Origin of the sequence: Clostridium sp. AM46-21 (assembly GCF_003480025.1) — a bacterium.
GTDB lineage: Bacteria > Bacillota > Clostridia > Lachnospirales > Lachnospiraceae > Coprococcus > Coprococcus ammoniilyticus.
In genome coordinates this window covers 57,672-100,642 of the sequence record NZ_QUIB01000014.1, presented here as the reverse complement: position 1 = coordinate 100,642, position 42,971 = coordinate 57,672, and the positions used below count along the sequence as shown (strand labels likewise).

Annotated in this window: 48 protein-coding genes and 2 pseudogenes (1 of these 50 only partly in view); 5 read left to right on the top strand and 45 right to left on the bottom strand. The window is 40.1% G+C overall.

All coding sequences use genetic code 11. From position 1 onward, the window contains the following. Positions 1 to 118: 118 nt before the first annotated feature. The 21 genes from DW959_RS10670 to DW959_RS10570 all read right to left on the bottom strand — a co-directional run bounded on the left by DW959_RS10670 (position 119) and on the right by DW959_RS10570 (position 20,540). On the bottom strand, positions 119 to 514 hold the full coding sequence (locus DW959_RS10670) for a hypothetical protein (RefSeq protein WP_118616097.1): 396 nt from the start codon (positions 512 to 514) through the stop codon (positions 119 to 121). Positions 515 to 1,011: 497 nt separating this feature from the next. Next, a complete protein-coding gene (locus DW959_RS10665; RefSeq protein ID WP_117822596.1) occupies positions 1,012 to 3,291 on the bottom strand; it encodes a DNA topoisomerase (ATP-hydrolyzing) subunit A in 2,280 nt (759 codons plus the stop codon). Between the two features lie 15 nt (positions 3,292 to 3,306). Next, positions 3,307 to 5,211 carry a DNA gyrase subunit B gene (locus DW959_RS10660; RefSeq protein WP_008401000.1) on the bottom strand — a complete coding sequence of 635 codons (1,905 nt, stop codon included), beginning with the start codon at positions 5,209 to 5,211 and terminating at the stop codon, positions 3,307 to 3,309. A gap of 67 nt (positions 5,212 to 5,278) precedes the next feature. After that, positions 5,279 to 6,889 (bottom strand): HAMP domain-containing sensor histidine kinase, encoded by a 1,611-nt coding sequence (locus DW959_RS10655; RefSeq protein WP_226801014.1) that lies wholly within the window; start codon positions 6,887 to 6,889, stop codon positions 5,279 to 5,281. Beyond that, positions 6,861 to 7,562, bottom strand: a complete 702-nt coding sequence (locus tag DW959_RS10650) for a response regulator transcription factor (protein ID WP_117822594.1) — start codon at positions 7,560 to 7,562, stop codon at positions 6,861 to 6,863. The genes DW959_RS10655 and DW959_RS10650 overlap by 29 nt, the downstream gene beginning before the upstream one ends. A gap of 80 nt (positions 7,563 to 7,642) precedes the next feature. Beyond that, positions 7,643 to 8,380 carry a tRNA (guanosine(37)-N1)-methyltransferase TrmD gene (trmD, locus tag DW959_RS10645; protein WP_330584330.1) on the bottom strand — a complete coding sequence of 246 codons (738 nt, stop codon included), beginning with the start codon at positions 8,378 to 8,380 and terminating at the stop codon, positions 7,643 to 7,645. Between the two features lie 5 nt (positions 8,381 to 8,385). Then, the gene (gene rimM, locus DW959_RS10640) at positions 8,386 to 8,895 is read right to left on the bottom strand and encodes a ribosome maturation factor RimM (RefSeq protein ID WP_044945007.1); all 510 of its coding nucleotides are present in this window, start codon (positions 8,893 to 8,895) and stop codon (positions 8,386 to 8,388) included. A 69-nt stretch (positions 8,896 to 8,964) separates the two neighbouring features. Then, a complete protein-coding gene (locus DW959_RS10635; protein ID WP_008401006.1) occupies positions 8,965 to 9,192 on the bottom strand; it encodes a KH domain-containing protein in 228 nt (75 codons plus the stop codon). Positions 9,193 to 9,213: 21 nt separating this feature from the next. Then, positions 9,214 to 9,459: a 30S ribosomal protein S16 gene (gene rpsP, locus DW959_RS10630; protein WP_021943973.1), complete on the bottom strand. Its 246-nt coding sequence runs from the start codon at positions 9,457 to 9,459 to the stop codon at positions 9,214 to 9,216. A gap of 41 nt (positions 9,460 to 9,500) precedes the next feature. Then, positions 9,501 to 10,847, bottom strand: coding sequence for a signal recognition particle protein (gene ffh, locus DW959_RS10625; RefSeq protein WP_118616095.1), 1,347 nt, complete (start codon positions 10,845 to 10,847; stop codon positions 9,501 to 9,503). Between the two features lie 32 nt (positions 10,848 to 10,879). After that, entirely contained in the window at positions 10,880 to 11,236 is a 357-nt protein-coding gene (gene ylxM, locus DW959_RS10620; protein ID WP_021943974.1) for a YlxM family DNA-binding protein, read from the bottom strand. Between the two features lie 95 nt (positions 11,237 to 11,331). Then, positions 11,332 to 12,261 (bottom strand): bifunctional riboflavin kinase/FAD synthetase, encoded by a 930-nt coding sequence (locus DW959_RS10615; protein WP_118616093.1) that lies wholly within the window; start codon positions 12,259 to 12,261, stop codon positions 11,332 to 11,334. 14 nt (positions 12,262 to 12,275) lie between these two features. After that, positions 12,276 to 13,208, bottom strand: coding sequence for a tRNA pseudouridine(55) synthase TruB (gene truB / locus DW959_RS10610; RefSeq protein ID WP_117807496.1), 933 nt, complete (start codon positions 13,206 to 13,208; stop codon positions 12,276 to 12,278). Beyond that, positions 13,202 to 14,149, bottom strand: a complete 948-nt coding sequence (locus DW959_RS10605; protein ID WP_165853024.1) for a bifunctional oligoribonuclease/PAP phosphatase NrnA — start codon at positions 14,147 to 14,149, stop codon at positions 13,202 to 13,204. The genes truB and DW959_RS10605 overlap by 7 nt, the downstream gene beginning before the upstream one ends. Continuing rightward, positions 14,139 to 14,528 carry a 30S ribosome-binding factor RbfA gene (rbfA, locus tag DW959_RS10600; protein WP_008401014.1) on the bottom strand — a complete coding sequence of 130 codons (390 nt, stop codon included), beginning with the start codon at positions 14,526 to 14,528 and terminating at the stop codon, positions 14,139 to 14,141. The genes DW959_RS10605 and rbfA overlap by 11 nt, the downstream gene beginning before the upstream one ends. Beyond that, a complete protein-coding gene (gene infB / locus DW959_RS10595) occupies positions 14,528 to 17,455 on the bottom strand; it encodes a translation initiation factor IF-2 (RefSeq protein WP_117807494.1) in 2,928 nt (975 codons plus the stop codon). Before infB ends, rbfA begins: the two co-directional genes overlap by 1 nt. 3 nt (positions 17,456 to 17,458) lie before the next feature. Continuing rightward, positions 17,459 to 17,782, bottom strand: a complete 324-nt coding sequence (locus DW959_RS10590; protein ID WP_021943979.1) for a ribosomal L7Ae/L30e/S12e/Gadd45 family protein — start codon at positions 17,780 to 17,782, stop codon at positions 17,459 to 17,461. Then, a complete protein-coding gene (locus tag DW959_RS10585; protein ID WP_008401017.1) occupies positions 17,772 to 18,041 on the bottom strand; it encodes a YlxR family protein in 270 nt (89 codons plus the stop codon). Before DW959_RS10585 ends, DW959_RS10590 begins: the two co-directional genes overlap by 11 nt. Before the next feature lie 69 nt (positions 18,042 to 18,110). Further along, positions 18,111 to 19,292 (bottom strand): transcription termination factor NusA, encoded by a 1,182-nt coding sequence (nusA, locus tag DW959_RS10580; protein WP_021943980.1) that lies wholly within the window; start codon positions 19,290 to 19,292, stop codon positions 18,111 to 18,113. 24 nt (positions 19,293 to 19,316) lie between these two features. Beyond that, positions 19,317 to 19,787 (bottom strand): ribosome maturation factor RimP, encoded by a 471-nt coding sequence (gene rimP / locus DW959_RS10575; protein ID WP_226801019.1) that lies wholly within the window; start codon positions 19,785 to 19,787, stop codon positions 19,317 to 19,319. 108 nt (positions 19,788 to 19,895) lie between these two features. Next, positions 19,896 to 20,540: a bifunctional precorrin-2 dehydrogenase/sirohydrochlorin ferrochelatase gene (locus DW959_RS10570; protein ID WP_118616092.1), complete on the bottom strand. Its 645-nt coding sequence runs from the start codon at positions 20,538 to 20,540 to the stop codon at positions 19,896 to 19,898. 237 nt (positions 20,541 to 20,777) lie between these two features. On the opposite strand from DW959_RS10570, the pseudogene DW959_RS10565 reads away from it, so the two are divergent. Further along, positions 20,778 to 22,018: pseudogene (locus DW959_RS10565) on the top strand (peptidoglycan-binding protein). A gap of 553 nt (positions 22,019 to 22,571) precedes the next feature. On the opposite strand, the gene DW959_RS10560 reads toward DW959_RS10565, so the two are convergent. Next, entirely contained in the window at positions 22,572 to 22,964 is a 393-nt protein-coding gene (locus DW959_RS10560) for a PH domain-containing protein (protein ID WP_226801015.1), read from the bottom strand. 188 nt (positions 22,965 to 23,152) lie between these two features. Here DW959_RS10560 and DW959_RS10555 point away from each other — a divergent pair, with 188 nt between their 5' ends. Further along, on the top strand, positions 23,153 to 23,638 hold the full coding sequence (locus DW959_RS10555) for a DUF5721 family protein (protein ID WP_118616090.1): 486 nt from the start codon (positions 23,153 to 23,155) through the stop codon (positions 23,636 to 23,638). Between the two features lie 243 nt (positions 23,639 to 23,881). Further along, positions 23,882 to 25,818, top strand: a pseudogene (htpG, locus tag DW959_RS10550) (molecular chaperone HtpG). A 273-nt stretch (positions 25,819 to 26,091) separates the two neighbouring features. Here htpG and DW959_RS10545 read toward each other — a convergent pair. The 4 genes from DW959_RS10545 to DW959_RS10530 form a co-directional block, all read right to left on the bottom strand. Then, positions 26,092 to 26,961, bottom strand: coding sequence for a methionyl aminopeptidase (locus DW959_RS10545; protein WP_008400640.1), 870 nt, complete (start codon positions 26,959 to 26,961; stop codon positions 26,092 to 26,094). 17 nt (positions 26,962 to 26,978) lie between these two features. Further along, the gene (pyrE, locus tag DW959_RS10540) at positions 26,979 to 27,653 is read right to left on the bottom strand and encodes an orotate phosphoribosyltransferase (protein WP_118616088.1); all 675 of its coding nucleotides are present in this window, start codon (positions 27,651 to 27,653) and stop codon (positions 26,979 to 26,981) included. 90 nt (positions 27,654 to 27,743) lie between these two features. Then, entirely contained in the window at positions 27,744 to 28,886 is a 1,143-nt protein-coding gene (locus DW959_RS10535) for a tyrosine-type recombinase/integrase (RefSeq protein WP_118616086.1), read from the bottom strand. Between the two features lie 134 nt (positions 28,887 to 29,020). Then, positions 29,021 to 29,200: a helix-turn-helix domain-containing protein gene (locus DW959_RS10530; protein WP_015534801.1), complete on the bottom strand. Its 180-nt coding sequence runs from the start codon at positions 29,198 to 29,200 to the stop codon at positions 29,021 to 29,023. Between the two features lie 258 nt (positions 29,201 to 29,458). Here DW959_RS10530 and DW959_RS15135 point away from each other — a divergent pair, with 258 nt between their 5' ends. Then, positions 29,459 to 31,372: a hypothetical protein gene (locus DW959_RS15135; protein ID WP_347475354.1), complete on the top strand. Its 1,914-nt coding sequence runs from the start codon at positions 29,459 to 29,461 to the stop codon at positions 31,370 to 31,372. 13 nt (positions 31,373 to 31,385) lie between these two features. After that, positions 31,386 to 32,384: a virulence RhuM family protein gene (locus DW959_RS10520; RefSeq protein ID WP_055144727.1), complete on the top strand. Its 999-nt coding sequence runs from the start codon at positions 31,386 to 31,388 to the stop codon at positions 32,382 to 32,384. 265 nt (positions 32,385 to 32,649) lie between these two features. Here the strand turns inward: DW959_RS10520 and DW959_RS10515 are convergent, their stop codons facing one another. The 19 genes from DW959_RS10515 to mobC all read right to left on the bottom strand — a co-directional run. Continuing rightward, positions 32,650 to 33,003 (bottom strand): DUF2262 domain-containing protein, encoded by a 354-nt coding sequence (locus DW959_RS10515; protein ID WP_243023380.1) that lies wholly within the window; start codon positions 33,001 to 33,003, stop codon positions 32,650 to 32,652. Next, positions 32,994 to 33,503 carry a hypothetical protein gene (locus DW959_RS10510; protein ID WP_118616082.1) on the bottom strand — a complete coding sequence of 170 codons (510 nt, stop codon included), beginning with the start codon at positions 33,501 to 33,503 and terminating at the stop codon, positions 32,994 to 32,996. Before DW959_RS10510 ends, DW959_RS10515 begins: the two co-directional genes overlap by 10 nt. 29 nt (positions 33,504 to 33,532) lie before the next feature. Next, entirely contained in the window at positions 33,533 to 33,901 is a 369-nt protein-coding gene (locus DW959_RS10505; protein ID WP_055144730.1) for a hypothetical protein, read from the bottom strand. 55 nt (positions 33,902 to 33,956) lie between these two features. Next, positions 33,957 to 34,676 (bottom strand): PoNe immunity protein domain-containing protein, encoded by a 720-nt coding sequence (locus tag DW959_RS10500; RefSeq protein WP_055144732.1) that lies wholly within the window; start codon positions 34,674 to 34,676, stop codon positions 33,957 to 33,959. A gap of 35 nt (positions 34,677 to 34,711) precedes the next feature. Next, positions 34,712 to 34,945 (bottom strand): hypothetical protein, encoded by a 234-nt coding sequence (locus DW959_RS10495; RefSeq protein ID WP_055144735.1) that lies wholly within the window; start codon positions 34,943 to 34,945, stop codon positions 34,712 to 34,714. Then, positions 34,942 to 35,124: a hypothetical protein gene (locus DW959_RS10490; RefSeq protein WP_055144738.1), complete on the bottom strand. Its 183-nt coding sequence runs from the start codon at positions 35,122 to 35,124 to the stop codon at positions 34,942 to 34,944. The genes DW959_RS10495 and DW959_RS10490 overlap by 4 nt, the downstream gene beginning before the upstream one ends. Positions 35,125 to 35,159: 35 nt before the next feature. Then, positions 35,160 to 35,948, bottom strand: coding sequence for a hypothetical protein (locus tag DW959_RS10485; RefSeq protein ID WP_055144741.1), 789 nt, complete (start codon positions 35,946 to 35,948; stop codon positions 35,160 to 35,162). Between the two features lie 25 nt (positions 35,949 to 35,973). Next, positions 35,974 to 36,411 (bottom strand): hypothetical protein, encoded by a 438-nt coding sequence (locus DW959_RS10480; RefSeq protein WP_055144743.1) that lies wholly within the window; start codon positions 36,409 to 36,411, stop codon positions 35,974 to 35,976. 150 nt (positions 36,412 to 36,561) lie between these two features. Next, on the bottom strand, positions 36,562 to 36,777 hold the full coding sequence (locus tag DW959_RS10475; RefSeq protein WP_117549085.1) for a hypothetical protein: 216 nt from the start codon (positions 36,775 to 36,777) through the stop codon (positions 36,562 to 36,564). A 17-nt stretch (positions 36,778 to 36,794) separates the two neighbouring features. Further along, positions 36,795 to 37,214 carry a hypothetical protein gene (locus DW959_RS10470; RefSeq protein ID WP_118616080.1) on the bottom strand — a complete coding sequence of 140 codons (420 nt, stop codon included), beginning with the start codon at positions 37,212 to 37,214 and terminating at the stop codon, positions 36,795 to 36,797. Positions 37,215 to 37,255: 41 nt separating this feature from the next. Next, positions 37,256 to 37,792, bottom strand: a complete 537-nt coding sequence (locus DW959_RS10465; RefSeq protein WP_118616078.1) for a hypothetical protein — start codon at positions 37,790 to 37,792, stop codon at positions 37,256 to 37,258. A gap of 51 nt (positions 37,793 to 37,843) precedes the next feature. Continuing rightward, a complete protein-coding gene (locus tag DW959_RS10460) occupies positions 37,844 to 38,173 on the bottom strand; it encodes a hypothetical protein (RefSeq protein WP_243003549.1) in 330 nt (109 codons plus the stop codon). Beyond that, positions 38,154 to 38,600 (bottom strand): hypothetical protein, encoded by a 447-nt coding sequence (locus DW959_RS10455; protein WP_158564587.1) that lies wholly within the window; start codon positions 38,598 to 38,600, stop codon positions 38,154 to 38,156. The genes DW959_RS10460 and DW959_RS10455 overlap by 20 nt, the downstream gene beginning before the upstream one ends. Beyond that, entirely contained in the window at positions 38,597 to 38,941 is a 345-nt protein-coding gene (locus DW959_RS10450; protein WP_118616076.1) for a hypothetical protein, read from the bottom strand. The genes DW959_RS10455 and DW959_RS10450 overlap by 4 nt, the downstream gene beginning before the upstream one ends. A gap of 583 nt (positions 38,942 to 39,524) precedes the next feature. Beyond that, positions 39,525 to 39,803, bottom strand: coding sequence for a hypothetical protein (locus tag DW959_RS10440; protein ID WP_055144769.1), 279 nt, complete (start codon positions 39,801 to 39,803; stop codon positions 39,525 to 39,527). A gap of 10 nt (positions 39,804 to 39,813) precedes the next feature. Further along, positions 39,814 to 40,167 carry a DUF6572 domain-containing protein gene (locus DW959_RS10435; RefSeq protein ID WP_117874275.1) on the bottom strand — a complete coding sequence of 118 codons (354 nt, stop codon included), beginning with the start codon at positions 40,165 to 40,167 and terminating at the stop codon, positions 39,814 to 39,816. An 8-nt stretch (positions 40,168 to 40,175) separates the two neighbouring features. Continuing rightward, the gene (locus DW959_RS10430; protein ID WP_055144775.1) at positions 40,176 to 40,847 is read right to left on the bottom strand and encodes a hypothetical protein; all 672 of its coding nucleotides are present in this window, start codon (positions 40,845 to 40,847) and stop codon (positions 40,176 to 40,178) included. 186 nt (positions 40,848 to 41,033) lie between these two features. Then, a complete protein-coding gene (locus DW959_RS10425; protein ID WP_015534769.1) occupies positions 41,034 to 42,881 on the bottom strand; it encodes a relaxase/mobilization nuclease domain-containing protein in 1,848 nt (615 codons plus the stop codon). After that, positions 42,881 to 42,971, bottom strand: partial view of a plasmid mobilization relaxosome protein MobC gene (gene mobC / locus DW959_RS10420; protein WP_015534770.1) — the 3' portion only. Its footprint extends 302 nt past the window's final position; 91 of the gene's 393 nt are visible here — the last part of the coding sequence; its start codon lies off the right edge, out of view — the gene reads right to left on this strand; its stop codon occupies positions 42,881 to 42,883. The genes DW959_RS10425 and mobC overlap by 1 nt, the downstream gene beginning before the upstream one ends.

Here is a 42,971-nt window from a genome sequence, read left to right as displayed (position 1 = left end):
AAACCAAAGAATTCAACCAATAATAATTAGATTTTCGTTCTTTTATTACTTATTATTATAATTGCTTCTTTTTTTATCATATTCATTTTCTTTTTTATCATGGTTATTTACATTTACTTTATTTACTATCATGGTTATTTACATTTACTTTATTTACTATTCCATGATTCTTTGGACGCACTAAATGAAAACAGACTTTCTTCCCTATAACCGGATTCTGTCCATTAACTGTATGATTTTCTTTTGTATAAACATTCAATTTATTTTCTTTATTTATTTGACATTTAGGACTATGCATATTTGTCCTACTAGCCATTATAAAATGTGGATTCATTTTTCTTTTATCTGCATAAGTATCCATATTTTTACATGTTATCTTTGCATCACATGCAGGATCAGGACATACAAACGCTTTTTTATCAAATAATCTACCTTCAATCCACATCTCATTTGCTTCCATTGCATCAATTACTTCATCTATTTCTAAGCTATATGCTAAATCTATTTTTGCCACATTCATCTCTCCTTATTTATTTTACAACGTGTAGTATTTGAATCTATTTCAATTAGTTTTAAAACTTTTTCTTATTTTCGACTCCTTTTTAGCACTTTGGTATTACCGTTTGTTTTATTGCTGACTCAAGTAATAAACAAGTTTTATTTAAATTATAACCTTTTTTAATTATTAGGTACAGTACAAACTTATATTTTTATTCTGCTTCTTTTAAGCTATTGTATATTTCATCTAAGAAAATACCAAGTACTTTTTTTCATCATTGCTTAATAATAAACTGAGACAGCTTGATTCTACTTCACTTTTTCCCTTATATTTCTGTGCTACACATCTTGATGAAAATACAACAATCTCTGTTTCAAACAAAATTTCACCAGACACAACAAGGCACACCAGATACCTCCGTATCTGATATGCCTTATCCGTACATTCATATTTAATTTGCCCTAATTCTATTTCAGCGCAAATATGGTAATATGCTACTTTTACTTTCTTCCCTACAACCGCAGCTTTGTTCCTTTACTGCCACGTTTACATGCTTTGATTCGTGTAAACAGGATCTCTGTATTGTCTACAAAGAAGCTGTCCTTTGTGCTGCCGACTGCTACTTTTTCGATCTCATCATCGTCGGTGATGTTCACCAAGCGGATGCAGCCTGCACCTTTTCCTTTGACCGGGATCTCGCTGATCTGGATTCTTGCATAGTAGCCAAGTATACTCTTTACAACGATGAAATCTTCCATCTCGGCATCATGGATAAAGATGATATCTTCTTCCTGCTTGGATGCTGCGATCATCTTACGAAGTACATCGTAGTTATTTCCCGGAACCAGCTTTGCCTGACCATGCTTGGTCACAAATAACAGGTTCTTATCTATGATCTGCTCGATGCAGCACATATATAATATGTTTTCATTTCCATTCATATTGCAGAATTCAAAGATCTGAATACCCTTATCCGACAATCTGCCGATCAGACCGGAACCATTTCCCTTTTTACCGGTATTCTTCTTTGCCTGAAGCTTGATGATATCAGCAACCTTGATCATATACATCTGGTTATTATCTGCAAATACACCGACACGTTCTGTGTTCTTACATTTGAATGAGAAACGGTAGTCTTTGTCGATCTGCGCTTTGTTTTTATCATAAAGATTGGCATCAACGACCTTGATATAATAGAAACGATCGAGAAGTACAGCAACCTCTGTCTCGACTGCCTGTGCTTTCTTAACGACAACTTCGCCACAGTCTGCGATCACAGTCTTTCTTGGAAGTGCATATTTCTCCTTGATCTCTAACATATCAGCGATCATCTGCTTCTTCATATTGCTCTTGCTTTCAAGCAGCTTTGAATACTTCTTGATCAGCGTCTCTGCATCTTCCAGTTCTTTCTTAAGGGCATTTACTTCCAGGCCGATGAGCTTCTGTAAACGCATGGCAAGGATCGCATCTGCCTGCTTCTCGGTAAAGCATAAGAACTTTGCATCTGCCTCTGAACCTTTGAATCGGAATGTAATATTGGAGGTATCTCCATGCATCAGACATGCCTTTGCGTCCGCTACCTTCTTACTTCCACGCAGGATCTCTATGATCAGGTCGATACAGTCAACCGCTGTAAGAAGACCGGTCTTGATTTCCCGTACTTCCATCTGATTTTCTAACAACTTCGTGTATTTGGTATTGTATAGTCCGTATTTGAAATCCGTATAGATCGACAGGATCCGCTTCAGTCCCATGACCTCCGGCTTACCGTCATAAATACAGTTGATATTTACACCAAAGGTATCCTCAAGTCCTGCCTTTTTATATAAAATATTGATGATATTCCGGATTTCTTCATCTGTTGTACCCTTCTTTACATCGATACACAGACATTCTCCGTTCTTATCTCCGCGGTCAGCGATATCTACAACGGCCGGTAATTCACGGTTTCTGGTCAGCTCTGCAACCGTATCCAAGAACTTCGCTGTTCCACCGATCATCGTAAATGGGATCTCGGTTACACAGATACTTTTTCTTCCATGACCGATATCACGGATCTCCACCTTACCTCTGACCTTGATCCTGCCAAGTCCTGTTTCATAGACCTGCATCAGATCTTCATTGGATGCATTGATGATACCGCCGGTTGCGAAATCCGGTCCTTTCATGACCTCCAACAGATCCTCAAGCGGTACTTCCGGATCATTCAGATACATCACGGTTGCATCGATCACTTCTCCAAGATTGTGTGTCGGAATATTGGTTGCCATACCAACTGCGATTCCTGTCGAACCACTGACTAGGATATTCGGAACCTGAAACGGAAGAAATGTAGGCTCTGTCTCTGTTCCGTCGAAGTTTGGAATAAACTGATCCTTAAAGAAAGACAGATCCTTCATGCAGACATCCTCTGTATATTTGGATATTCTTGCCTCGGTATATCGCATTGCCGCTGCACCGGATCCATCTACCGAACCAAAGTTACCATGCGGATCTACAAGCGGGATCGGAAGCTTCCAGTTCTGCGCCATATTTACAAGACCTTCATAGATTGAACTGTCTCCATGTGGGTGATATTTACCCATCGTATCACCGACGATTCTCGCACATTTACGATGTGGCTTATCTGAACCTGCCAGACCATTTAATGAATACAGGATACGACGCTGTACCGGCTTTAAACCGTCCCTAACATCAGGGAGCGCACGTTCTGTTATAACGCTCATGGAATAATCTACATAGGATTGTCCCATTTCACTTTCATAATCAACATTTAAGATTTTTTCAGACATAGATTTCCTCTTTCCTTAGATATCAAGCACTGCATCTGTACTGTGTGTCTCAATATATTCTCGTCTCGGTGCTACTTCTGTTCCCATCAACGTCTGTGTCAGCTTATTTGCTTCCACGATACTGTTGATCGATACCTGCTTTAACACACGACTCTCCGGGTTCATCGTTGTCTCATAGAGCTGGTCTGCATCCATTTCTCCAAGACCTTTGTAACGCTGGATCGTGAATTTACCGGTATGCTTCTTTCGATAACGGTTCAGTTCTTCATCTGAATACAGATACTGCATATGCTTGCCCTCGCCCACTCTGTAAAGCGGCGGGATCGCGATATAGATGTGCCCCTCATTGATCAGATCCGGATAAAACCGATAGAAAAATGTCAGAAGCAATGTAGCAATATGCGCACCATCGACATCGGCATCGGTCATAATGATGATCTTGTCATAGTTTAATTTATTAATATCAAAATCGTTGCCATAGCCCTGCATAAAGCCGCATCCAAATGCATTAATAAGTGCTTTGATCTCGGCATTCTCAAGAACCTTGGCTACTGTTTTCTTCTCTACGTTTAAGATCTTACCACGAAGTGGCAGGATCGCCTGATATTTACGGTTTCTGGCTGTTTTAGCAGAGCCGCCGGCAGAATCACCCTCGACTATGAAAATCTCGCATTTGGACGAATCATTGGATTCCTGCTTGGCAAGCTTTCCATTTCCTTCAAAGGAGAATTTATTCAGATTGATCTTGGATTTTTCCAGAGCCTTCTTCTTAGACAGGCTGACTGCACGATCACAGATATCCTTTAAGACATCGTAGTTACGGTCAAAATAAACAGTAAGCTGTTCTTTTACAATATCATCGACTGCCTTTGTAACGTCTGTATTCGACAGCTTCGTCTTCGTCTGCCCTTCAAACTGCGGATCCGGATGCTTTACAGATATGATCGCCTGCATACCGGAACGAATATCCGCACCACTTAAGTTCGCATCCTTTTCCTTTAATAACCCAAGCTCATTTCTTGCATACGAGTTGATCAGCTTTGCAAATCCTGACTTGAAACCTGTTACATGTGTTCCGCCTTCCGGATTTGTGATATTATTTGTAAAACCGATGATGTTTTCTTCCCCATCCTCTGTCATAACGAATACGATATCAGCAGTTATATTCTCTTTCTCTCCACTGATCGCAATGATCGGTGAAGTATGTGTAAGTCCTTCCGATATATCCTCTACAAATGCGGACAGACCGCCCGGCTGATGGAATACGACCGGTTCCTTGCCGTCTCTCTTATTATGAAATGTGATCGTAAGCTCCGGATTCAGATATGCCGTTTCCTTGATTCTCTGCATGATCGCATCGGCTTTGAATTTTACTGTTTCAAAGATCGTATCATCCGGATATAGGGTTACCTTTGTTCCGGTTCGTTTCTCTTTTAACCGGGTACGCGGCAGATTTCCTTCCGGAGTCAGCTCCGTTACCGGAACGCCATACTCATAGCTGTCCGTGTAGAGATATCCGTCTCTTGCGACCTCAACCAATAGTTTCTTTGATAACGCATTTACAACAGCAGAACCTACACCATGAAGGCCACCACTGATCTTATATGTGGAGCTGTTGAACTTACCACCGGCATGCAGTACGGTATATACGACACGTTCCGCAGGTATTCCCTCTGTCTCATGTATATCAACAGGAACACCCCGTCCATCATCTGACACGGTCGCTGAACCGTCTTCATTGATACTGACATATATATTTTTACAATAACCTGCAAGGTGCTCGTCCACGGAGTTATCGATCAGCTCCTGAATCAGATGGTTCAGACCGCTTCTTCCGGTATTACCGATGTACATACCCGGTCTGAGTCTTACAGGCTCCAGTCCCTTCAGCACCTCTATATTTTTTGCACTATACGACATAACATTTCCTCTCTATCCACATAATCATTGATTAGTATATTCTGTATTCCATTTTTTTGCAAAGAAATTATTCTGTTTCTTTCTTTTCAATACCGATTTTTTCTTCGATATCGTCTGTCTCCCCGATGATATCCAGATCAAAATAGAACACAACTCCATCTTTTACATTATACACACCATAACACTTCTTATGTGCCTGCATGGTAGCCGCAACAATGGACAGACCGATGCCGCTTCCGCCATATTCTCTGGTTCTTGCCTTATCTACCTTGTAGAACTTGATGAACAGCTTCTCCAGTTCGCCCTCCGGTACATTTGGTCCCTGATCATATACATAGACACGGAGATTTCCAAGGATCGATCCTTCTTCATATGTGGCTCCCGGTTTTTCATACATATATTTTTCTGTCCAGACACGGACTTCTTTCTCTTTATAGCAGTAATGGATCGCATTTGTCAGATAATTACGGAAGACTTCTTCAATCATGAATTCGTCCGCATAGACATTGATCGGATCTACATCATCATAAACGATCGTAACCTGACTCTGCTCTGCAAGGATTGCAGACGAATCGATGGAATTATGGATCAGATCAACGATATTGAACATTTCCTTATTCACTCGGTTCTGCCCGAATTCTATCTCATTCAGATCAAGTAACTGCTTTACCAGCTTATTCATCTTGTTTGCTTCATCAACAATGACATCACAGTAAAAATTCTTGCTTTCTTCATCATCATTGATATTATCCCGCAAGCCTTCTGCATAACCCTGTACCAGTGCGATCGGTGTCTTTAATTCATGTGATACATGTGACAGGAATTCCTTACGCATCTCGTCAATCTTGATCTTCTCATCAATCTCCACCTGAAGCTTCTGGTTTGTCTCCTTAAGCTCCGTCAGCGTCTCATTCAGCTTATACGACAGATCATTCATATAACAGGACAGCTCACCGATCTCATCATTGGACGGATGCTCGATCCTTGCATCAAAATCAAGAGTTGCCATTTGTTTTGCAACCCTGGTAAGCCGTTTGATCGGTCCGGCAAATATCTCACTGACAAAATACATCAGAATACAACTGATGATTGCTGTTGTAATCAGTACAGCCATAAAATATTTGATCGTTGTCTGGATCGTGGAATCCACTCTGGCAATTGTGGTACGCACGATAATAACAAATCCATTATCCAGAAATCCGAGCAGATCAAAATAACTCTGAGCTGTATCCTTATCCTTTGTGATCTGTATCTTATAATCCTTATGCTTCTCGACCTCTTCCCGTTCGATCTGGGAATTATTCGCATCTATACTGTCTGAGAACATCAAGAACTCACCGATACTTTTCAGATTGTTAAATACAGCCGTATCCTCATTTACCGTTGTATAGATCTTCATATGAACATCATCCACAATATAGATCATCGCATCGGATTTATTCTCGAGCAGGCTCTCCATGCTGTCAAGGTCATAGCTGCCATCTCTGTTCTTATTTGATGAATCTTTGAAAAAAGCATCGCATTCCTGATAGGTCTGGATCAGATTATTTTTCAGTTCATTGTAGTAATATTTTTTTATGAAGATAACGGACAAAATGCCTGACAGCAGGATCATTACAGTAATGATCGCCATCAGACAAAGTGTTATCTTACTCCTTATCGACCTTTTTCTCATCATCCACCTCGAACTTATATCCCATGCCCCAGATCGTCTTGATATAGTCACCTTTATCCTGCAGCTTGCTTCTGAGCTTCTTTACATGGGTATCGATCGTTCTGGCATCTCCAAAATAATCATAATTCCATACATTATTCAGTATCTTCTCTCTGGATAATGCAACTCCTTTATTCACCATAAAATAATTCAACAGCTCAAATTCTTTATAACTGAGTTCGATTGGTTCTCCATCGATCGTTACGATATGGGCTGCAAGATCCATCGTGATACCGCCTGCCGAGATCACACTGTCAGCCGGTACATCACTGGTTCTTCTTAAGATTGCTTCTACTCTGGCAACCAGGATCTTCGGACTGAACGGCTTCGTGATATATTCATCAATACCAAGTTCAAATCCCAGAAGCTCATCTCTTTCATCTGACTTTGCAGTCAGCATGATGATCGGAACCTGTGAGAACTTCCGTATCTCCTTACAGGTCTCCCAGCCATCCATCTTCGGCATCATAACATCTAAAATGATCAGTCCGATGTCTTTATTATTCATAAAGATATCAACCGCTTCTTCCCCGTCTCCTGCTTCCAGAACAATATATCCTTTCTTACTCAGGAAATCCTTGACCAGCTTACGCATTCTGCTCTCATCGTCAACTACCAATACCTTTATACTATCCATATGCGACCTCCTGTTATTTCCATTTCTTGCTGTATTCTAACAAACATCTATGTCATAAATGTGAATTTCAATCGGGAAATTTACCTTTTTCTCTTTTTCTTCTCCACAACCGGGTGATTTGCTTCATATTTCGCATACAGATCCGGCCGCCGTTCTTTTGTCCGGCTGATCGACTGTTCCAGTCTCCATGCCTCTATATTCTTATGATGACCGGAAAGCAGCACATCCGGAACCTTCTTCCCCATGAATTCTACCGGTCTAGTATATTGTGGATATTCTAACAGATCGTCATGAAAGGATTCGATCTCCGCACTGTCATCATTGTTCAATACCCCAGGAACCAGTCTGGATACAGTATCAATAATCGCCATTGCCGGAAGCTCACCGCCGGTTAAGACAAAATCACCGATCGATACATAATCCGTTACGATCAGCTCCAGCACACGTTCATCGATACCCTCATAATGTCCGCATAAAAGCACCAGATCATCTTCAACGGCAAATTCTTCTGCCACCTTCTGTGTAAATGTCCGTCCCTGCGGTGTCATATATACAACCTTTAATTTCTTTCCTGTCTTTTCACACAAATACTGATAGGCATTATAAACCGGCTCTGCCTGCATCACCATTCCGGCTCCACCGCCATACGGATAATCGTCTACATGCTTATGCTTATCCTTTGTAAAATCCCTGATATTCACTGCTTCAATATGGATCAGCCCTGCTTCCATCGCCCGGCCGGTAATACTGGTTCTAAGCCCGTCCATGATCATATCGGGGAATAATGTAAGAACATAAAAATTCATCATTCTCTCCATTCGTTCTAATCTTCTGCGATTTTCAGAAGATGTACCTTTACCGTTTTATTTACCGTATCAATATCTGTTACCCATTCCTTTACAACCGGAACATAGATATCGTCCTGCCCTTTTTTCTTTATAACAAAGATATGATTCGCCGGTGTCTCCAGTACATCATCGATCACACCGATCTCTGTGTCATTCTGATCGTATACCTTTGATCCGATCACATCACAGATAAAGAACTCACCATCCTCTAAGGCTACGGCATCCTCTCTGTTTACAAGAATATCATACTGTCTTAAAGCTTCTACATCATTTATACTATCATACCCTGCAAACTTCAAAACTACCATGTTTTTTAAAAATTTACAGGATGTACATTCAGTTTCAATCTCTTTGCTGCCTGATACCAGAAAACATTTTTTCAGGCTTTTAAATCGATTCAGGTCATCCGTTGTCGGATATACTTTTACCTCTCCCTTGATACCATGCGGTGCTGTGATCACACCCACTCTCAGTCTGTCTTCCAAAATTATATCTTTCCTCCACTATAACGAAAAATGGGGGAGTTATGATAACTCCCCCAAAAGATCTTTGTACTACTTAATATCTACAATTACCTTTTTGTCACCCTTTGAAGCAGCTGCTTTTACAACTGTACGGATGGATTTGGCAATTCTGCCTTGTTTTCCGATAACCTTGCCCATATCCTCTGGTGCAACAGTCAGTTCAACTTTAATTATATCGTCTTTCTCTGTCTCAGTAACAGATATTTGCTCTGGATGATCTACTAGGGATTTTGCAATGATTTCAACTAAATCTTTCATTTAAACACCTCCCTGGTGATATTATTTTTCAATACCTGCCTGCTTGAATAACTTAGCAACAGTCTCAGTTGGCTGAGCACCTGTCTGAAGCCACTTCTTAGCTGCTTCTTCATCGATCTTTACTACGCTTGGCTCCTGGTTAGGATCATATGTTCCGATCTCCTCGATGAATCTACCATCTCTTGGGGATCTTGAATCTGCAACGATTACTCTGTAAAAAGGATGCTTCTTATAACCCATTCTTCTTAATCTGATTTTTACTGCCATTTTGTTTGTTCCTCCTGAAATAAAATATAAAATATAAAAATTTATTTAAATCCAAACGGAAGCTTGAATCCACCGTGGCGTTTCTTGCCACCCATCATACCGGACATCTGCTTCATCATTTTCTTGGATTGTTCAAACTGCTTTAAGAAACGGTTGACTTCCGCGATCTGAACGCCCGCGCCGTCTGCAATACGTTTCTTTCTGGATGGTGAGATCGGATCCTTCAGACATCTCTCATTCGGTGTCATGGACTGAATGATCGCCTTCGGCTTCTTGCCTGCATCTTCATCGATCTGTACATTCTTCATCTGACTGGACATTCCAGGCATCATGGAGAGCAGGTCTCCGATTCCACCCATCTTCTCAAGCTGATCCATCTGTTCCATAAAATCATTGAAATCAAAGGATGCTTTCCGGAACTTCTGTTCCATCTCTTTCGCTTTCTCATCATCGATCGCATTCTGTGCTTTCTCGATCAGCGATTCCACATCACCCATTCCAAGGATCCGGCTCGCCATACGGCTCGGATAAAATGGTTCCAGATCTGTCAGCTTCTCGCCCATTCCTGCATACAGGATTGGCTTTCCGGTAACAGCCTTAATGGAAAGTGCCGCACCGCCTCTGGTGTCACCATCTAATTTCGTTAAGATCACACCATCTATACCAATCTTATCGTTAAATGTTGTTGCAACATTGACAGCATCCTGTCCTGTCATCGCATCAACGGTAAGAACTGTATATGTAACATTGATATTTTCCTTGAGCTCCGCAAGCTCATCCATCATATCTTCATCTACATGAAGTCGTCCGGCCGTATCGATAAATACCAGATTCATATGATTCTTTTCTGCATGCAGGATCGCAGCCTTGGCAATATCAAGCGGCTTATGATTCTCTCCCATCGTAAAGACAGGCACGCCAACCTTTTCACCATTGATCTGCAGCTGCTTGATCGCAGCCGGTCTGTATACATCACAGGCAACTAACAATGGTTTCTTGCCTTTATTCTTAAACTGATATGCAAGCTTTGCAGCCGTTGTTGTCTTACCGGCACCCTGAAGACCGCACATCATAATGACTGTAATCTCATTTGACGGAAGTAATTTCAGTTCTGTTACATCAGAACCCATCAGCTTATCCATCTCTTCTTTTACAATCTTAATGACCATGTGTCCGGGATTCAAACCCTTAAGGACTTCTTCACCAACAGCTCTGTCACTTACAGCTTTGATAAATGATTTAACAACCTTGAAGTTTACATCGGCTTCCAGTAAAGCACGCTTTACTTCTTTCATTGCCTCTTTTACATCATCTTCTGTAAGAACCCCCTTGCTTCTCAGTTTCTTGAAAACATTTTGAAGCTTGTCAGATAAACTGTCAAAAGCCATGAATATCTCCCTTCGTTCCTAACACTCATCTACTAAAACTCGTCCAGTATCCGATCCGATAACCGGTCGATTGCTTCTATCTTCGAATTCAGCCTGTCATCCCGATTCTCCTCCATCAGTTCCGAAATGCAGTCTTTCATCTTCTCGACCTGCTTTCTCGCTTTCATGAATTTGTCAACAAGCTGTAACTTATCTTCATATTCTTCCAAAATCTTATCGCAGCGCTTGATCATGTCATAGACACCCTGTCTGCTGATCTGATTCATTCTGGCAATCTCGGAATAGGACATATCATTATTGACCACATCTTCATAAATTGCTTTCTGATGCTCCGTCAAAAGCTCTCCATAAAAATCATATAATAAAGACTGTCTGACTATTTTCTCCATACGATCACCGCCTGTAAAGTATTTTCCCTTTACCATGGGTTATTCTATACCATGCCTGCATCGTTGTCAAGTAAAATATCTTGACAAATTAATTTTTATCTGAATATCCTCTGTTTTGCCACTTCCATGTCTGCAAGCATCTGTGCTTTTAATTCTGAAACACCTGAAAATTTCTGCTCTCCGCGAATAAAGGATAACAATTCCACGACCAGCTTCTGTTCATAGATATCCTCATCAAAATCAAAGATATGCGTCTCGATCGTTACCCTGCGATCTGTATTCACCGTCGGATTGTCTCCGATATTCGTGATCCCATAACAGACCCTGCCGTCCTCCAGATGTATCCTTGATGCATAAACACCCGTCACCGGATAGATTTTCCCATGCTTTGGAAGCAGATTTGCCGTCGGAACCTGGATCGTCCTGCCAAGCTCTCTGCCATGCACTACATGACCGGACAGAAAATAAGGTCTGCCAAGGAAGGTTTCTGCTTCTTCCATTTTTCCCTCACTGATCAACATTCTGATATAAGTGGAACTTACAATGACATCATGGATCTTTTTCTTTTCTATCACGATCACCTGATAGCCGTATTCGCCGGCCATCTTCCGCAGAAGCTCTACATTCCCGCGTTTCTTTTTTCCGAATCCGTAATCGGTTCCTACGACTACATATCCGGCATGTAACCTTTTTACAAGGATATCCGTTACGAAAGCTTCCGGTTCCATCGATGCAAATGCATCATCAAACGGATACTCCACCAGTACATCGATTCCCATCTGTTCTGCAAGCATACATTTTTCTTCCGAGGTTATGATGCTTTGAAGCTTATCTACATCAAAGATCGAATTTTTACGAATATCAAAGGTAAATACGACTCCGGTATATCCATCCTTCTGTAAACGAAGCACCTCGTCAAGCAGCAGCTTGTGTCCCTGATGAAAACCGTCAAACTTGCCAAGTGCAACGACGGAACCTTTTTCTGTATTGATCTGTATATCTTTCTGATTAAAATAATGCTGCATTGTCTTCTATCCTATCATCTATCTGTCTCTGCATTCTTCGGGAACATCTTGACCGGCTGGCAGATGCTCTTTTCCTTTTCATATCGGTATATCGCTGCAAAGCTGTCCGTTTCATCATAGACACGGATGCCAGGAACATCTGTAACCGTTTCAGGACTCACAGCTTCCGCAAACTGGGAAAGCTGAAGTTTATTTCCATTTCTTAACAGCTTTCTTGCATATTCATCTGTACCGATATGAAGCTCCGGATACTCCGGCAGCAATAGTTCTTTCTTCATTACATATGAAGCGATCGTTCCCTGATCTCTCGCCTGCTCGATCTCCGCAAGTGTCAGGCTGTCTTCAACCCTGAAGTTTTTCACTTCAGTACGGACCAACTTCTCCATGACTGCTCCGCAGCCAAGCTTTTCTCCGATATCCCGGCATAAGCTTCTGATATACGTTCCCTTGGAACAATGTACGGTAAATGTAACCCTTGGAAGCGACATATCTTCTATCTTTAATTCAAAGATCGTTACCTCTCTCGGGCTCCGCTCAATCTCAATTCCCTGTCTGGCATATTCATAGAGCTTTTTGCCGTTTACCTTGATAGCCGAATACATCGGCGGTATCTGGTCATAAGTACCGATAAAGCTGTTTACAGTTTCTATTACCGATGCTTCGTCCGGGATATCTGCTGTCTCTGTAAGGACTTTTCCTGTTACATCCTCTGTATCTGTTGTCTTTCCGAGCAACATGACACAACGGTATGTCTTCTCCTTATCGATCAGCATTTCGCTTAATTTTGTTGCCTGTCCAAGACACACCAAAAGCACACCTTCCGCCATCGGATCAAGTGTGCCTGTGTGACCGATCTTCTTCTGTTTTAAAATACCACGAAGCTTGGCTACTACATCAAATGATGTATAGCCCTGCTCCTTGTATACATTTAAAAAGCCGTCTAGCATAACTGTTCCTTAATCTCCTCTATCACACCGGCAAGGATCTCTTTGATATCTCCCTTCATGCTGAAACCTGCAGCACGAACATGACCACCGCCGCCATGATTGCAGGATATCCTGCTTACATCAACGATATTATTCGACCGAAGTGAAATCTTGTATTCATCTTCTCCCGTCTGATAGATAAATACCGCCGTTTCCGTTCCCTCTGTGATCCGAAGCTGATCGACAATACCATCCGTATCGATCTTGCCTGCACCACTTTTTCGGAAATCCTCTGTCTCAAGCACTGTGCTGATGATCCTGCCATCTGCATGCTGCTCTGCTTTTGTCAGAGCGATTCCAAGCAGCTTATTTGCGACAAATGTCTTCTTATAGAAGGTTTCATCTATAATAAATGACGGATTTGCACCCTTTTCGATCAGATCACCCGCTATACTCATCGCACTCTTTGTTGTATTGCTGTGTTTGAATACGCCTGTATCATGTACAATTCCCATATAGAGTGCTTCGGCAGCATTCTTATTAATCTTATCCTGTTCCATCAACTTATAAAGTGCTTCTGCCGCGGAACACGCTTCTGCATCCACATAGCATACCTCACCAAATCCCGGATTGGAGATATGATGATCCACACACATTGTGCTCTTCGCACGTTCAAAGATTGGTAGAAAATCTCCCTGTCTTTCCTTATCACCACAATCCACCGCAATACACAGATCATAGACCTGATCTGTAGGTGTATGACTGATCTTATCTGCATCATGTAAAAACAGAAAATCCTTGGAGAATTCCTCCAGATAGATCTGTACCTGCTTATCATAATTGCTGATGATATAATTATATAATCCAACCGTTGAGCCTACACAGTCGCCATCCGGACGTACATGTCCGGTTATAGCGATCGTGTCTGCCTGCTCGATCATGGTAAGAAAATCATTCTTCATTTTCTGTATCATCCTCATCATCTTCGATGTCTTTTACAACATCATCTATCTTTTTGGACATTGTTACACCGTATTCGATCGACTGATCCATGATAAATGTGATCTCAGGTGTATTTCTGAGATTAATGGAATGTGCAAGTTCTCTTCTGATAAATCCCATTGCACTGTTCAGTCCCTCCAGTGTGGAGTTTACGGAATCCTGATCTCCAAGGACACTGATGTATGCCTTGCAATATTTCAGATCCGGTGTTACAACCGCCTCTACTACGGATGTCATCGGATTAATACGGGGATCCTTGATCTCTCTGCTGATGATCCGTGAGAGTTCTCTCTGAACCTCTGCATTAATTCTTGTATTTTTTACACTGTTTTTTCTCATTATTTTCTTGGAACCTCTACCATCTGATATGCTTCAATCTGATCCTCTACCTGAATGTCATTAAAGTTCTCAAGAACAATACCACATTCAAATCCCGACTTAACTTCCTTCACATCATCCTTGAATCTCTTTAAGGAAGCCATCTTGCCTTCGTAGATCAGATTTCCTTCACGGGTTATTCTTACGCTGCAATTCCGGTTGATGATACCATCTAATACATAAGAACCTGCGATCATACCGACACCGGAAGCCTTGTAGGTCTGTCTGATCTCTGCATGACCAATTACCTGTTCTTCAAAGATAGGATCTAACATACCCTTCATTGCAGACTCAATATCTTCAATTGCATTGTAGATGACTCTGTATAAACGAACATCTACACCTTCTGTCTCTGCTGTCTCTTTTGCTCTTGCATCCGGCCGGATATTGAAACCGATTACGATCGCATTGGATGCGGATGCCAGAATGATATCTGACTCGTTGATCGCACCAACACCGGAATGGATACATTTTACTGCAACTTCATCATTTGAAAGCTTTAACAGACTCTGCTTAACAGCCTCTACAGAACCCTGTACATCAGCTTTGATAATGATGTTCAGTTCCTTGACATTACCTGCCTGGATCTGGCTGTACAGATCATCCAGTGACATTCTGGATTTCGTCTCAGCAAGCATCTTCACTCTGCTCTGCGAAATGTATGTCTCGGAAATCTGTCTTGCCTCCTTCTCATTATCAACCGCCATAAAGATCTCACCGGCTGATGGAACTGTATCCAGACCAAGGATCTGCACCGGAGTGGATGGAGTTGCTTCTGTTACACGGACACCCTTTGAATTGTGCATTGCACGAACCTTACCATGGGAAGATCCGACTGCAAGATAATCTCCTACATGAAGTGTACCCTTCTGCACTAACATAGTTGCAACAGGACCACGTCCCTTATCAAGCTCTGCTTCGATTACGATACCACGGGCATTTCTGTTTGGATTTGCCTTTAACTCAAGAACCTCTGCAGTTAACAGGATCATCTCAAGCAGATTATCCAGTCCTTCACCTGTATGTGCGGAAACCGGACAGAAGATCGTTGATCCGCCCCAGTCCTCAGGGATCAGTTCATATTCTGTAAGCTCCTGCTTTACACGCTCGATATTTGCACTTGGTTTATCGATCTTATTGATCGCAACGATGATCTCGATACCGGCTGCCTTTGCATGGTTAATAGCCTCTATCGTCTGTGGCATAACACCATCATCTGCTGCTACAACAAGGATAGCAATATCGGTAGACTGTGCGCCACGCATACGCATAGCTGTGAACGCCTCATGTCCAGGTGTATCTAAGAATGTGATCGTCTGTCCGTTGATCTCTACCACAGATGCACCAATCGCCTGTGTGATACCACCGGCCTCGGCTGATGTTACATTTGTCTTACGGATCGCATCAAGAAGGGATGTTTTACCATGGTCAACGTGACCCATAACGCAGACAACAGGTGGTCTGGAAACCATATCCTTCTCGTCTTCTTCATCCTCTTTTAAGAGCTCCTCGATCACATCAACTTTTTCTTCCTCTTCAGCAATACAATTATATTCCAACGCGATCTCTGCTGCTGCTTCAAAGTCTAACTCAGAGTTCACGTTATACATCTTACCTGCAAGGAAGAGCTTCTTGATCAACGCATTTACAGGCTCTTTGATAATGTCTGCAAGTTCTTTGATCGTTACAACCTCCGGAAGTGTGATCGTACGGATCGTTTCCTTATCCTCTGCCTGCTGCTGTGGCTGCTGTGGCTGATGATGCTTGTTTCTGACATTTTTTGCCAGTCTGCTGATATCTGCCTCAACCTCTTCCGGAGATCTTCTGTTGCCCTTACGAGGCTTATTCTTATCTCTGTTATAATTGTCTCTGTTCTGGCTCTTTAAATCTTTGCCCGGCATCTCTTTTGCTTCAAAATCCTTACGGGTATTTGCTTTTGGACTTCTTCTCTGATTGTTATTATTATCATCCTCGTCATCCTTGCCAAATCCCATCGGAGTATTGTTTCTGTTATTGTTGAACCGGTTGTTTCTGTTATCCGGTCTGTCACCGAACTTCGGCTTGTCAAAGCTGCCCTGACGATCTCCATTGCCGGAAAATCTGCCACGATCCTGACCACCACGGCCATTGTTTGAGAATCTTCCTCTGTCCTGACCATTTCTGTCATTGTTAAATCTCGGTCTGTCAGAATTATTTCTGTCACCGGAATTATTGTATCTTGGTCTGTCATTGTTATTTCTGTCAGTGTTATTTCTGTCAGTGTTGTATCTTGGTCTGTCGGAATTGTTTCTGTCATTACCGTTTCTGTCATTATTATATCTCGGTCTGTCAGAATTATTTCTATCACCATTTGTAAATCTTACACGGTCACCGTTATTTCTGTCGTTGTTATATCTTGGTCTGTCATTTCCCTGCTTGTCGCCAAATCTTGTCTTATCAGAATTCATACGCTCACTATTGTTAAATCTTACTCTCTCATTATTTTGTCTGTCGGAATTATTTCTGTTTCTGTCATCTCTGACAAATCTCGTATGTCCCTCATCTTTACCCTGTTTCGGCTTATTCGCTTCCCCTGTAGCCGGTCGATCATTTCTTACAGCCGTTTTCTTAGGCTCTTCTTTTACAGAAATCTCTTTCTGAACCTTTTCCGGTGCTGTCTTTGCCGCCTTTACGTCCTCCGACTTCTTTTCCGGTACAGGCTTTGCTGCCGGCGCATCTGCTTTCTTTGTACCGGTTCCGCATGCCTTCTTAACGATATTGATCATATTCTCATCAACAGCCGACATATGGCTCTTGATCTCGATACCATTTTTGCCAAGGATTGCTTTGATTTCATTGTTGCTTATATTCAGCTCTTTTGCCAATTCGTGTACTCTCAGTTTCGTCAAAAGTTACACCTCCATATTTTCACTCAAACTCATGTATTTTATGATCTGTTTCGCAAATCCTTCATCTAAGATCGCGATCGACGTCCGGAATTCTTTTCCAACGAATTTTCCCAGACTGTCTTTGTCTCCAAATTCAAAATATGGAATCTCATAAAAATTACATTTTTGATCAAATAGTTTCTTTGTATTATGGGCTGCATCACATGCCACGATCACAGCACATGCGCTTCCGTTTTTTACGGCCTTTTCTACTGAAAAGTTTCCGCTTACCAGCCTTCCGGCCTTTGCACATAAGGAAATCATGGAATAAATCTTCTTACTGTTCAATTGCCTCTAACTCCTTATCCAGTTTCTCATAAACCTCTTTTGGAATCTGCATCTTGAATGAGCGTTCCAGAGATTTACTCTTCATAGCTTTTTTCAGGCACTCTGCCTTACGGCATATATATGCCCCCCGTCCATTCATCTTGCCGGTCAGGTCGATCGCAAAATTATTCTCATTATCCTTCACGATACGGATGAGTTCTTTTTTCGGTATCATCTCATTACAACCAAGGCACTGTCTGAGCGGTATCTTCTTTGCCATAACATCACTTCCTATGCTTATATATTTATCTCCGTTCCAATCGGCATGGTACCCGGTCAGAACTTCATTTTATTCTTCGTCTTCTTTTACTTCTTCTGCATCCTGCTGCTCCAGAGATTCTTCATAAGAACCATCAACGATATCGTCAATATTGTCAAATGCTTCTTCCTGCTCCGGCTCTTCGTAGTCATCATTTTCTTCTGAGAAATATCCCATCTCTTCTGCCTGTGACTCACTCTTAATGTCGATCTTATATCCTGTCAGCTTTGCAGCAAGTCTTGCATTCTGACCTTTCTTACCGATTGCAAGTGATAACTGATAATCCGGTACAACGACAAATGCGCTCTTTTCATTCAGATCTACATCAACTGCAATAACCTCTGATGGACTTAATGCATTCTTGATGAAGATTGCCGGATTCTCATCCCAACAAATAATATCGATCTTCTCACCGTTCAGATCTTCTACTACGTTGTTAACACGGCTTCCATTTACACCTACACATGCACCTACCGGATCTACATTCTCATCATGAGAATAAACAGCGATCTTGGAACGGGAACCGGCCTCACGGCAGGAGCTCTTGATCTCTACTGTACCGTCTGCGATCTCGGTTACTTCCTTTTCAAATAAACGCTTTACCAGATCAGGATGTGTTCTGGATACTGTGATCTTAGGTCCTCTGGAGCCTTTCTTTACTTCTGTTACATATAATTTGATACGGTCACCTCTGTTATATACTTCGCCGGGAACCATCTCAGACTCTTTTAATATTGCTTCTGTCTTATCATCCAGACTGACATTGATGTTGTTTCCAACATATCTCTGAACGATACCTGTGATGATATCCTTCTCTTTTGTATAGAAGTGATCGTAGATCGCATCTCTTTCGCTCTCATTAATTGCCTGAACGATTACATTTCTTGCTCTCTGTGCTGCGATTCTTCCGAAATCCTTTGTTGTGATCTCGATGTTGATGATATCTCCGAGATCATATTTGGAATTCATCATCTTAGCTTTTTCCAGAGAAATCTGTGTCGCAGGTCTTTCAACCTCTTCTACAACCTCTTTCTTCGCATATACATGAAACTCACCGGTCTCACGATCCATAACAACATCGATATTCTCATCGGTATCAAAGTCCTTCTTGCAGGCCGCCTTTAAGGATCTTTCGATCGCATCCAGCAGAATATCCTTGCTGATGTTTTTCTCCTTTTCTAATTGATTTAATGCTTCGATAATTTCTGACACTTTTTTATCCTCCCGCTTCTTTTATTAATATACAAATGCAAGTCTTATCATCGATATATCTTTTCTTGCAATCTTCAGTTCTTTCTCATCTTCTGTCAAAATGGTAACTGTTTCTTCATCGTACGCTGTAAGTTCACCTTCAAAATCTTTACAGTTATCGATCTTGGTATATGTCTTGATCTCTACGATCTTGCCAATACTCCGTTTAAAGTCATTTTCCTTCTTTAATGGTCTTGTAAGCCCCGGAGAGCTGACCTCAAGAATATAGGCATCCTTAATGAAGTCATCTGCATCCAGCAGATCACTCATGGCTCTGTTCACGATCTCACAATCTCCGATCGTTATTCCACCTTCTTTATCTGCATAGATCCGCAGATAATAATCACTGCCTTCTTTTACATATTCCACATCAACCAATTCAAGGTTATTTGCTTCAATGATCGGCAGAACCATCTCTGTTGCTTTTGCTTCAATATCTGTTTTCTTCGTAGCAATACCACCTTTCTACAAAAACTAAGAGTGGGCCAAAACCCACTCTTAATAGTTACCATAATCTTACTAAAACAAGATTATAACACGTTATAAGGAAAATGCAAGTATTTTTTATCGCATACCCTTCGCTCTCAGCTCATCTTCCTTCGCATAACGATCCAGAATCTTATTTGCCTTTCGGTCATCGATCATATACTTATTGCTGATTGCCTGTTTGATGATCTCATCCAGTGCCATTTCCCTTAAATAAGCATCCTTGATATTAATGGACGCAATCTCTCGGTATGCTCCCATCTTTCTGGTCAAGGTTCCATACTCATAAGGAATCAGCTTCTCGATCATATTACGGATCTCCTTTGCTACATTTGAACTGTAGCCTCCTGTTGTGACCCCTATCACCAGGTCTTCACGCATAACAATTCCGGGGAACAGGAAGCTGCTGACATCCTTGTTATCTGCTACATTGACCGGAATATTATGTTCGTTACAATACTTTCCGATCTTAGCATTTACATCATCCCTCTTAGTCGCTGCAATTACCATATCTGCCGTATCAAGCGCATCTAATGTCATATTCGACTCATGTACACTGATTCCCGGTACTGTCTTGATCTCATCGCAGATCCTCGGTGCGATAACTGCGATCTTACAGTCAAACTTTATCAGAGAGTTAATCTTTCGAAGTGCGGTCTTTCCTCCGCCAAGTACGATTACTTTTTTGTTTTCCAGATTGATAAACATTGGAAAATATGCCATAGTGAAACCTCCTGTCGCTTCTTTTCTTTTATATTACTTTTCAATAAATTCTTTTTTCATATACCTCATCATTATATACCATGCATAACACTTGTTTCTGTCGTTTAAATCTTCTAAACGATCATTACACCACGCATAACATACATTCTTTCCTGCTTCTGCATTGATAAAGTATTATTGGCATGAAATATGATTTTGTCTCATATAATAAACAGATTATAATTCAGGATTACTAAAATGGCAAATGGAAACAATAACGGAACATTAAAAATCAGGATCATCTCGGAACAGACTGCATATCCGGTAACCGGTGCGGTCGTTTCTGTCGCATCAACCGGAACTCCGGATGAAGTTATAGAGGAACGGCAAACAGACAGCGACGGTATCATCGATGGCATCACCCTTGAAACTCCTCCACTGGAATACAGCATGGAACCATCTGACAACCAGCCATATTCCGAATACAATCTGAAAATCAATGCACCCGGATTTGAACCACGTATCATCTCCGGTGTACAGATGTTTACCGACGAAAAGGGCATTCAGTCAGTTAAGCTGCGTGTTTCTGATACTGACCAATCGAGCTATAACCCAACGGTGATCGGTGCTCATACCCTCTGGGAAGAATATCCGCCAAAGATTGCTGAGGATGAGATAAAACAGTTGCAGAGACAGGCGAGATCGTCTTAAGCCGTGTCGTGATTCCGGAAACCATCGTGGTACATGATGGAGCTCCTTCCGACCCAACTGCAATCGACTACTATGTACCTTACAAAGACTACATAAAGAATGTTGCATCAAATGAAATCTACTCCACATGGCCGGATGCTTCCCTTCGAGCCAACATCCTTGCAATTATGTCCTTCACCTTAAACCGTGTCTATACAGAATGGTATCGCGGAAAGGGATACGATTTTACGATCACATCTTCAACCGCTTACGATCAGAAATGGATCTATAACAAGACTATATATAAAAATATCTCCCGTATCGTTGATGAACAATTTGCCAATTATCTGTCAAGGCCGGGTGTCACCCAACCGATCTTTACACAATACTGTGACGGGAAACGGGTCACCTGTCCAAACTGGATGACCCAATGGGGTTCCAAGTATCTTGCCGATCAGGGACTGTCTGCGATAGAGATCTTACGCTACTACTATGGCGATTCCATTTATATCAACTCTGCCGAAACCATTGCCGGTATTCCATCCTCTTATCCTGGATATGATCTGTCAATTGGCGCAACCGGTGACAAGGTTCGTCAGCTTCAGGAGCAGTTAAATCGTATCGCACAGAATTATCCATCCATACCAACTGTTGCCGCCGATGGCATCTATGGACCTGCCACTGCCGATGCCGTCAGACGCTTTCAACAGATCTTCGACCTGCCCGTTACCGGCATCACCGACTACTCCACCTGGTACAAAGTCTCCCAAATCTACGTTGGCGTCACCAAGATAGCCGAGAATATCTGATTTCCTGACGACAGAGACCCCTGCCATACCCTTTATTACGCAGAACACTTGCGTTCTATTTTTCACGTAACGGTACTAACCTCCTCACCTTCGGTGACTCGTTAAGGACCGACGTGAAAAAAGGTCTGCTCCATAAAGGTATGCAGTGGACTCTGTCTGTCTATAATAAGATATATTCTTCTTCGATACTTGATTCCACAGACAGATCAAAAATGCGTTGTTGCTTTTATATCATGGTATCTTGCTTTCATATCGTAAAAGATCGTATCTGGTTGTTCAGCAATCACTTTACCTTATAATTTAAAATGAGAACTGATATTACTATTATGAAGCAAGCCTGCCTGAGCGTTGGTACTTAGGCTGCGTCTTTTGCAGCCTTATGTACCACTACGTCGAAGGTAGAGCGAAAGCGTCTTGCGGAATAATATGTAATATCAGCTCTCATTTAATCGTCAAAGCATACCTCTTGCTGAACAACCAAATACGATCTTACATTACCGATCAAAGCAAACTACTATCGTATAAAGCAGCAACGTACTTTTGATCGTCCTCGTTAATATGTATCGTGGTCGTCGTAATCGTCGAATTCATCGCGTTCATGATCCATGAACTCACGGCTGGAAACCTTCTTTTTGGTACGTTCATCTTCTACCATATTTGATAACATTTCCTTGACCTCTCTGGACTTCTTGATGTTCTTGATCTCGAAATCTCCCATTGTCTTATCTGCGGAACAGCATTTGATCGTTCCAAGTCCGCACATTCTCTGCCATAATTTACGTTCCAATGAAACATCCATGATGCGATAAAGTCGTACTTCATCTTCTTTCACACTGAAGAACCCCGTACTGATAAATAACCGATCCTCTGATAAGCTGTACTTTGTAAATGTCCATGGTAACCCGAAAAATATACGTTTGCGATCCTTCCATATAATCTCTGCCATTTCAAAACCTCCCATATTTTTATAAATCTGTAAAAATACTAACACACCTCCCGCTAAAGTTCAACAAATGGATTTTCTCATCCGGCTGTTTTCAGATTTCCGATTGCAACCTTTCCTCTTTTCCTGTAAACTAGAGGCAAGAATTTTATCGCAATCCGTTGTTTATTGCAGGGAGGTAAAAGCTTTATATGCTTAATATAGAAATTACTGAAACAAAAAACTTCGTTAAAAAGCTTCTGATGGAACCGGTCTTTGACACATTTTTGCTGGTGGAAGCCTATGTCCGTTCCGACGTTTCTTATACGATCGACGGCAGACTGAATCCATCTTTTTTTGATACGGAAGAACTGGAAGAAATGACCTCAAAGACTTACACGACATGGGGAAATGTCAGGCAGCACATCTTCAATGTCATCAAGGGCAATAAACTCCCATTAAACTTCAAGATCGTGCTGATCTTATCGGACGCGAACATTAACCGGATCATTGAACAGAACCATCTGAATCTCACGGCATCCGACATTGCAAATCTGTCTTTAAACATCTACTTTGACGGAGAAAAGATCTCACTTACAACGATGGCATCCATGAACATTTTCTCCATGGATAAAACACTTGCAAACATCTGGGATGCAAATGTATCTGCTTTTTTTAAACAGAATCAGATCTTTTAACCACCTGTTACAGCATTCATTTCTAAATAAACCATAAAATATTTGTGAATTATTAGCACTCAACGTATTTGAGTGCTAATTTTGTCTTGACTTCTATTTTTTTCTGATTTATGATATCTGTTAGTGATAACACAGAACAGATAGGGCAGATATTTCTCTCATTACACATATATATATTTGCGTATTCCGATTTGTTCTGACAACTGGAATAATATAGAATCTATATAAGGAGATGCATTTTTTATGAAAAAAGGAAGTTTATCAATTAACAGCGAAAACATTTTCCCTGTCATCAAGAAATGGCTGTATTCCGACCATGATATCTTTGTCAGGGAATTAATCTCAAACGGCTGTGATGCTGTAACAAAGTTAAAGAAATTATCTCTGATGGGCGAATTTGACGAACCGGACGAACCTTATCGTATCGATGTGATCGCAAGCCCGGACAACAAGACCTTACAGTTTATTGATAATGGTATCGGTATGACTGCTGAAGAAGTCGAAAAGTATATTAATCAGATCGCATTTTCCGGTGCTGCTGCATTTCTTGAACAGTACAAGGACAAGGCAACAGAGGAACAGATCATCGGTCATTTCGGACTCGGTTTCTACTCCGCATTCATGGTTGCCGATAAGGTAACAATCGAATCCCTTTCCTACAAACAGGACGCAGAACCTGTATATTGGGAATGTGAGAACGGAACGGACTTCTCCATGGATAAAGGCGACAAAGAAACCAGAGGTACCGTTATCACCCTGTATCTGAATGAAGACAGCTATGAATTTGCAAATGAATACCGTATCAAAGAAGTAATTGACAAATACTGCTCTTTCATGCCTGTAGAGATCTACTTTACAAATGCAGATGCCCCTGCAAAAGATGAAGAAGAAAAGGCAACCGAAGCTGAAGCATCAGAAGAAGCTACTGCTGAAACCGATGAAACAAAGGATGCTGCCGAAAAGAAAGAAAAAGAAGCACCAAAGCCTTTAAATACTACAACACCTCTCTGGACCAAGCATCCAAATGACTGTACAGACGATGAATACAAAGACTTCTATCATAAAGTATTCCATGATTACAAAGATCCATTGTTCTGGATCCACCTGAACATGGACTATCCATTTAACCTGAAAGGCATTCTGTACTTCCCGAAGATCAATACCCAGTACGATAATCTGGAAGGAACGATCAAGCTGTATAACAACCAGGTATTCGTAGCTGATAACATCAAAGAAGTTATCCCTGAATTCCTGATGCTGTTAAAAGGTACTATCGACTGTCCGGATCTTCCGCTGAACGTATCCAGAAGTGCTCTGCAGAATGATGGATTTGTTAAGAAGATCTCCGATTACATCACAAAGAAGGTTGCCGATAAATTATCCGGTATGTATAAGGTTCACAGAGAAGATTATGAGAAATACTGGGATGATATCAACCCATTTATCAAATTCGGCTGCTTAAAAGATGAGAAATTCTTAGAGAAGATGAAAGATTTCTGTATCTATAAGAATCTGGAAGGCAAATACCTGACTCTGCCGGAATATCTGGAAGCCGGAAAAGAAAAATACGAAAACAAAGTCTTCTATGTTACGGATGAAGTTGCTCAGTCACAGTACATTAACATGTTCAAAGAGGAAGGCATGGATGCCTGATCATGACACAGACGATTGACAGCCCATTTATCACGCTTCTGGAACAGAAAAATGAAAATGTACATTTCTACAGAATCGATGCAGATCTGTCCGATAATTTTGTAGATGAATCATTATCCGAAGAAACAGCAAAGGATTATACCGACAAGCTGACCGAACTCTTCAAGAAAGCACTGGATGTCGAAAATATCACGATCAAGGTAGAAGCATTAAAGAATAAAGACTTATCTTCTATGCTGACCTTATCTGAAGAATCCAGACGTATGCAGGAAATGATGAAAATGTATGGTATGGCCGGTATGGGCATGGATCCTGCCATGTTCGGCGGCAAGGGTGAAACACTGGTATTAAATGCCAACAATAATCTGGTCAAATATGTCCTTGACAACCCAGAGGGCGAGAACACTCCTACCATCTGCTGTCAGTTATATGACTTGGCAGTTCTTGCCAACAGACCATTATCTGCCGATGCCATGACCAAGTTCGTCGCAAGAAGCAACGAGATCTTAAGCATTCTGGCAAAATAATGCCATTCATTTAAAATATAAAACACAGGGATTGCCCCTATACAGACCATAAGCCCCATTATAATATGACATTTAGTGAAGGTTTCGTCGTGAAATGCATATTGCCAGTAAATACGAGCGCTTGTCTGAGCCAACATTTAGTTGGCGAGTTAGCGCAGGAGTATTTACGAATCAGGCATATGCATTGAACAGAAACCGTAACGAGTCATTTATAATGGGGCTTATGGTCTGTATAGGGGCAATCCCTGTGTTTTGTATAATTATGTGAAAGTATTATTTTGCCAGAATCTCAATTCCGTGCTCGGTCATAAGAAGGGTGTATTCCCACTGGGCAGATGGCTTGCCATCATCTGTACGAATCGTCCAGCCATCGTCAGCATCCTGCCATACGTCAGGCACACCTAGATTGATCATTGGCTCGATCGTAAATGTCATGCTTGGAGCAATCACATAATCCTTGCCCGGCTGTCCGATATGGCTGACATACGGATCTTCATGGATATCAAGTCCCACACCATGTCCGCCGATCTCACGGACAACAGAATAGCCCTGCTCTTTGGCAAATGTATTGATCGCATATCCGATATCACCGATCGTTGAATATGGCTTACATACTTCTACTCCAAGATCCAGTGCTTTCTTTGTATCCTCTACCAGCTTCTTCCAGACCGGATCAACATCTCCGATCATGAACATACGGGACGAATCACCAAAATATCCATTATATTTCGTTGTACAGTCAATGTTGACAATATCTCCATTTTTCAGGATTGTTTTCTCATCCGGTATACCATGACAGACAACATCATTAATCGATATACAGACACTCTTCGGATATCCTTCATATCCAAGGCAGGCAGGTATTGCATTGATTGATTTCGTGTATTCATAGATTCTTCGATCAAGCTCACCTGTAGATACTCCTTCTTTTACAAATGGAGTAATGAAATCAAGCACCTCTGTATTTACCTTGGATGCCACGCGGATTCCTTCGATCTGTTCCGGTGAACGCATCATTCTTCTTGTCGGGATCTTATATCCCTTCAGCTTCATTTCTTCCAGTTTGCTGTCGATGTTCAAATGGCAGGATTTGTATTTCTTTCCACTTCCGCACCAGCAGATATCATTTCTTCCTAGTTTCATTTTTCTACCAACCGTTTCTACTTTACGCCATAAATATCATAATAAGCATCAATCGCAGCCTTTAACTTATCATCAATTATGACTTTACCCTTATATTCTTTATTATATAAATGCTCTACAACCTCTGCCATTGTAACAATAGCAGTTGTCTGGATACCATATTCTTCCTGAATCTCTGTCAGTGCACTCTTCTTGCCCTGTCCACGCTCCATACGGTCAACAGAAACGACAAGTCCCATAACATCTACATCTCCCTGTGCCTTAATGATCGGCATAGTTTCCTGGATCGATGTTCCGGCTGTTGTTACATCTTCAATGATAACAACCTTATCACCATCTGAGATCGGGCTTCCGAGTAAGATTCCCTTATCTCCGTGATCCTTGATCTCTTTTCTATTTGAGCAATATTTGATGTCTTCATCATACATTTCTGCAATTGACATGGTAGTTGCTACTGAAAGCGGAATTCCCTTGTATGCAGGTCCAAACAATACATCAAAATCAAGACCAAACGCACTGTTGATTGCTTCCGCATAGAACTCACCCAGTCTCTTTAACTGTGCCCCTGTTCTGTAAAATCCGGTATTTACAAAGAAAGGTGTTTTTCTTCCACTCTTTGTTGTAAAATCTCCAAATTTTAATACATTACAATCGATCATAAATTCAATGAATTCCTGCTTATATGCTTCCATTTTAATAAAACCTCCTGTATTTACAGGGGTTCCGGGGAACCCCTTATTCTCAAAATAGCCTTACTACACACTTACTACACACTTTTGAGCTTACACAGCCTTTTCCATCTTCATCATCTCTGTAAACAGTGTATCCTCTGTCACATGACAATACAAATCCATTGTCATCTGCAAGGAGCCATGTCCGAGAATCTTCTGTAATGTCTTTGGCTGCATTCCGTTCTCAATTGCTCTGGTTGCAAAAGTATGTCTTAAGCAATGTGGTGAAAACATCTCATAGTCAGGATGCTCTTTTCGAATCCGGTTTACAATGGCACCGATTGCCTCCTGCACTATGAACTGTTGTGTAGGTCTGTTGTTTTTCGTAACAAACACCAAGTCCCTGTACTGTTCCTCTGTTTCGATTCCCTTAAAGAGAATCTTCTGTTTTTGAATGCGCTGTCGTTTCAATGCCTCCAACGCCCTCGTGGTTAATGGAATCGTTCGTCTTCCATTCTTGGTCTTTGCATCATGCATCTCAAAAATGTACTTACCATCTTTTTGAAAATAGCACAATGTGTGACGCACATACAGTACCTTCTTGTCAAAATCAATGTCCTTCCACTGAACACCACAAAGCTCTCCAATACGCATTCCGGTTTCTATGGCAAGCACAAACAGATTATAGTAGAAACTACTCTGTGCCTCACCTAAAAACAACTCTGCTTCACTTACTGTCAGTACACGTCTTTCCTTCTTATCTTCCTTGGAAATCACCGTGTTTAATTGCTTTGCAACATTTTTTGTAAGTAAATCAGAGTCGATTGCTTTTTCCAGCATATCCACCAGAATCTTTTTCGTGTTCTTTCTGGCATTATCAGAAACAAGCTCATTGAGTGCATTCTGCATGATAATCAGGTTCAATGATGTCAGCTTACGCCACCCAAGCTCCTTCTGTATCCGCTTATAATGTGTGGCATAGGATTCCCTAGTGGAATTCCTGCAATTCTTCTTACAGGTATTCAGCCAAATCTCATACCACTCATCAAGGGTTACATCCTTGGTGACAACATTCAGTGCCTTCTCATCCTCATACTGTTCCTCACGCATCCTTTTACGAAGTTCATTCAGATTGCTTGCGTATATGGTCTGCGTCTTGCCGAAACGATTCACAAATCGTCCCTGATAAAGTCCATCACTCTTTCTCTGTGTAATGCCTTTACCAAGTTCTTTACCTTTTATGGATTTACCCATATCTGCCTCCTTCCAGCGTGTATATACGTTGAAAGGAACCATCAGTCCACCCAATTGTAGCATATACACACTTAATTTTCAATTAGTTTCATGGTTATTTAATAAATTCATTGTCTTTTTATGAATCAAATTTCCTAGCATCCAATCTGATTCAAAAGCCATTCATCCAGCTTGCCCTTGTGAGCATACAGTCTGTTTCCGATGCGAACCGCGAATACATCAGCATTTTCAGCCAACAACTCACGTGCCTTTGTCTGACCAATCCCCAAATAAGAGCAAAACTCTTTTACAGTCAATAAAGCCTTATCCTTCATTCTTCTACCTCCTCAAAATCCTATTTCTAAGCCAAACACAAATAAATTTCTGTTTTTTCTCCAAAAATACAGAACATTTGTTTGTGTCATGTTATAATGGTTATGCGCATACCATTTCTTTTCAAAAGTAATCGTTTCTTATCAAAAACTATTACTCTCTCACTTATAGGAGATTTAGAAGGGGTTTTGCGGAAGTGTTTTTAAAAAAAGTTGCAAAAAATTTTAAATATGTATATACAAGGCAGGTTTTACGGATAAATGAACATTAGAAAACATCAGGAATTGATGGACTTCTGGGAATATTCTCATAACTTCGACAGCGAAGACGGAGCCTTTTCCATAGATGAGGATATTACCTTTGAGGCATCCCAGCAGGAATTACAAATTGAATTAGAGCATTTTAATGAAATGGATTTGGAACAGGAATTACATCCCATAAAAGATGATAATTTCCAGCCGAAGGATGAGCACCCCAATAAGACCATGTTAAAAAAGGAGCTTCGTGCCATTGCTTTAAAGCGACTGGAGGACGGTGCCCGCACTGTTTCGGATTTTGAGGAAGTGATAAGGGAATGGGACCTATTAGATTCCAACAGAGAACGCAAGGAGCGATATCACGAAATCGGCAGAGAAAACCTAGACAGCAAGAAGGATGTGGCACCACTTGCCATTGTTATCCCGGCTCCCATCAATCATGCTTACTGGCGACAGCTTATGAAAGGGGACTATATAGACATTATCTCTAACTGTCCTTTTGAGATGCACAACTCCCTTTCCGATGAGGACTATTCCAAGATTATTTATGACTTAAAGGACGACCATAAGGAGTTGATATACTTCCTATATCTTAGAGATTTCACTACCAGTCAGCTTGCTGCTTTACGTAATCAGAGCGACAGAAATATCCGTGGTGTCCGCTCTACTATTCTTGGTCAGATTGAGAAAAAGGTTCTTATGATACTGGTGGACAGGCAGGGAGAGGATTTTCCTTCTACCAATGGTAATCTTACCATGGAAGAACTGGACTTCCTATTAAGACATGAAGAAGAGATCCCGGCTACTATGGAAAAACTGGATAAAGAAAAGCTGGCTCTACTAAAGGAAATCGGTGTAGTGGTAAGAAGAATTGCCAGAGAACAGGAAAACCAGGCAAAGGAAGAAACCAAGAAACGCAAGAAAAATAATCGATCGGATCGTAAAAAAAAGTTTAAATATGCATACAGACGTGCTATGATAGTAATAGTTTTTGCACAGAAAGGAATTACTATGAAGAATATCTTTCAGAAATCCAGTTCCAACTGGGTGAAATATGATAAATACGAATGGCGAACAGCCGCAAACGGAAAGTGTTATATTACACCTTCTGCGGATGCCAAGCCATCCATCTACAATCCTATCAAGGATTATGAGAAGCTGGTGCTGACCGCAATTAACATCGGTACTACTGCCATGAACAAGGCAAGTGAAGTTGAATTAAAAGAAGCCATTATGAGCTTTGTATCCGAATACGGTATGCTGGGACTAATGACTGCCCTGCCTACCACACCGGATTTTATTACATATGAGGCAGTCTATCTGCCAAAGAATCATTTTATCAAGGAAGGAAGCATCTCTACAGAGAAGTATCTGTCCTACTTTTTCCCTTTTGACAAGATTGATTTTCGCAAGAAAAGTGTGGAATCAAGTTGGAGTACTGACTGCGTAGAGATGATTGCTTTAATTATGACCATGAAGAATAAGCCGCAGGCTGTTATGATGAGTTTTCAGAATGAATATGCCGAGCCCTATGAATGGCTTGTGGAAGTATTCCGTGACTGGGCATTTACCTTCTTCTCCAGCTTTCTTTATTATCTGGACTACGACAGACTGGATAAGAATGAACGTAACCTATACCGTCAGGGAATGGCTGCTTTCGGCGGTGTGGCACCTACCTACCGCATAGAATTGCGGGAACGCCCTACCATTGTCTGGGACTTCAATTCCTTATTGTTATGTGTACAGATGATGTTTTCCTTTATGCTGACGGATGAAAACTCCACCATGAAGGTATGTAAGCACTGCGGCAAAGCATTTGTTGCCACCAGACCGAATATGGAATTCTGCTCACCACAGTGTAAAAACCAATACAATGTGTATAAAAGCAGAGCCAAAAAGAACGATACACCAACATAGGAGGACTGCGTATATGAATCATTCCAATATTATTATGTACACAACCGAAGACGGTTTGACGAAAATAGAAACTACCTTTGAGGATGATACTGTGTGGCTTTCCATTGACCAAATGGCAGAGCTGTTTCAGCGTGACAAATCAACGATATCACGTCACATCAAAAATATTTTTGAAGAGGGAGAATTACAGCGCATTTCAGTTGTTGCAAATTTTGCAACAACTGCCGCCGACGGAAAAACCTACAATGTCGATTACTACAATCTCGATGTAATCATCTCCGTAGGCTATCGTGTAAAATCCCACCGTGGTACACAGTTCCGTATCTGGGCTATGAGAATATTAAAAGAATACATGAAAAAAGGATTTGCATTAGATGATGACCGCTTAAAAAGACTTGGCGGCGGCAATTACTTTGACGAATTGCTTGCCCGTATCAGAGACATCCGCTCCTCTGAAAAGGTATTTTGGAGAAAAGTTCTGGAAATCTATGCTACCAGCATCGATTACGATCCTAGTGCAGAAAGCTCCATCCTATTCTTTAAGCAGGTGCAGAATAAGATGCACTGGGCAGCACACAAGCACACAGCTGCAGAAGTTATTTACCAGCGTGCCGATGCTGAAAAAGATAATATGGGACTTACCTCATGGGCTAGTGACACCATCCGTCGCCCCGATGTAGAAATTGCAAAAAACTATCTTACCCAGCAGGAATTGGATGCTTTAAACAAGATAGTTACAGCCTATCTCGATATCGCCGAGGTACACGCTCTCAATCAGGAACCAATGTATATGAAGGACTGGCTGGAAACCATTGACGATTACCTGAAAATGACCCGCCGTGATATTCTTACCAGTAGCGGTCACATCAGCCACAAGCAGGCACTTGATAAGGCTCATGCCGAATACACCAAGTACAAGAACCGCTTGGAAAACACCATTTCCCCAGTTGAACAGGACTTTATCAAAAGCATTGGTACATTGGAAGAGATTGCAGATTCCGACAAGAAATAAATACCCAAAAATACTTCAGGCGGGCCTAAACAGCCCGCTTGCAACAAAATCAACTTCTTGGATTTCCTAAATCAAATTTAGCAATCGCTTCATCCAAGATTCCTCTCCATTCAGCCAATCCGCATTCATTAAATTTCTGAATCTCGGAATTAATCACGTCTAACAACATTTCCAGCTTTATTTGGTTCCGGATTAGGCTTTGAATATAACCAATGGTTTATAAAAACAGATTTTTCACTCATCTTATTTCTCATGCTCCTATGTTTTATCTCATCTCGGCACACACCATTTCACCCTTAGAATTTACATCCACATCTATCTCATGTCCACCAAATACATAACCATCATCGTATCCTACAGTATAAGAGCCATTCTGATTCACAAATATATATTTCATTCGACCCTTTAATGCGTCTGCAAATTCTTCCGGTGTAGAAAAATGAATTTCGCATTCATCTTCATATTCTTCCACGCACTCCAATGCAGCATCATACAGATCCTCATCAGATGCAATATACGATCTAAACACCTCATCCTTTGAAGCAATATGCTCTGCAAAATCTCTGGCAACAGTCAAAGGCTTTTTCCAAGTTGCCTTACTGTCCCACTCTACCTCAATATAAATTGTGATGTCATTACCTGCAAAATCATACTTACCTTCAAACAGACCTCCGATTTTTCTAACACTAATTTCCCCAGCACCTCATCCTCTAAGACAATTGGTGCCAGATACTTTTCCTGATTTTTATCAAGCTTTGTTCCGGATGCATTTTCTTCCAAAACCTCTCTGATGTACAGAAATGCAAGTTCTCCGAAGTAACTATACTGTAATCTTCCTGCCACCTTATAAATGACACCCTCTTTAAATCTGTTAAAATATCCGCTGTTTTTCTCCTGTGCATCATGTTCCTCGTTAGGTATAGGCCATGTCATAACCTTTATCTTCTTCACCATACTGGCAGCGTTTATATCATAGATTGCAACAGCAGAACGTGTAATAATATAATACTTGTGACTCTTGTCCCATCTGGACGAGTCACCTTTTCCAACAAGAACGTAATATATGCTCTCCTCACCCTCAAATTTATTATCTTCCTGATAGATTTCATGTATATCCATAGTCGCTCCTCCACAATAATCAAATCTATTTATGCCGTTGTACACCAAAATATATAATAAAACATTTCCTTTGTTTCTATAACCCAAGCATTGTCAAAATCTGTTATAGTACCTGTTAAGGTTTTTATGGGTTCTCCTATTTCAAAGGATACTTTTCGATTCATTCCCTCAATAATTTCATGTAGCCATTTTACAACATCGTCTGTAGCATCTACAAAAACACAGTTTTTATATTCTTCAGCATCACAAGAAAAATCATTCTTTATCTGATAGTCCAAAGCTTTTTGAATAAATTCATCAATGCTTGATGTTTCATTTTTTCCTGCAACTACTATACATAAAGTCTGTTCTGAAACCTCGCAATTAAAGGCAAGATTACCAAATTCTATTCCGAACATTTAATCACTCCAATCCATAAATCACAACACTGCAACATACCCAACCTGTAGTTCCTTACAATAAATCGGAGGCGATATATTTCGAATCGCATAGTGCAGACATATCAAGCGCTAGCGCTTTTGCAACTGCTGTCAGCACAATATCAGTAGCACCGGTATATGTATATCTGTCTTCCGCTAATGACTCATAATACTTTACAAGCTTTCTGTGATGCTTGTCCTTTACAGTGTTCAAATGCCTTAAAAACAAGTCAGTTCTTTCTGCATCAGGAGCATTGTAAACATCTACAATCCCTCCATTTTCTTTACTAAAATCTCCGAAATACCCCTTATCCCTATAATAAAAACCTTTGGAAGAATAACACTTTCCTTCAAAATATAAATTACGGATAATATCCAGACGAATATCTATGTATTTTTCTTCAACCATTTTTGTTTTAATAAAATCCACTTGCTCAGAATCAACATCAAACAAATATGCTAATGAGAGTAAATTAGCCACATCGTCATATGTTAGGTTCCCTTCACAGTACAGAACCTTCTGTTTATCATTTTCTATATATTCCAAAACATCATGCTTTATCTCATCAATTTCATACCCCAATTGATATTTAATCAAAATAACAGATAATAGCTTTAAGCCTATTGCAATATGAAGTCTTGAGGCATTCTCTTGGTTAAGATTATCTTTATATCGATTAATTCTTTTTTCAAGATTTTCTAATTCTTTCTGATAGTATTCCTTTGACTTAAAATCATCTTTTATTCTATTCATAATTTTATCCCTTCATTCCGACTAATAAATTTTTCTTAATACTCTCCCGGACATACTTCTATTCCCAACGAATATTTTACCTCATTCAATAGCTCTTCCTCAGTTAAGTTATACGGAAAAGGCTCTGCATCCTCCATAGCATTATTCATAAGTTCATCATATGTTCCATACTCTATCACAATAAATGGTTTATCCGAAAAACAAACTTCATCCACTCTATAATACTGTCCATTATACTCAAAAGTCGGTCTGACAGAACTGTTTTTCACAGCATCATTTCCTCTTCCGTCAAGAAATGACACCACAAACCGTATTGCGGCTCCGTAAAATCATATTGCAATGATTTCTCCCAATCCTTTGCATTCAAAAGCGTTAAAATATTCTTATCTTCTCCATTTGTTCGGTATGTGCTGCAGCGACACTTCATGCCATGAAATTCTACAATCATTTTTTTACATCCTTACTATTTTTTGTTCAACCATATTACTCAATTTTAGCCTCTACCAAAATATAAAACTTATATTCCTCGTTCTCAATCCACATGGAAGTCTTTGTAATTTGCACATTTAAAGGGCACTGGTCATCAAATACCGTATAACATTTCGTTCCCGAGCCCTGATATACAGCCTCTCCGTAATATTCCTTTTTCATATATGTAAGCTTCAGCTTTAATGCTTTATCAAAAGTAGACCATGCATTCGAATCATTTTTCAGATATGACTCCTTGCACCTTTCTGCTTCCATTACCATATCCGAAAAATTCAACAGCTCGATTTCTGTATTTTTATCTATTTTTAATTTTGTCTTCTTAAAGCCATTTATCACCTTTACCTTTGGAACAGATGGCACTTTTGCTTCTACTTCTGCTTCAAAAGAAACGTTTTCTCCACATTCCTCATTCCAAAACACATTCGCCTGACCGGACCATTTTACCTTAATCAAATCCTGCGTAACATCTAAAATATCAATTTTTCCTGATGTGACATCCTCGTGCTCTAGCACATACAAAGTTCCTGCCTCTTCGCCCTTGTTATTATAAGCCTCATTCCATTCAAAGCTTTTTCCTATTAATTTATTTGGTTCTTTTACTCCGATATGAAAACCATTATTATGATACAATCTAATGGTTCTAAGCTCATAATCCAAATCTTCACCCTCATAGCTTCCGTCTATATCCAGAAACATGATTAATGATTTGTTATCTTCTGACATCTCAAAACCTACATTAGCAGCAGTGATTTTATATTCATAATTATTCAGTTTCAAATACATATCGATCCCTCCCGGCATTGTGTTGCTAAATTTCTAATTTTTCATTTTGAGATAAAATGTACTCCACTGGATTTTTGCAAAACCGATTTGCTCTTGATTTTTTCATAACCCCAATTATCTCTTCCATTCGTGGTGAGTAAATCTTATCTCCCACAAGAAACATTGCACCGATTTCTTGTACATATTCAATCACTGAAATTAAGTTGGTTTTCGTAAGACTTCGCAAATCCAATCGACAGCTTATTTCATCTAATATGTTATCAATGTATATGAACTCTATACACGTTTCATCCGATTTTCCATACTGGATAATGTCTTTTGACCAACTATCCTCCTGTTCAAGAAACTTAAGATTATGCGGTGGTTGAGGTATCCCTTTCCACGAAATCATTTCATCATGACTTAATCTATCAAAATTTAATCTTGCCGGTATAATATTGCATTGAAACTGCCATATCGCCATGTTAAGTCCACCCACTATCATCTATGTTATAAACATTTATCATAATCGTCAATGTATTTATATTCATTATAGTTCCATAGTCCCCACATGCCACTGGCTGTATGTAAATTCTCTTTGTACATATTCGAATTTTCCCTTCGTATATAAGTTTTACCTTGTATGATTCATGAAATAATTATCCAATAGACTTCTAATATAGGATGGTGTCACAGGTACTTCCGAATCAAACGGCGGATATTCCAAATTTATCTTTTTATTATCTGACAAAATACGAATTCTCATGTTACCATTATCATCAACACGTACAAACCAATAAAATATATTTCCTTCATATTCTATTTTTCTTTTCCCTTTCTTTGCAACCATACTCAAAACCACCAATCCTATTGATTTATTCTCTCTTTAATTTCTCCATACCAGCTCATCAACTCTGACACAGGTGATATTCCGCACTTGGTATAGTTGTCATAACGATAGGATGTATCGAATTTATTGGTAGCAACATCAAATTCCAGCTTATATTCATTCGGACATTTTTGCTGATACTTATCGCACAGTTCCACCAGCTTATTAATATCTTTTGTTCCAATTGATAAAAACTCGTCAGAAGCTTCATCATCAGCAAAATTCCCCGCAGATATAACATCCTTTCCTTTCACGAAAATGGCATTAAACATTTTCTGTGATGCATCCTGGTAAATGTAGATATATATTTTATCAACATTTCCGTTTGTATACTCCATGCATAACGAAACAAATTCCGACTGTAAATCTGTAAACGCGTCTTCAAAACCTTTAAGCATAATTTTCCTTTATCCTCCACGTATTTTCTCCAGTTCAAATTTTAAAACACAATCTCTCCAAGGTCCGGATAGTCCTTCTTAAGCACATCCATATTTCTCTTGAACACAGGTAGTTTATCCGGCAGATTACTCTTAAAATAATCCGTAATAACTTGAAGTAGTGAAAGAATTTCCTCTCTTCGGTATGTAGCTTGTGATATAGTTGCTATCGCGTAATAATACCCTTGCACCGGCTCCACTTTATTCTTCCCATCAGAGAACGGGTACCTATTTTCTTCCAATGCTTTCATAATCACATCTACGATATCCTCATCCTCTGAAAAAGGTAACATTCTCTGGTAGTCCTTTAATTTAATTGGTGCATGACTAAAAGAAGCTATCTTCTTACAATACTTCCATACCTTTTCCTTATTGGTGTCGTCTGTATGAGACATAAGAATATAGGTCATAGGCTTTGTAATTATCATTTTTCTCTTGTCATCAAATATACCCTGTGCCTGTAATTCTTTAAATGATAATGTTTCAAATGTATGTATGACCTCTCTCATTTCCTCTATTGTAGGTGCAGTGTCCTTCATGATAAGTACCTCCGTTTCAAACGATTTATAACACCATTAAAGTTTCTATCGCTAATCACTCAACTTCATGTAATCATCTACCGGAATTCCACCCATGCAGATAATTCGTACATCATCCCATCTTTCTTTTAATGATTTTCCTCTATAAATTGTTGCATTCACTAATTCATCTGCTGTTAAAAATTCCGTTCCATTAGGAATATCACACAATCCAGCCCAGTAGGGTTTATCGTACTGTGGAAGGCAACCTATATAGTGTTCTGGTTCACTTATTTCACCAACAAAATAGAAGGATGTTTCATTCATAATTTCGCCTTTTCTCAATTCTGCCAAGAAATAGTTAAAATCTACTGCATTCAAATTATATTCTGTATGGTCCATATACTATATCCTCATAATAAACAACCATCACCGACGGCAACAAAATCAAAACCAAATCAGATGGATAACAAAAATCCGACCACTTTGTACAAAAAAGATTAATTGGCAATTGCAAGCCATTTTCACAGTCATAATATACCAATATCTTGTCCACATTTAATTCACTAAAAAATGTTTCAAAAGCTTCTCTGGTTTTATCTTCATTCTTTCCCCACTGGCAATCTTTAATTAATACTGGAGCACTATGATGAACGATATCGTTTATGTATGCACTCTCTTGAAATATTTCCTTTTCACAAATCCGAATCCATTCCTTCTCTACTTCATCCTTGGATATAACACTTATTGTAGATAGTTCCTGTTCAGATAGTACTGCATATTTTTCATCGCTAAATCTCCAATAATATTTGAAATCTTCAATACTCAAATAATCACCTGCTTTTTCTGCAATTTCTTTAACTCATCAAAGGTATAATCCATATATTTTTTACCGGGTTCCAGAATAGAATTTGTCGTTGCCGGAATCACCTTTAGCAATTCATTCACATCAATGTCTTTCGGAAACGAAACAATATCCCCGTGTTCGTTTTCGTCCTTATGTGCACAGAAGATAAATTCTCCCGCTTCCCAGTCGATAGCAAATGTATTCATACATCCAACCGCATCTAAATCCATTAGTTCCTCATGATTTGCTATAAAATTCTCATATATGAATTCAAATAATGCATCCTTTTCAATTTTAATGATTCTACATTCATTGTCCTTCATCTGTCACACCTCACAACAGTTTTTGAAATCTGCATATTATATCCACTCTCCATAAAACCATATATTCGATTTCGTATAATAGTCTTCATCATTGAGTTCTTCTATATATCCAATCTCAGGCAACTTTGTCATGATTCCTCTTTCTTTCGCAAAGGAACGCTTATCATCCACTCTCGTCCATATCTGATAAGGTCCTTTCCTGTCCCAAAAGGAATTATAATACTCCTCATCATAGAAAATAATAATCTGGGATTCCCGTACATCCGGATAGGTTATAGCTGCTACTACCTTACAAAATGGTAAATCCTTCGGCTTGTTACCGATAATTTCCTCGGTCTTTTCAAGCCATTTCTTACAAAATGCAGTCTTAATCTTACCAGAGGTTTAGGTTTCGAAAGCCATGGTCCGCATGGTACGTGAAAATGCTCGTATGAATCCTCTGTATCTTTGAAGGGCAAATCATTTGCATTTTTAAATGGATCTATTTTATCCATCCATCTTAACAGTCTTTTAAATTTTCTCTGATGTCCTCTGGATTTGCTTCGAATCATATATATTGACATTTTGCTTTCCCTTCTGTATCTTATCTGGCGCCATCCATCCACGAACCATATGCCTGACTTTCAATGTATTTTAAATTCAGCTTTTCATATTCCTCTATGGCATCACACAATCCCCTGTCGTAAGATTTACACAGCATCATTACATTATCATTTTGATAATAATCTGTATTTATGCGTACTTTCTGCCTGGTTTCCTTGGGATTATAATAGATGACATATTTCTTATCGCAATACTCCGGTGCAATGGTTTGACCTTCTGTAAGTATATTTTCCAGCTGTAACTTAATATAATTTCCCATATCAATCCCCCTAAGGCCGTCCCTGCTCCACAATCATCTCTACATTTTCAAACACATCCACAAACACCTGCTTTGCTCTTTCCAAAAGCTTATGACATACCTCCGGTTCCTGAAACAAAAAGCTTACACGCAACTCTATTCTTTTTACATCAGGATATTTTTCTTCATATTGTTTGGAATCTATGTACCAAATATAATTATTGAGTTTCTCCTGCAACAACAATAAATGTCGATTCATATCTGACCAGTCCATTCCATCTGCAAGAAGAAGTATCAAACTTGAAGTTTCCTGTTCATACGCCAAGCCATCTATGGTATCTGTATTTTCAACGTTCAGCTTATTATTGTTATTCTCTAACTCCATATCATCACCTATTCCATTATTTTCCGTATTTCCTCTGCATTTTCTTTCAAATAGCGATATTCACTTTTATCCGCCAAATCCAAATATTTTTCAAGTTCAGCCGAATGAATAATATGCAACACATGAAGTACCACAATCTTTTGGTACTCTGATGCATAAGCATCATCCTTATATTTATCTCTCCACCAAAAATCTATTGCATACTCCTCGGCTTTGTCCGGGTAAATATAAGCTAAGGATTGCAAAGCAAGACGCTGTGTATACTCATTATCAACCTGCAAAAAATCGAATATCAGCTCCCTTATTTCATCCTTACCATTACAATCCTTCAGACTCTCTGCGAATTGCCACTTTGCATTTATGTAATCAGTAGACAACACTTTCTTGCATAATAATTCGTACCACTCAGGATAATCTAATAACATTGCTACAATACGGCTACATTCGTTATCCCTTGCAATCCCAAATAAAATATCATCAAGCATCTGCTTCGAAGCTTCATCACAGGACGTGGTCTTAATTATATCAAATATAACATCACACATATCGTCAAATTCATTTAAGTCAATCTCCCATTCCCCATTGTCGCGACTTTCGCTCCAATCCGGATAGTCTTTATTCGCTCTTTTTATAAATTTGGCAATACACTTATGCAATTTTCTTTCATAATTATCAAACATATCTTACCTACCAATCAATAGCTTTATAACACATACAACTACGCTACTTGTACAACCTACATTTTACCATGTTCAGGAGGTTCATTCCACTTATATTTTCTATATTTTTTATTAAAGGGCGAACTGTAAATTACAACAATTCGCCCACAACATAACAATATAGCAAATATTACGTTTTAATAATTACTACCTTGTTTCTCTACTCTTCTGTACGCTGATACTTCTCGAATCATCTCTTACACCATAGTATTTCTTACGATACTGATATTCAGCCATAAATTCATCATACACAGTCATCTTATAACGGATACTATTCATCTTCTCTCTCGTATATCCCATACGCTGACAGTAAGCATTATATTCTGCTGTATAATCATCTGTAGGCACAGGTAGAAGCGAAGCACGTTCTTCCATAGACAGCTTAGTATAATCAATCGTTTCCGGAAAAACCTCTGTATCTTCTGATACTTTTTCTTCTGTCTCAGGAATTTCAACATCTGCTTCCTCTGATACTACAATAGCCAGTAGCTCGTCTATTGAAGCAGTCTGAATAGCTGCGATCTTAGAATCCTCTACAGTCTCAGAAATCTGCTCTTGTATTGCTTTCTCTGCGTCCTTCACTTCCGCAAATTCCTCATAAGACATAATATCTTCCTTTGCCATCTCCAAAGTCACATCTGCTGTATCTTGGTATTTGATATCTTCCAAATAATCCATATACTCCCACTTCCACTTATGGGTAGAACTGGAAAGCTGGCTTAACACCATATCCCAAAGTTCTACTGCTCTGGCAGCTTTTTCATGATACAGTTCTACTGCCTGCTGTCGCTCAAACTCATCTTTGGTCATAACCGGTGCTGTAAGCTCCCCTTCCATGAATCCGGCTGCATCATTTACATTTATAAACTGTGATTGCAGATAATCCACATAGTCTTTATTCCAGTCCTCTCTTGCAAGCTCTTCACTACAATAATCCTGACAAATACGATTTCTGTCAAATGCCAGTTTTCTTTTCCGCGCAAGAAGCTCTCTCTGCTTCTGCTCCTCCTGTAGCTGTTTCTCCTTCCTTGCAGCCTCTTCTCTGGCAAGTGCCTCTGCTTTTACCCTTGCTACTTCCTCAGCAATGCGACGGGCTTCTTTTTCCGCATTACGCTCTGCCACAACCTTTGCAATTCTTTCTACAAGGTCAGCTTTGCCATAACCTTCTCCCAGCTTATTTCCTCGAATACCCTGCTTCATACCCGACGTGGAAAATGTCACTGTTTTATTCGTAACACGAATCTTCCAGTTATACATAAATTGCAGACATTCAACCATTTGCTCAAAGGAATCCACGAAAGGCAACAGCTTGTCTATGGTATCCCGAATCAATTCTCTGTTAGAAGTGACACCAACACCGTCCTTGGCATTCTGATTCATCAGATTCTTTTCCACCCAGTAGTTGTCCGTGTGCTTCTTAGCAAGCAAATCTACCTGTCCTAAACCCAGTCGGATACACTTCTCCATTACCCACTTTTTTGCATGGAACATCATCTTCCCGGTGCTTTTGTGCTTACAGCCCAGCTTCCATTCACAGGGTTTCTCATGCCACCTGCTCTGCTTTCCGGCATACTTTCTGACAGAATTGATAACCATGTGAACGTGCATATTCTGACTGCCATTGTGACCATCCGGATGAACTGCCACCACTGCCTGATGCCCCGGTGCGAATACCGAAAGCCATTGCTTGCCAAATTCCAACGCCTGCTCTATGGTAATGGGATCATTTGGCTCAAAGCTGATGATATAGTGATGCGCCTTTACATCCTTTACGGAATTATTCTTGCCATACAGACGATTGACCTCGATACATTCTGCACCAAAGCTGTCCACATCACAGTTCACACCTACAATCAGATAATTCTCACGCTCTTGTATTCTGCCTTTTTCATCCAACACAGGCTTGTTGGTATATTCATCAAACTGGCAGGTAAGATACTCCACCGCCGAAGAATAAAATCGGTTCTTTACTGAGATATGCTTCAAAATCGCCATTAACCTTCACCATCCTCTCCACTTTTGCGCCTACGCTTCTTTCCACAGGCAACATCCTCCAATGCAGGAAGTATTTTAAATTTCAAATCC

Excerpts from the sequence above, each read along its gene's own strand:
- DW959_RS10665 (WP_117822596.1), bottom strand. The coding sequence starts at position 3,291 with ATGTCTGAAAAAATCTTAAATGTTGATTATGAAAGTGAAATGGGACAA.
- DW959_RS10660 (WP_008401000.1), bottom strand. The coding sequence starts at position 5,211 with ATGTCGTATAGTGCAAAAAATATAGAGGTGCTGAAGGGACTGGAGCCT.
- DW959_RS10655 (WP_226801014.1), bottom strand. The coding sequence starts at position 6,889 with ATGATGAGAAAAAGGTCGATAAGGAGTAAGATAACACTTTGTCTGATG.
- DW959_RS10650 (WP_117822594.1), bottom strand. The coding sequence starts at position 7,562 with ATGGATAGTATAAAGGTATTGGTAGTTGACGATGAGAGCAGAATGCGT.
- trmD (WP_330584330.1), bottom strand. The coding sequence starts at position 8,380 with ATGGAGAGAATGATGAATTTTTATGTTCTTACATTATTCCCCGATATG.
- DW959_RS10635 (WP_008401006.1), bottom strand. The coding sequence starts at position 9,192 with ATGAAAGATTTAGTTGAAATCATTGCAAAATCCCTAGTAGATCATCCA.
- rpsP (WP_021943973.1), bottom strand. The coding sequence starts at position 9,459 with ATGGCAGTAAAAATCAGATTAAGAAGAATGGGTTATAAGAAGCATCCT.
- ffh (WP_118616095.1), bottom strand. The coding sequence starts at position 10,847 with ATGGCTTTTGACAGTTTATCTGACAAGCTTCAAAATGTTTTCAAGAAA.
- ylxM (WP_021943974.1), bottom strand. The coding sequence starts at position 11,236 with ATGGAGAAAATAGTCAGACAGTCTTTATTATATGATTTTTATGGAGAG.
- DW959_RS10615 (WP_118616093.1), bottom strand. The coding sequence starts at position 12,261 with ATGCAGCATTATTTTAATCAGAAAGATATACAGATCAATACAGAAAAA.
- truB (WP_117807496.1), bottom strand. The coding sequence starts at position 13,208 with ATGCTAGACGGCTTTTTAAATGTATACAAGGAGCAGGGCTATACATCA.
- DW959_RS10605 (WP_165853024.1), bottom strand. The coding sequence starts at position 14,149 with ATGAAGAATGATTTTCTTACCATGATCGAGCAGGCAGACACGATCGCT.
- rbfA (WP_008401014.1), bottom strand. The coding sequence starts at position 14,528 with ATGAGAAAAAACAGTGTAAAAAATACAAGAATTAATGCAGAGGTTCAG.
- DW959_RS10585 (WP_008401017.1), bottom strand. The coding sequence starts at position 18,041 with ATGGCAAAGAAGATACCGCTCAGACAGTGCCTTGGTTGTAATGAGATG.
- DW959_RS10570 (WP_118616092.1), bottom strand. The coding sequence starts at position 20,540 with ATGGCATATTTTCCAATGTTTATCAATCTGGAAAACAAAAAAGTAATC.
- DW959_RS10560 (WP_226801015.1), bottom strand. The coding sequence starts at position 22,964 with ATGGCAGAGATTATATGGAAGGATCGCAAACGTATATTTTTCGGGTTA.
- DW959_RS10555 (WP_118616090.1), top strand. The coding sequence starts at position 23,153 with ATGCTTAATATAGAAATTACTGAAACAAAAAACTTCGTTAAAAAGCTT.
- DW959_RS10545 (WP_008400640.1), bottom strand. The coding sequence starts at position 26,961 with ATGAAACTAGGAAGAAATGATATCTGCTGGTGCGGAAGTGGAAAGAAA.
- pyrE (WP_118616088.1), bottom strand. The coding sequence starts at position 27,653 with ATGGAAGCATATAAGCAGGAATTCATTGAATTTATGATCGATTGTAAT.
- DW959_RS10535 (WP_118616086.1), bottom strand. The coding sequence starts at position 28,886 with ATGGGTAAATCCATAAAAGGTAAAGAACTTGGTAAAGGCATTACACAG.
- DW959_RS10530 (WP_015534801.1), bottom strand. The coding sequence starts at position 29,200 with ATGAAGGATAAGGCTTTATTGACTGTAAAAGAGTTTTGCTCTTATTTG.
- DW959_RS15135 (WP_347475354.1), top strand. The coding sequence starts at position 29,459 with ATGAACATTAGAAAACATCAGGAATTGATGGACTTCTGGGAATATTCT.
- DW959_RS10520 (WP_055144727.1), top strand. The coding sequence starts at position 31,386 with ATGAATCATTCCAATATTATTATGTACACAACCGAAGACGGTTTGACG.
- DW959_RS10510 (WP_118616082.1), bottom strand. The coding sequence starts at position 33,503 with ATGGATATACATGAAATCTATCAGGAAGATAATAAATTTGAGGGTGAG.
- DW959_RS10505 (WP_055144730.1), bottom strand. The coding sequence starts at position 33,901 with ATGTTCGGAATAGAATTTGGTAATCTTGCCTTTAATTGCGAGGTTTCA.
- DW959_RS10500 (WP_055144732.1), bottom strand. The coding sequence starts at position 34,676 with ATGAATAGAATAAAAGATGATTTTAAGTCAAAGGAATACTATCAGAAA.
- DW959_RS10490 (WP_055144738.1), bottom strand. The coding sequence starts at position 35,124 with ATGATTGTAGAATTTCATGGCATGAAGTGTCGCTGCAGCACATACCGA.
- DW959_RS10485 (WP_055144741.1), bottom strand. The coding sequence starts at position 35,948 with ATGTATTTGAAACTGAATAATTATGAATATAAAATCACTGCTGCTAAT.
- DW959_RS10480 (WP_055144743.1), bottom strand. The coding sequence starts at position 36,411 with ATGGCGATATGGCAGTTTCAATGCAATATTATACCGGCAAGATTAAAT.
- DW959_RS10475 (WP_117549085.1), bottom strand. The coding sequence starts at position 36,777 with ATGGTTGCAAAGAAAGGGAAAAGAAAAATAGAATATGAAGGAAATATA.
- DW959_RS10470 (WP_118616080.1), bottom strand. The coding sequence starts at position 37,214 with ATGCTTAAAGGTTTTGAAGACGCGTTTACAGATTTACAGTCGGAATTT.
- DW959_RS10465 (WP_118616078.1), bottom strand. The coding sequence starts at position 37,792 with ATGAAGGACACTGCACCTACAATAGAGGAAATGAGAGAGGTCATACAT.
- DW959_RS10460 (WP_243003549.1), bottom strand. The coding sequence starts at position 38,173 with ATGGACCATACAGAATATAATTTGAATGCAGTAGATTTTAACTATTTC.
- DW959_RS10450 (WP_118616076.1), bottom strand. The coding sequence starts at position 38,941 with ATGAAGGACAATGAATGTAGAATCATTAAAATTGAAAAGGATGCATTA.
- DW959_RS10440 (WP_055144769.1), bottom strand. The coding sequence starts at position 39,803 with ATGGGAAATTATATTAAGTTACAGCTGGAAAATATACTTACAGAAGGT.
- DW959_RS10435 (WP_117874275.1), bottom strand. The coding sequence starts at position 40,167 with ATGGAGTTAGAGAATAACAATAATAAGCTGAACGTTGAAAATACAGAT.
- DW959_RS10430 (WP_055144775.1), bottom strand. The coding sequence starts at position 40,847 with ATGTTTGATAATTATGAAAGAAAATTGCATAAGTGTATTGCCAAATTT.
- DW959_RS10425 (WP_015534769.1), bottom strand. The coding sequence starts at position 42,881 with ATGGCGATTTTGAAGCATATCTCAGTAAAGAACCGATTTTATTCTTCG.